We start from the raw sequence: 40711 nt of genomic DNA, 5'->3' as shown, positions 1-40711 counted from the left end.
TTCTCTTCTCGCCTCATACTCAAAAAAAGTATAGAAAAAAGACGAACCCGGTTGCCCGGGAAGCGTCTAACATCTATACCTTATTATACTACCTTTGTTAATTTTTGTCAAACGTTCCGTTAAGTTTTGCAAACTCTTCCAAAAGACCTAAATCCCACAGCAGCTGCAGCACTGTATAGCGGTCGCGGATCTCCTTTGCATAGAGGATACTGCTGTAAACTGTCTCACCATCAATGCCGATCTGCTCTGGCGCGGTCGGTCCTCCCAGCTCTTCCAGCAGCCTTATTGCGTATTCCGGTTCCGGCATCCCCTTGATAATGCCTTCAATTTCCGACCAGCGTTCTTCCATTTTAGCAATCCGCTTGAGGCGGTTTTCCTGCAGATTCTTACCCGCATTCTGCTCCAGCTTAATCACCGACTCGGCTGCCGGTCCAAAGGCTTTGCCCACCGACTGCTCCCAGTCCTCGTAATTCTGAAATGGCTGTAGTTGTTTTAATTTGGTAAAATCTAGTTTTTCCCGCTTCAGCATCTGGTACAGCTTCAGCACCAGTACTGTGCCGATTCCCACCTTAGTGCCGTGGAGAATCTGTTTGCGGTTGTCAAAGAGCAGCACCATTTCCCAAAAGTGGGAAAGATGGTGTTCGCTGCCGCTGGCCGGACGGGAGTTGCCGGCAAAGCTCATAGCGACCCCTGCTAAAATCAAGGCTTCCATCAACTTATATACCGCCTGGTGATCCCGCTTGGCCAACCCTTCCAGACAGGAAAGCGTATTTTCCAAAGCGATCTCCATCATACCGGCAATTTCCGGACAGTAATACTCATCATTGATAACCGCTGAAAGCTGCCAATCAGCAAGGCAGGTAATTTTTCCTAAAATGTCTCCAAAACCCGCTGCGATCATCGGCAGCGGCGCTTCTGCCAGCACATCCACATCGCCAATAATTGCCACCGGAGCATGGGCAGGATAAGTGGTTTTAAGACTAGCTGTGATCAGCGGTGCCACCGTCGAAGCATAGCCGTCCATGGATGGAGCTGTGGCTGCGCTGATGTAAGGCAGCTTTACTCTGTGGCTGATGTAGCGGCAGATATCATTAATCGTCCCTGAACCGACCGCGATAATCACATCACAATCGGGGTTAAATTGCGTCAGCACAGTTCCGATCGTTTTCTCATCGGGAACTACTTCTTCATCTTCCAGCACAAAATCGGTATATAATATTCCTGCTCCTGCTAGAATATGCAGAATCTTCTTTCCAAGCACAGCATGGGTGTTGGTATCGGCAAGAACAAACGGATGATTAAATCCAAGCCTACTTAGTATGCTGGGCAGTTTTGCAGCGGCTCCGGAACCAAGCTCGACAATCATGATCTCCGCGCTGTGCACCCGCCCGCAGGTGCAGTGAATCTGACGGTTTAGATATTCTATCAATTTTACATCCCTTCTTTATATCGCTAATAAATATGTGATACAATGAGTCACAGAATGTAACTTAATTACCATAAATGAGGTGAAGCCAGTGCTTTTGGAAAATGCTAAGGATTTAGCCTACGCAGCCGGAAAGATCCTGCGCGAACAGCTCTACAGCGATTTTACGATCGAGTATAAAGGTGAAATCGACCTGGTAACCGACGCTGATAAAGCTGCTGAAGCGCTCTTGACTAAAGCCATTACAACTGCTTACCCCCAGCACGCTCTTTTAACCGAAGAAGGAGGTAAGCTGGGGAACCCTGACAGCCAGTACTTATGGGTAATTGACCCATTAGACGGCACCACCAACTTTGCTCACCGCTTGCCCTACTTTTCGGTTTCAATTGCCCTGTTAGAGAACGGCCGACCGATTATCGGAGTGGTCTACAACCCCATTGCTGACGAAATGTTTGCCGCTGAGCAGGGTTATGGAGCTTGGCTCAACGATGAGCCGATTAAAGTATCCCAGACACCGACGCTCAAACAGAGCCTGCTCTGCACCGGATTTCCCTATGATATGTCTGTGCCCAACAACAACCTCGATAAATACGCTAATCTAGTTAAAGAGACGCAGGGAGTGCTCCGCTTAGGCTCAGCTGCTTTAGATCTGTGCTATGTGGCCTGCGGGCGGCTCGATGGTTTTTGGGAAATGCACCTTAAGCCCTGGGATATGGCTGCCGGCGCCTTAATCGCCCAGGAGGCGGGTGCCACAGTAACGGGCATCTCCAAAGAGGAGTTAGACCTGACAGCCGGCGAAATTGCCGCCACTAATGGCCTTATTCACCAAGCTCTCATGGAGCAGATAAAATCATAAGAGAAAAGCCAGATTTCGCGTCTGGCTTTTGCTTATAATCTCCTAAAAATTTCCTCCGCTGCCGCTCTAGTTTCTTCCGGAGTCTTTAAGTTAAATATTACGGTACCCTCTTCACTGTCAATGCGAATAAAAGGCGGCTGCCTCCGGTTAACAAAAAGCCGCAGGGCTTCGGAATCAACGGTGCGGAAGTGCCCCCGCAGATAAGGACCGATTGAAGAACCATTGGTTCGGCGGGAGATTCCCGGCAGCTCATCTAAAAGCTCTGCGTTAGCAATCTGATCCCACTCATAAGTCTTACCATAAATACCGTGAATGCGAACACCTACATCATCGATGGTTACCTTAAGCGGCTGCACGAAATAAACCATCAGCAGCCCCACTGCAACCAGGATGATAATCGTAAAGCCAATTGAACCAAACTGCTGTCCTTTTCTGCGTTTACTCATCAGCCCACCCTTTCCTTTCGGATTATGATCATATCTTTGGAGAAAGATCAGCAGGAACACTGTGGATCCTCCAAAAATAATCAGCCCGACCATTGGTGCAAATTCTACTCCTAAAGCAGACAGAAGCGTCACTATTAAAAACAGGACTCCGTTAAAATAGCCCCAGTAGCCCATGATCCTGGCCACCGACTCAATGTCCACATTAGCCTTTTCTTCCTTAGACATGGTATTATAGCCGGCGATCAAAAAGTACCACTTAAACACATGCACCGATAAGCCTATAAAAACAAACGACACACTCATAATCAGCCAAATTAACCATTCCAAGCACATCAACTCCACTATTATTGTTTAGCTACAGCCAAACCAAAGGATACAGCCACCCACAGCACAAGGAGCCCTAAAGCTGCCAGCTTCGGGACACCGGCAAAAAGAATAATCAGCATGCCGATCACATCAATTACGTAAACAGCAGCTAACCGCTTATTTACCCTTGCCTGCAGTGTCTTCATCAGCGAGTGAAACAATGTTGTCTTAATTCCTACCAGGATTACACCGACCACAAGCTTCAGCAGAATATCGGTCCCGGGTTTAAAAAACAGCAGCACCGCGACAGCGGCAAAAATAATGCTCGAAAACAGCGATAAACCCGAGCCTAAGTTCTTAAGAAATTCTTCTTGTCTAGGGTTCATAATCAACCACCTTTACTATTCTACTTAATATGTATTTCGAAACTGCTGTTTAATATCCTCTCACGAGGATAAAAAAGATTCTGGAGCAGGTATCCTGCTTCCAATACCGAAGCTAATTAGTAATCATTATCTAATTAGGAATAGGAATGGGAGTAGATGCAGAAATGAAAATGATTTCTTGGAATGTCAATGGACTGAGAGCCTGCCTCAAGAAAGGCTTTATGGATTTTTTTAATGAAATAGACAGCGACTTTTTCTGCCTGCAGGAAACAAAACTCCAGTCGGGGCAAGTTGACCTGGATCTCCCCGGCTACGAGCAGTTTTGGAACTACGCAATTACTAAAAAAGGTTATTCCGGCACCGCGATTTTCACCAAACATAAACCTATATCCGTTTCCTACGGCATCAATCAGGAGGAACACGATCAGGAAGGCCGCGTCATTACTCTTAAATACAATGATTTTTACCTTGTAACGGTTTATACACCGAATTCCCAGCGGGGCCTGGCCAGGCTGGAATACCGCATGGAGTGGGAAGACGACTTTAGGAATTATCTGCTCGAATTAAAGCAGGACAGACCGGTTATTGTCTGCGGCGACTTAAATGTAGCCCATAAGGAGATCGATTTAAAGAATCCGGCCACCAACCGCAAGAATGCCGGATTTACCGATGAAGAGCGGGATAAGATCTCAACCCTCTTAGACTCAGGCTTTATCGACACCTTCCGGCACTTCTATCCGGACAAAACCGATGCCTACACTTGGTGGTCGTATTTTGCCAATGCTCGAGAACGGAATATCGGGTGGAGGATTGACTACTTCTTGGTGTCCGAAGAGCTGGAAGACAAATTAATCGACGCGGTTATCCACGACCAAGTCATGGGCAGCGACCACTGCCCGGTGGAACTGGAGATTGATCTATCTGTTTAACCGGTAAGTACACAAAACTGCAGCCGCTGCGAATAGATATTACTACTAACGATTTGGAGGCTGAGAATAGTGAAAACCACCAACCGGAAACTGACCCTGATCACCACTGTACTGGTTACCGCTGTTGTGTTCAGTACAGTGCCGGCGCTCGCCCTATTTGACAGTGGACTGGGTTCCCTGATTAAGCTGTTTGGTATCGGCTACGTCGTCAATCAATTTGGATCGGAAATCAACGATGTGATCAACACCGTTACCTTCCAAAATGATTTAGAAATGCGGGAATACACCAAAGTGGTGCCGATTATCAGCGGTGAGCTGAGCACCAAAGGCGGAGTCGGAGGATACATCGGAGCAGCTCAGGTTTCTGGACCAAAAGAGCTGGTTGAACAGGTAGCGGCTGTAGCACAAGTAGAGGCAGATTGGCAGAAAGTAATGCGCTTGACAGTGCTGATTCCAGTGGACAATATCAATCCGCTGGAGATGAAAAGAGTGAATGGAGTAGGCGTTTCGGCGGTTATTGATGTATATCTATAGTTAGACCTAAAACACCCGATGATTAACCTCATCGGGTGTTGCGCATTTTTGGTATAATATACAGGCACTGTATTTGGGAGGGATGTGTAATGATCGAAATTAAAGGCAGATATAACACCGCCAAAGTGTTTACCAATAATCTTGAGGACGAAGCAAGAGCCCAAATTCAAGAGCTCTGCGACCAAGAGTTTACCCAAGGCTCGAAAATCCGGATCATGCCCGATGTCCACTCCGGAGCAGGCTGTGTGATCGGCACAACCATGACGATCACTGATAAAGTAGTACCTAACTTAGTCGGAGTCGATATCGGCTGCGGGATGTACACCGTCAAATTAGGCCGAATCGATCTGGATCTAGAAAAACTGGACCGCACCATTAACCGCAGTATTCCCGCGGGGTTTAAGATTAGAAAAACCAGGCACCGCTACAGCACCGATATTAAGCTTGAAGACTTAAAATGCCGTCGGCATGTTGATATCGAGCGGGGCTATCTGTCCATCGGGACACTGGGCGGCGGCAACCACTTCATTGAAGTTAACCAGGATTCAGAAGGCAGCCTTTACCTAGTGATTCACTCCGGCAGCCGCAATATCGGTCTGCAGGTTGCAGAATATTACCAGAAACTTGCCCATCAGAAGCTGAAGGGAAAAGCAAACATTCCCAGGGATCTGGCCTATCTTGAAGGCCAAGATTTTCAAGATTACCTCCACGACATGGGACTGATGCAGCGGTACGCTGAGCTTAACCGCCAAGCCATGGCTGATGTCATCTTAGCAGCCATGGACTTAAAGGTAATCGATGCCTTTACCACCATTCACAACTATATTGATCTCAAGCGCATGATTCTCCGCAAAGGATCAATCTCCGCTCAAAAAGGCGAGCGGGTGCTGATTCCCATCAATATGCGGGATGGCAGCATTCTGGCTGTCGGCAAAGGCAATCCAGACTGGAACTACTCCGCTCCCCACGGCGCGGGCAGACTGCTGTCTCGCACTCAGGCGCGAAAACAGCTCAGTCTATCCGAATTTAGAGATGAAATGGCTGGGGTTTATTCCACCTCCATCGGCAAATCCACCTTGGATGAAGCTCCCATGGCTTACAAGCCCATCGATGAAATCTTGGCAAACATCCATGATGCTGCAGACGTAATCGATATCCTCAAACCTATCTACAACTTTAAAGCACATTAACATTAAAAAAAAGTTCCGGAGCTAAAGCGCAAATCCGGAACTCTTTTATTTGATCGTCAAGCCTACTTCTTAATATTCTCTGCGTTAGTGATGGTCCAATCGAAACCTTCCGGCAGTTTGACATCAATCAGCTCAAAATCTCTGCCGTAATTGATCCAAAACGCCCGGGGATCGTTACTGACAATCTCATCAAAACTGCAGCCGCGGATGACAATATCATGAATCGGGCTTCCCTCCATGCCGCTGAAGCGGATGCCGGTTAAGTTTGGACCGATGCCGCGGATGTTTTCAAAAACCATATTGCTGATCACCGGCAGTTCATCAGCCGGGTTGGTTCGGCTGGAACTGTAGTCAAGCTGCATGAAAATCACACCGCTCGACCTGGTTACCCGGCAGTCTTTCCAGAGAATGTCCTCCATTCTGCCGCCGCGGGCTTCGTTGCACTTGATCCACAAACCAAATAAGTTAATCGTATCCACAGTCAAGTTCTGCCATAGGATATCATGGGCTCCTGCCGCCTGCTCGCTGCCGATGCAGAAAGCTCCTTTCGAATCCTTGCTGACGCAGTCAGTCACCCGCACATAGGCGGTCGGCTTGGCTAATTCGTTCCCTTCCCGGTTGCGGCCGGATTTAATTGCCACTGCATCATCACCGGCAGTGAAATAGCAGTTAAAAATATTGATCCTCGTAGACGAATCCGGGTCAATACCATCACCGTTGAGAATAGTGCAGTCATCGGCAGCTCCGGTCTTCCCGTCACCTTTCGATACCAATTCAATGTTGTCAAAGGTGATCTGATTGCAGTAAATCGGGTGCACAGTCCAGGATGGACTGAAGGCAATATTGACATCAGCAACATAGACATTTTCTGCGTTATGCAGGGTAATTGTCCGGCCCCGCACAGTCGCATTAAGCTTGGTTGATTCTGGAACCGGCTTACCACCGTTACCCGATTTTTGGTTCGGGCCTTCGTTATAGCCGAGTTTGAAGCCATTGCCGTTGATTTGGCCTTTGCCGCAGATCACCAAGTTGGATACATTATAGGGTCCCATCACTCCGGGATCGCCCTCATCATAAACTCCGGCATTAATTAAGCTGGCATGAGCATAGACATTGTGGTCATGGGGCGAAGTGGAGTTAGCCCACTTTTCTGCTGGCTGTTCCAGCTTGCGCCAGCCTTCCCATCTGGTAATCATCAGGGGATAATCCTTTGGATCAGTGCTGCCGATTAATATGCCGTCTACCTGGAAAGTCATATTGCTCTTTAAAAACAGAGCCCCAGAATAGAACACATACCCTTCCGGAAGCACAACTTTACCGCCTTCCGGACAGTCGTTAATCGCCCGCTGAATGGCCAGTGTATCCATGACGCGGCCGTTACCCACCGCATTATAAGGAGCGTCCATAACATTGATTACCTTTGTGGGAGCGGGTTTTGTCTTAACGGTAATTGTTTCATTGACCAGCTCATCTAAGTCAGAGTTGATCGCTTTCACAGTAAATGTATACTCAGTCTGGGGATCAAGATCCTTGACAGTACAGCCGAGCTTCTGGGTTACCGCAACCATGATGCCATCGCGATAAACCTCATAAGCGCTGAGACCCTCAGCATCTAACATGGAAGCTCTATTCCAAAGCAGGTTAACGGACGAATCAGTAACCGCTTCCTGAGGTGCGTGAAGGTTGCGCAGATAAGGCGATGAATTCTGCACCGTTACTGCACATTCGCTGTAGGTTACATTCTCCGCTGCTAACAGCTGCTGCAGCCGCTCCGAAAGTCCAGCATCACCGGCAATGCTCCGAGCAGACTTTAACTCATCAAAAACAGCCTTCTGCTCAGCAGTGAGGGAATCTAAAGCGATTGCATAAGCCTTTACCGCCCCAGGCTGATAGCCTTTGACTATTCCTTCCTGGTTGATCGTCGCTTTATTGCGGTCAGTAATCAACCAGCCAAGGAGCGGCTCCACAGCATCACTATTAACTTGCGCCTGCAGCTGATACACCTGGTCAAGGGCCAGCTCTAATTCAGATTCCAGCTCTATCCTGCTTACCGGAACAAAAGCTGCACTGACAGCAACAGCGCAGCTGTCGGTCTTGCCTTCACTAGCAGCTGTCACTACCGCAGTGCCCACTCCTACTGCTTTTAAGCTTACCTGAGCTGCTCCGTAAACAGTATCTTCAACTTCAATAACTTCCACTACCTCAGGATTGGAACTGCTCCAGGTAATCTGCTTATCCAAAATGCAGGCAGGACTGACCGTGGCGGTAATATGCTTAGTACTGCCTATAACCAGGTTAATGTTCTTTTTATTGATGTTAACCGACTCAACAGCTGCCTGCGGTTCTTGGACTTCAAGCGTAAATCTCTCAGTATAACCGCCTAACTCCGCTGTAACCAGAATATCTACCTTACCGTTCGAATAAGCGGTGACTAAGCCGTTTTGATCCACATCGGCAATAAAGCTGTTCATGGAGCGCCAGATCAAGCGGCTCTCTCCACCCAATATCTCAGCGTTAAGCTGCAGCTGTTCACCGGCTGTCAGAGCATAATGAGCGGTTTCCGGCACAGCTATTCCCTGTACCGCAATTGGTTCTTCGCTCACAACTACCCGGCAGACTGCAGTCCGCCCCACATCCTTAGATCTAGCGGTAATCACTGCTTCACCTAGGCTGAGTGCTTCAACCTTACCAAGCTCATCAACAGAAACAACACTGGGGTTAGAGCTTTCCCAAGCCACTTCCCGGTTCATGGCACCGTTACCCAAAACATCTTCAGGGTACATAATGGGTGTTAAAACCGCCCCACTGCCTTTAGCCAAAGTGAGGGTATCGGCATTTAAATTCAGATACATCACGGTCGAGCGGGTGATGTTGTCAATGACAGAAATATGGCAGACAGCCACATCCCCTGATGGCAGGGAAGCTGCAATCTTAGTGAATCCGGTCGTGCGGCCCCGCACCAATCCGTTTTCCACAACAGCAATTTCCGGATCCTCTGACGTCCAGACCACGTCTTCATCTGTATATGTAGGATGTTTAACCAGTGCGCGCAGCTGAACTGTGCTTCCGGACGTTTCCCAGTCATCAAAGGTAAATTTGCTGGTATTGCCTACCACCAGCGGATAGACAGTCCGATCTAGTGAAATCACTTCATTTGTATTATTAAGCTTCATCATTGGTCTCAGTCTGACTTACTCCCCTTCAATTATATTTTTTGGTAAAAAACATAAAAGCTATAATCATTATAAGCTGTGGAAGTAAATTATTCAAATGTATTGCGGATATATACTCCTCGGTCCAAAAGCTTAGTTACCACATCCAACGTCTGTTGATCATCGAGACTTAACGGATTGAGACTTAAGTCAACTCTGGTAAGATTAGGCATCTCCAAAAGTGGAGTAATATCACTTACTCGGTTCCCAAACAAATCCAGCTCTTCAAGACCTTTCAGCTCAGCCAACGAGCTGATGTCCCTAATTTCGTTCATGCTCAGTTGAACAATTTTTAGCTCCTTAAGTTCGGCCAGATCACTGATATCATTAAGTCCGCAATTGTCTAACCTAATTATAGTCAGCTGATCAAAAACTTTAAGGACGGATAGATCTGTGAGATCAGTACCGCTGAGTACAAGTGTGGTAAGGTTGGATAAATGGACCAAAGCATCCAGTTCAAAGAAGAAGTTCCAAGCTAAGTCCAGATACTGAAGCTCTATCAGCTCTGCAAGGGGACTGATATCATCAATCAAGTTGAGGCTTAGATCCAGCTTCACTAAGTTGTTAAGATGCTGCAGCAGACTGATATCAATTATCTCATTGTCTCTCAGCTCCAGCCAATAAAGATTTTTCAGCCCGCTTAAAAACGAAATATCGCTGAGATTAAGCCCAGACAGTGCCAGCGTGGTTAATGATGCCAGTTCGCCTATGGCTTCAACGCCCATTAGCTTCGGAGAACGGTTATAAAGTATTTCAAGGTGGCGCAGATTTTTTAGAGCGGCAAGCGGCGATAAGTCAGCGACTTGAGTGCCGTACAAGCCGAGTCTATCCAGTGATACTAGGTGCTCGATGCCGGCTAGGGTCTTGATGTCCTCACCAATTAGGTCTAAACTGCTGATGTTCTTTACATGAGTTTCGGTTAGATCACCAAAATCTCTATTGATGGCTTTCCTAACCGCTGCTTCTAGGTTTGGATCAGCAAATTCAACTTCTGCCTGGACACCAGATGCCAGCATAATAAGCATCAAGATCACTAAGACCCGCTTCACTTTCATCTCCACCCTTCTTTCGCATTTAAAAAAAGGGCTGCTGAAACCATAGTCCCAACAGCCGCTTATAACCGAATCGATTGCTGATCATTCTGTGAACGTTAGGGTGACTGCTTGAACGAGATCAGCGCCAGCAAACACTTCCGGAGTAAAGAAATTATCTACCCCGAAAGCTCTCAGGGATGTACCGCTGGTGTATGCCATAACTGCAACCGGGATCTCTTGATTGAGCTCGATCTCCCGGTAATCGCTGAGAAAAGAGCGCGACGATAAAAGCATCTCCAGATCTAGATCAAGCTTATTGGTTGTGTATGAGGCTCTGCCTTTAGTATTAATATGGAACTCGAGAGCGTAATCTTCCCTGAAAATCACAGCCAGGGTGCCTTCGAGTCGGTCGGTATCATCATCCCCTAGTAAGACTCTGCCTCCACCGCTAGCGATCCAGTTTCCATCATCGCCGAGAATATACACGCCCACTGCCAGGCTGCGGGCTGACTGAGGCGCTTTGAAGGAAATAAGGTTAACGTCATTGTCTAAACCAAGTGACTGGAGCAGCTCCAGCTCGCTTGCGGTTAATTTATAAGGAGCTACTCCTTCCCGATTAACTAACAGTGGACTAGAACAGCCCACCAGTGCTGCGGCTGTAATCACTACAATAATAAAAGCTGTGTTCTTTTTCATTATCAGTTCTCCATTTCTTATTACATTATGTTCAATCTAAAGCCTATTCCACCGGAGCCAAGAGAAAATCGTCGAGGGTACCCCACGCTCCCGCGCTGCATTTTACATGGGCACCCACAGTTATCGTGCCGGATTCCACCGGAATATTGCGGATGATGGGATTGCGGAAATTGCGCCAGCCGTCAATATCTGTATCCACCCGATACTCCTGTCCATCAGCGCTGGCATAGATATAAATCTCCTGATCCTTCGCATCCCCGCCCTGGATGAACAGGCTGAAGTTGTAAACTCCCGGCGGGAGATTGACAACTGTCTGCTCTACTGTGAAGTGGACATTATTGCGGGAATAAAAGTGGAGCGCTCTAGTACCGCTGTGGGTATCCTGCATTTTATCAGTAATGCCGAGTTCCGAGGTGACATTATTGATATTGGTAATCTTCCACATACTTAAATCCATTTCTTCGAAGCTCGGATTATCAAGATAGTTTTTCTCCACGACCGCGATTTTCGCCAGCGCCCGCACAGCATTCTTACCATCTTCAACCGTGCCGTACAGCAGATACTCCTGCGGTCCACCAGCAGACATGGCTCCCAAATCTGCGTCATCCCAAATTACCGGCACTTCTTTGGTGGTGCTGTCATTGTAGATTACAGTGACAGTTTCCGGCAGAATCACCGGATCCCCCATTCTCACCTTTACTTCTACCTCTTTAACAGCATCGATCACTAAGTCTGTTGTCGCGCCGGCATCCACATATTTCCAGACTTGAAGCGAAGCTAACGGTCTGCCGTTAAAATCAAACATCGCTTGGTTATCCCAGGAACTGCCGCCGTAGTATTTCCCAGCGTCATTTGGATCGTAAGACGCGGCGTAACTGGTGGCCCAACCCGAACCGTATTTCTCCCACAGTTCGAACCGCTCTTGATAATTACTGCCCGGGACCGGAATCCAAGCCGGCTCCCAGTAGAACACGCCTATGCCCGCTTCTCCCACATCCACTACTGCTTGAATGCAGTCCCGGACTGCATCTGCCTGACCCTGCACTGTAATCGGATAGGGTTTAACCACATGGGATTCCTCAGAGATGGTGTTGCCAAAGTCATCTCCATTTTCATAGGTATAGGCGTAGGATACTTCCGCCACCATCACTTTTTTGCCGAAGCTGTCAGCAATATCTTTCAGTACAGCTGTTAGATTAGCTAAAGTTCCATGCCAGAAAGAATAGTAAGAGCTGGCAAAAATGTCATAATCGACATTAAAGTTATTGAGAATCATGCCGTAGCGGTGGTATTCAGCCACACCCCGCTCCGGATTGGTAAAGTGAACCGCAATCATAATGTCTTGATCATAAGCTGCGCTTACCTCTCGGACCGCGCGGCTGCCGGCGTTCATTAATTTAGCAATGTTAATCCAGTTAGTTTCTCCGCTCATTTTTCCGGTTGTTTCATTGCCAATCTGCACGATCCCGATATCGATGCCTTCTGCAAGCATCGCTTCCAGCGCTTCTTTCGTAAACTCATAAAGAGCTTCCGCTTTCTGGTCAACATTCATACCAGCCCAGGCTTTAGGAACCATCTGTTTGCCCGGATCTGCCCAAAAGTCAGAGTAGTGGAAGTTGACGCAGAGCTTTAATCCCTGGGCAGTCGCCCGCTTCCCTATCGCAATAGCGGTGGCTACATCATTGTTACCTCCACCGTAGGGATTGCCGTTCTCATCATAGGGATCGTTCCACACCCGCACCCGGATGTAGTTTACCCCGTGTTCCTGCAAAGTCTGGAAGATATCCTGAACTTCACCTTGAGTGTTATAAAACACTACACCACTATTTTCCAGGGCAATGATGCTGGAAACGTCTACCCCTTTGATAAAATCTTCCGGAATTCCTTCCACTTTTTCTACAAAGATGCCGGGACGGTCATTAGCTTGGGCAAACGTAAAACCGCTGAAAGGCATCCCCAGCATCAAAAGCAGCGACATCATGATCACTCTTACCACTAGATTTCTGTTCATGATCGGCCCCCCTTATTCTTTCACCGCAGCAGCCCCCAAAGACTCAATCAAGAGTTTTTGAGTGGCGATAAAGAAGATAATAAACGGAACGGCAACCAAAAGTGCACCGGCCGCGAATACGGTAAACTCATTCTTCTTATCGGTTACAAAGCTGAACAATCCTAAGGCTAATGTCTGCTTGTGAGATGAGCGGAGCACCAGCTTAGGAAAGATAAAATCCATCCACGGCGCTGTAAAGCTGGCAATGGCCAGGAATGTCAAGATTGGCCTAGCTGCCGGCAGGATAATCCGCAGATAGGTTTTAAAATGGCTGGCACCATCGATAATCGCCGCTTCATCAAGACTTCTGGGAATAGTGTCGATATAGCTTTTGACCAGCCACGTATTGTAAGGAATGTTGCCTGCTACATATACTAGCACCAAACCCCAGAGAGTGTCCAGTCCGCCGATGCGAAGCAGAATTACATAAATCGCTACCATCCCAATAAACGAGGGAAAAATTTGCAGAATTAGCAGCGCTGTCATCAAACTCTTTTTTAAAGTAAAGCGGAAGCGGGAAAACACATACGCTCCCAAAGATGCCAGCACCACCGTACTGATGCTGGTTGAAATTGCAATTATAAAGGTGTTTTTAAACCACAGCGGATAATTGGTGTTTTGAAACAGATGTTTAAAATGCTCCAAAGTAAAGCCATCTCCGAAGGGCACAATGTTCAGCGCAATTGTTGATCCGGGAGTAAAGGCTGCGCTTACGATATACACAACCGGGTACAAAACCCCAATCGTGCAGATGATTAAAAACACCAACACAATAATTGTATTGAGATTGATTCTGGCCTTCTCTTTCATCTACAGCTCCCCCTCCCTAAAGGATCTGGTACGGCGGAGATTGACAACTGCCAGTGGGGCAAGGAATACAAAGATCATCACTGCCAGAACTGATGCGTAGTGGTACTGCATGAGGTTAACGGTAAGCTTATAAATCCAGGTAACCAGAATATCGGTACCGCCGGCGCTGGTGACTGTTGAATCCGGAACTACTGGTCCGCCTCCGGTTAAGAAGAAGATCGCCCCAAAGTTATTGACATTGTGGGTAAACGACATAATAATCAGGGGCGCGGTCTGGTACAGCACAATCGGCAGCGTGATGCGGCGAAACACTTGAAATCTCCCTGCTCCATCAATCTGGGCAGCTTCGTAAATATCCTTGGAAATTGCCGACATGCTGCCGGTTACTAACAGCATAAAGTAAGGGAAACCTGCCCAGAGATTGATCATCACCGCGGTGAACTTGGCCATGGTCGGATCTCCGAGCCAAGGTATGGTTTTTTCAATGATTCCCCACGCTTTCAGAGTCCTGTTAATGGTACCGAACGTCCCATTTAACAAGTTCTGCCAGACCAGCATACTGATCACCGAGGGAATTGCATAAGGCAGGATGAAGATAGTCCGGAAAAGAGGCGCTATTTTCAGCCGGCTCTCCTGCAGTATTACCGCCATCAGCATGCCACCGAAATAGCAGGTCGCTGTCGCTAATGCCCCCCAGATTAAAGTCCAGGCGGCAACTCTGCCTAGAGCCTGCGTCCAAGTCTTGCTGCCGCCGAACAGAGTTTTAAAGTTCTGAATGCCTACCCAGTCCACCGTGTTGTTGGGCGGGATGTTCCGCGGCGATGAGTAGTTGGTGAAAGCTACACAGGCGGAAAACACCAGAGGTACAACTACAAAAAAGAGAATCAGACCGATACTGGGGGTTAAGCCTAAAATCGGAAAAGCTCTGTTAATGCTTTCTCTGATTCCAATTCTTCTCACTCGTGATTCTTCATATTCGGACAGGGCATTTCTCACTGAAATAATATAAATGCTGATAAAAATCGCAATCACAGCGCAGGCCACTACTCCGTCAATCAGCATAAAAATCGAATTATCCCGCTCTCTGATGGGCAGATGAGGCTGGGGTACGCCAAGCGTCTGCAGATTGCCTAAAGCTGTGATTATCTTCGGCAGGAACACTAAAAAGACAACCTCAACAGCAGCGTAAAAAAGGCCTTTGATGTACTGCTTAAGAAACAAAATATGTCCTAAGCCCATGAACAAAATTGAACTGATCAGCACCTTTTTCCTGCTGTCTTCAGCAGCTGCCTGGGGCTTTAAGTTTATTGAGGTCGCCACTGCAGCACCTCCTCAAGGTAAGATCAATATGGAAGGAGGGTATCGATGTGATACCCTCTGAATAGGTTTGATTACTGGAGAATCGCCATATTGGCAGCGTCCAGCTCAGCTTGAACATCTGCCCCGTCCCAAATATTGGCACTGGCAGCGTTCATCGCATCCCAATAAGCGCTCATTTGAGGAATTGAGGGCATAGGGAACGCATATTCAAGCTGGGTTAAGAAACCTTCAATGTATGGACTTTCGACTTCCAAAGGAATTGCCGGAACAGTGCCGGTAATATCAAAGCGCAGTCTCTGCATTTCTTCGGAAATTAAGAACCTAGCAAAGAGCTCTGCTTCCTCGATATTATAGCTGTAAGCCGAAACAAACATTGCTCTGGTACCGGAGAAAGATGCAGGAGGTGTATCTTCACCAGGCAGAGCCGGCAGAGGTGCTACACCGAATTCTAGTCCGGCTTTTTCAAAGTTGGCTACATTCCACAAACCGGTAATGTACATGGCTGCCCCACCGCTGGCAAATACACTGTCGCCAATCGAAGTGGTAAGGTCAGCTGCCGGCACATCCAGAATTTCTCTTAAGCTTTGGAAAAACTTCATGCCTTCAACTGAAGCTGGCGAGTTGATATTGGTATTTTCGGTATCAGTGCCATCAGGACCAAAGAGACGGTTGCCCTGGCTGGTGGTAAAGATAATGGTGTAGTAGCCATTGCCCACGTCCATGATGAAGCCGTATTTACCCGGATTAGCTTCATTAAACTTCCGGGAGAATTCTTTCAGCTCTTCCCAAGTTTTAGGCACTTCATCTTCGCTGATCAGGGCTTTGTTGTAGAACAGCGCATAGGTCTCTGCCGATACAGGATAACCATACATTACTCCGTCGTATGTAAGGGCAGTGCGGCAGGACTCTAATACTTGCGCTCCCACTTCGTCAGGATCAGCGGTCGGCATAACGTGGCCGCCCACAACTAGTTCACCCAGTTTGTCATGGGGTGCGGCAAACAGATCCGGACCTACACCGGCCGGCCCGTCCCAAGCAATCTGACCGGTGGAATCCCCAAGCTCAACGTTAACATAATTGATTTTAATGTGGGGATAAAGCTTAGTGAACGCCTCTCCGGCCTGCTTAATAAACTCATCTGGTCCGCCGGTTGATTCCCACACAGTAAGAGTTACTTCGTTAGCAAAACCAACAGCACTTACAGAAAAGACTAATAATAACCCGCAGATAACAGCCAGAAGTCTCCGACTCATTCAAAATCCCCCTTCTAGTTAGTTGTGCTCTGCCATCACTTCACTGCACCACTCGCGAAAGATTTCTGCCAGGCAACACCACCAAGTAAATATTCTCAAGTCTGCTGCCTCAACAATTAGTTTGCATAAAGTGCATATTTAGATCGGTTATTTGCCTTTTCCTAACAAAATTATAGCCCGTCTAACGGAAGTTTGTCAAATATGAGTAGTCCAACGATAGGCGCATTTGCAAATATATATGTCCCCCGGCAAAATAAAAAGAACCCGGAAAAATTCCGGGCTCGATTCGCTCACATTCACATTAACAATTGGAGCACCATCATCGGTGCCAGATTTGCCTGGGCAAGCATTGCCACTGCCACCTGCAGAAGCAGTAGATTCTTGGTGTAGTTCATCATTTCTTCCGCAATATCGGCATCGCGAATCCGTGATTCTGCTGCCTGGAGATTGATCGCAGTCTGATCCAGATTGCTGATAGTATGCTCCAGCCGGTTTTGATACGCGCCAATCCGGCTCCGCTCAGAAGCAGTGCGCTCAATCGCTTGATCCACTAGCTCCATGGCTCCATCAGGATCCTGACGAACATCAATATCAGCTATTCCCAGGGCTTCCGCGCTCATGTTCGAAAAACTGATTGTCATGTGCTGGCCGGCATTGGCCCCAATTTGGATCTTATAGCTGGAGCCTTCTTCGGAAGCAAACATGTGCAGGGTGTTAAAATTGGTGTCTTTAGCTAGGCGGCTGATTTCCTCGATCAGCTGTTCAATTTCAAATTGAATTGATTCCAAATCTGATTCGGAATTTGTGCCGGTTGCTGCCTGCACAGTCAGTTCGCGAATCCGCAGCAAAATTGCGCTGGTCTCATTCATAGCTCCTTCTGCCACCTGAAGCATGGAAATAGCGTCCTGGGCATTGCGGGATGCCTGCTTTAAGCCGCGAATCTGCGCCCGCATCCGCTCACTGATGGCCAGTCCCGCTGGATCATCAGCAGCGCGGTTGATGCGCAGCCCTGAAGACAGCCGCTCCATAGATTTCATCAGCGCGCTGTATCTGAGATTAACATTGCGATAAGCATTGATTGCCATGATATTCGTGTAGATTCGCATAAGGTTCACCCACTATCTATATCGGCAGGATCTACCAGCAGCTGAATTGACTTTTATCCAGAATATGCTATTATTATGGTGAAAGGTATGGTGCTCCTATTATGAGAGAAAATTATGATCCGGAGCCTCCGAATCGGTGGACGATCAGATTTTCCTGTATCTATACGCTTTTACATAAAAGTTATAAACACATAACGCGGGACAATTATGCATTGTCCTTGTTGTTATGTGTTTTTTTATTATGATAATCTCGGTTGCTGTTATGTTTGTGTTGGAACTGCTTAAACTAAAACGAACAGATTTCAGGAGGTTATCGCTTTGACGGAAAGCCCTTTGTTTTTGTTATTTCTGCTTCAATTCATTTTCATCTTGCTAAACGCAGTATTTGCTGGAGCTGAAATCGCAGTGCTGACAATGAACAGCAACAAACTTGCCCAGCTTAAAGCCGAAGGAGATAAGCGGGCTCTGCGACTTTCCAAACTAACCGAACAGCCGTCCATTTTTCTGGCCACCATTCAAGTGGGAATCACGTTAATCAATCTACTCAGCTCAGCTGTTGCTACCGAAAACTTTTCTGGTCGGCTGACAGCCTGGTTTGTCAGCATCGGCATCAACGCGCCCCGCTTTCTGGTGAGCCTGTTATCAGTTACCATTATTACACTGCTCTTAACCTATTTTACTGTACTTTTAGGAGAACTGATTCCCAAGCGCATTGCCATGGAAAAGGCTGAACAGATTGCTTTATCCATGTCCGGACTGATTTATACTGTTGCGCGCATTTTTACCCCGGTAGTGTGGCTGTTTACGGTATCCACCAATGGGCTTCTCAGTCTCTTCGGCATTGATCCCCATGCTTCCCAGGCGGATAATACTGAAGAAGAAATCCGCTTAATGCTGGAAGCAGCCAAGGCAAGGGGCACAATCCTGCCATCGGAAGAAAGCATGATCAAAAATGTTTTTGAGTTTGATGATATATCTGCAGGGGAAATCATGACTCACCGCGTTGAGGTGTCCCTGCTGTGGCTCGATGAAACCGATGAGCAGTGGGAGCAGACAATCCTGCAGAGCCGCTATTCAGCATATCCCATCTGCTCAGAAAGTCCCGACCATATCATCGGAGTTCTGAAAACCAAAGATTATCTCCGCTTGAAAAATAGATCCAGGGAAAATGTCATGAAGAAAGCGGTCCACGCCCCCTTTTTTGTTCCTGAATCAGTGAGGGCGGATGTGCTGTTCCGCAATATGCAGAAATCCCGCAACCATTTTGCTATTGTTTTGGATGATTACGGCGGCATGAGCGGAATCATTACTATGAACGACCTGCTGGAACAGCTGGTTGGAGACTTAGAAGACGATGACACCATTCCCAGAGAGGCGCCTTTGATCGAGCGGATCGATTCCCAAACTTGGCGGATCCGTGGTCCGGCGCCCCTGGATGAAGTGGCAGAACATCTCGGCGTTGAACTTCCTGAGGACGATTATGATACTTTTGGCGGTTTTGTCTTTGGTCTGCTAGGCACAATCCCGAGCGACGGCAGCACGCCGGAGCTTGAAGAATACGGATTGAGTATTAAGGTTACCAAAATTAAAAAACGCCGGTTAGAGACCGCTGTTGTCTACCTTGCTGATAAAGAACAGGAAGGAAAATCCACATCTAAATCAGAAGCAGAATGACAAAAATCCTCCGGAGCTTCTACCGGAGGATTTTCGATTACAGCATCTCCATAAACTCTGATCCCGAAAGAGTTTCTTTTTCAAGCAGCACTTTAGTGAGCTCATGGAGCTTATCTTTGTTTTCTTCTAAAATATTGATGGCTCTTTGATGGCAGAGCTTAATGATCTTCAGCACTTCTGCATCGATTCGGGAGGCGGTCTCTCCGGAAACAATCAGAGATGTATCTCCCCCAAGGTACTGGTTGGTTACAGTTTCTAAGGCCATCATATCAAATTCTTCACTCATACCGAAGCGGGTCACCATTGCCCGGGCAATCTTAGTAGCCTGCTCGATATCATTAGAAGCGCCTGAGGTAATGCTTCCCAGAGCTACTTCTTCAGCAGAGCGGCCGCCTAACAGCGAAGTGATTCGATCCAAAGCCTCATCCTTGGACATCAAAATCCGCTCGCCTTCGTCAATCTGCATCGTAAACCCTAACGCACCTGATGTGCGGGGGACAATAGTAATCTTATGAATCGGAGATGAATGCTTAAGCTTGGCAGCTACCAAAGCGTGGCCGATTTCATGATAAGCAATCGTCAGCTTATCTTTCATGGAGATAACAGCGTTTTTCCGCTCATAACCGGCAATCACAACCTCCACTGATTCCTCTAAGTCGCTTTGGGTGACATAGGTCCTGCCCATTCTGACTGCCCGCAGAGCAGCCTCGTTAATGATGTTTGCCAAGTCTGCTCCCGAAGCACCCGGGGTAGCGCGGGCAATGGCGTTAAAATCGATATCATTACCCATCTTAACATTCTTGGCATGAACCTGAAGAATCGCTTCCCTTCCCTGCAGATCCGGAAGTTCCACCGGAACACGCCTGTCAAACCTGCCCGGCCGCAGCAGCGCTTTATCAAGAGTTTCGGGACGGTTAGTAGCAGCTAGAATAACTACCCCTTTTTCAGCGTTAAAACCGTCCATCTCAGTAAGCAGCTGGTTGAGAGTTTGCTCACGCTCATCATTACCGCCAACCTCACCGGAACCTCTGCTCTTGCCGATGGTATCGATCTCATCAATAAACACGATGCAGGGTGCTTTTTCCTGGGCCTGCTTAAAGAGATCCCGCACTCTGGCTGCACCCAGGCCCACAAACATCTCCACAAACTCGGAGCCGGAGATGGAAAAGAACGGAACTTTTGATTCACCGGCTACCGCTTTGGCAAGCAGCGTTTTCCCGGTTCCCGGCGGTCCTACCAGCAGCACACCCTTCGGAATCTTTGCGCCAATAGCAGTATACCGCGACGGATCGTGGAGGAAATCAATCACTTCCTGCAGCGCCTCCTTGGCCTCATCCTGACCGGCTACATCGTTGAAAGATATGCCCGTTTGGGCCTCCACATAAATCTTCGCGTTGCTGCGGCCAAAAGACATGGCATTGCCGAAACCGCCGATTTTCGCTCCCAGCTTCTTGATCAGGAATTGGCCGAGACCGATAAAAATCACCATGGGTAAAATCCAGGACAGAATGAAATTTACCAGGGGTGAGTTTTCCTTCGGTATGACCTTGCCAAACTTCACATTAGCATTGTATAAACGGTTGACTAAATCGGGGTCGTCCATTCTGCCGGTAACATATACATCCTCTTTACCCTGTTCGTCGACAGCGGTAAAGGCGATCAGGGTATCCTGCACCTCCACACTAGTAACATGCCCGGATTCAATCAGCTTAAGAAAAGTCCCGTAGTCTACCTGGGTAATCTGCATTTTCATATAAGTAGGTAGAATAAAGGCGTTGAACAGGAAAATGATAGCAATGGCAATCAGGTAATAATATAACAGCGGTTTTTTTGGATTATCCTGCATATCCAACGGCATCCCTCCCTATAAATTTTAGATTTTTTAATCAACACCTATATTCTATCACTTATTTAAGGGAAATAGTATCCCAAAGCGAAACCCGATAATTCGCTACCATTCCCACTCCTCAGGATACTCATCATCTACAAAATGTACCTCTTCTAGATGCCAGCCGTGTTCCTTAGCAGCGTCAAAGACTGCTCTTTCCATGATCTGATATTCTGGATCAGTGCGAAACTCTGCGATCCGTCTTGCCATCGTAAACACACTTTTGGCGCGTCTCTCTCTGCTCATCTTAATGAATTCAATATTTAAGCGGTCTAGATACTGAAAGAGCATCTCATCTAACCCAATATAATTTTGATTCATGAGATTCAGCCATCTTGTGTAGGTGGCGGGAGCTAGGGTTTCTTTCACACATTTAGCAAAAGCCGCTTGAAACTGCCTGATTACCGCAATTGTTTCATCCCAAACCGCTTTGCCATTAAGGGCTCCAACATAAACATCTTTGCTCTTGGTCATATCTTTTATCCGCAGTTTAACCAGGTCATTAAGGACCAACATCAGATAAAACATCTCGGGATAAAGACAGTTGCAGCTGTAATACACATTGGTTTTAGGCACAATCAAAGAATGCCACTTCATTTTTTCTTCAGTCATATTGTTGTCGACTAAATAAATATCCCTGTGGGCCATGAAAGCATGTCTAATATCATAACAGACACTAAGTACCCGCAGGGACATATCAATATACTCCTGGTGTTTCTCGGAAAACTCACTAATGGCTATTTCGTACAGCGCCTGAACTAAGTTATACAGATCATAATAGTCACCGCGAATGGTGACTCCCGTGAAATTTGGGGTGTTTACTATGGAAATCATGTGTGTGGTATCTCCTTCCCCTAACCTTAACCTCATTATATTATCCTGCGGGATAATGAGCAATAACTTTATGCCAAATAATCTAAGCTATTGAAGAAAAAAACGGCGAAGTATTTGCACTTTGATATGGCAGCTTTATCCCAGAGACCGAATTCTTGCCGCCATAAAATCATAAAATGGCATGTTCAGCCCATCCCTTACATCAACGGGCAGCAAAGGAATTGCATCTTCCAGTAACTCTAATAATTTCAGTAAACCGACAGGCAGATTGGTTGGGCTGATTCCATCCAATGCATCACTTAAAGCTCCATAAACGTACTCTGGTAAATAGTCGTTAATCTTCTTAAAACCCAGCTGCGCATGTTCAGGATCATAGATATGCCGGAGCATAAGTACTAGGTCTCCACTGATATGACTTGCTAATCTTGATGCCCACACTAAATTGCCGCGCTTGTAAGCTGTCTCAAACTCCAATAATGAAAAGGTTAAACTTCCAAAGGTTCTTACTACCTCAGCCTTACTTACTTCAAAAGAGCTGCCATGGAAGTCAGCGAGAAGCCCTTCCGGATCGTACAGTACTTTAACCGCATCAGTCTGCTGAAGTGTGCTTGCTGTTACAGTGTATAAATCCAAATGCAAACCATTTGCAAATACCGCAACTATTTGTGGTCCGACAAAGTTTGCTTCGGACCAATAAAGCAGCTCCTTGTACTGCTTTAAATACTCTAGCCGACTACCTAAGAAGCGTTCTAATTCTTGTTCATGAACTAGGCAGTATAAATCAACATCTGAATAAGCGTCTCCGTCTCCCCGAGCCAATGAACCTTTAAGAAAGATTGCACGCACAGCTGGATCCCGCTTCAAATACGGCACCAGTGTGCTGACAGCATTCCATTGTTCCAACATTAACCTCTCCCCACTTTTCAATATCTGGTCAGTCTATATTTATCCTTTCGCTCTCGGTCGACACCATCTCAACCAACACCTTTAAAACTTAATTCTAGTTACTATTTCTTGTATATTATTGACAGGAGGTGCTGGCTGTGGACAAAAAACTGTTAACTGCGCAAGAGTTGGCTGCTGCTCTCAATCTGTCTGTGGAAACTATCTGGCGCTATACACGCGAGGGCAGTATTCCCACAGTGAAGCTGGGAAAACGGCAGTATCGCTATGATCAGAAGGCAGTATTGGATGCACTCTCGGTACGTGAAGAAAGCATGCCGTATGCATCCCAAGGTAAAGTCACATACCATGAATATGCTCAGCTGCCAGAAGAACCTGGTTACTCCTATGAGCTGATTGATGGTGTTCTAATCCGGCAGCCCTCTCCGGTTATTCATCATCAGCGGGTCTGCCTCAACCTCTACAGCATCTTAAAAGACTATTTTCGGGAAATCAATCCCCAAGGGGAAGTGTTTGCTGCACCCCTTGATGTTGTTTTCTCAAAACACACCGTAGTTCAGCCAGATTTATTATATATCGCAGATATAAATCAGCTGACAAGTGCCGAGTATATTGACTTATCCCCTTTATTGGTCGTTGAAGTATTATCCAAATCAGGTATCCGCAGAGACCGAATTCAGAAGCTAGAGGTATACCGTCAATATGGTGTTCTGCATTATTGGATAGTCAATCCCAATGAAGAAACGATTGAAGCATTTAAGTTAAAGGATAAGAACTACATGCTGCTGACGGCAACCAACACCATCTTTGAACATCCGGACTTCCCCGGTTTATCCTTTGATATGGCCAAGGTGTGCCATAATCCCCAAAGTTTGCGGTAAATGCCTGCAAATAGCAGAAAATCACAGGTATGCATCCTGTGATTCTCTCCTGTATTCAACTCTGCGTCTTTAATCTCTCGCGGTATTTATACGTCTGCTCCAGCATCATGTCCTTAACCTTCATTAGGCGGGTGATGTTGCCCCGCTCATTTTCCTCAAGCTTCATGGTAATGTACTTGATTGTTTCTTCAAGCTGAGGAATGAGCACATACTCTAGGGCGTTTACTCGTCTTCTGGTTTTCTCAATTTCCTGGGCTAGCAGCTGCGCTGATTTCTCACTTTCCGCCAGCTCCAGCATAAATGGCAGAGCAGACGCTAAAATCTGCATGGAGCGATCTAAATCACTGGAAGTCGAGGCAAATCCATAGGGGTAGATATTTTCATCATCGCTGCCAATTTCTGTGTACTTAAACCTTGGGACGTGAACACTCATCAGATTGACGGTATCTACATCCAGCTCTACCCTCTGCTTGGGAACCATCAGCGCTGCCTCGAGCACTTCTGAAGACATGACCGCTCTGGCTACCAAGAAACTCTGATAGGATTCGGTTAAAAGCTTTTCAACCTTTTCCCGCATCTCCTTGTTCTTCCTGACAACCTCCAGAAAGATCTTCATCAACTCATCGCGTTTATCTTTTAAGAGCTTATGGCCTCTGCGGGCTACTGTCAGCCGCTTCTTCAGCTTTGACAGCTCCATCCGAGTGGGATTTACATTGAGAACAGCCATCTAATCCTCTCCTCTTTGGAGATACTTATCTAGATATTCATCGCGAATCCGCTTAAGCTCAGCTCTTGGCAGAATTCTCAAGAGTTCCCAACCCAGCTCCATTGTTTCCTCAATAGTTCTATCCTCGTGGAATCCTTGGGAAACATATCTTTCCTCGAACTGATCCGCAAACTCAGCGTAGAGCTTATCCATCTCGGTCAACGCGGCTTCGCCAAGGATTACCGCTAATTCCTTAGCCTCTTTACCACTAGCATAAGCGGCAAAGAGCTGGTTCATCACGTCCGCGTGATCTTCGCGCGTCTTGCCTGCGCCGATACCCTTGTCTTTCAACCTTGACAGGGATGGCAGCACATCGATGGGCGGCTCAATGCCCTTGCGGTGCAGTTCCCGGCTGAGGATAATCTGACCTTCGGTAATGTAGCCTGTTAAGTCCGGAACCGGATGGGTCTTGTCATCCTCAGGCATGGTCAATATCGGAATTAAAGTGATACTGCCATTGCTGTCCTTCTTGCGGCCTGCTCTTTCATAAATTGTGGCTAAGTCGGTATACAAATATCCAGGATAACCTCTCCGTCCCGGAACCTCTTTCCTCGCTGCTGAAACCTCCCGCAGCGCTTCCGCATAGTTGGTAATATCGGTAAGGATTACCAGCACATGCATATCCTTTTCAAACGCCAGGTATTCCGCAGCTGTTAAGGCCATCCGCGGTGTAGAAATCCGCTCAATCGGCGGGTCATCAGCTAGGTTAATAAACACCACCGACCGATCAATCGCGCCGGTGCGGATAAAGTCGCTGATGAAGAAATCCGCTTCTTCGAAGGTAATTCCAATCGCTGCGAATACTACCGCAAATTTGCTCTGGTCATCTAATACCTTTGATTGACGGGCAATCTGGGCGGCCAGCTGGGCGTGGGGCAGTCCGGATCCGGAAAAGATCGGCAGTTTTTGGCCCCGAACTAAGGTGTTCAGTCCGTCAATCGCCGAAACTCCGGTTTGAATAAACTCGGAAGGATAGTCCCTAGCTGCCGGGTTGATCGGAATACCGTTAATATCCAGGCGCGCTTCCGGAATAATTTCCGGTCCTCCGTCGGCCGGGCGTCCCAAGCCTGTGAAAACTCTCCCCAGCATATCTATGGAAACAGGAAGCTCAGTACCCTTGCCTAAAAAGCGCACCTTACTTTGAGCAACGTTAATTCCCGCTGAGCTTTCAAACAGCTGCACCAGGGCATTGCCCTCATCAACTTCCAGCACTTTACACAAGCGGATATCACCGTTTGGCAGCTCAATCTCGCCTAATTCCTCGTATTTTACGCCTTCAACATTTTGCACAAGCATCAAAGGACCTGCGATTTCCGAAATGGTTTTATATTCTTTCAGCATCCTAGCCCACCTCCTCTGCTGCCAGTGCTTCAAACTGCTGATTCAGCTCAGTTTCAATTTCTCCAAAGACTTGATCCATCTGCGCTTCCGGAACATACTTAGCTCTGCCAATTCGCTCTCTGACCGGAATCGCAAAGATCTTGTTAATTGAAATACCCGCATCTACCGCTTCTACTGCTTTGTAGTAATAACCCATAATCAGCTTCAGCATCCGATACTGCTTCTGAAGCGATGTATAAGTATCCTCATCGTGGAAAGAGTTCTGATGGAGGTAGTCTTCCCTGATTGACCTTGCTGCTTCTAAGGTCACCCGCTCCAGCGGCGACAGGGAGTCAATACCTACCAGGCGCACGATTTCCTCAAGTTCCGCTTCTTCCTGAAGGATCCGCATAATATCCCGGCGGATCTTCGGCCAATCTCTGGCAATACTTTCACTCTGCCACTGCTCCAGCTGATCCAGATACAAGGAATAGCTGTTCAGCCAGTTGATTGCCGGGAAGTGGCGGCGGTACGCCAGGCTTGAATCCAAGCCCCAGAAAACCTTCACAATTCTCAAGGTTGCCTGGGTTACCGGCTCCGACAAGTCACCGCCCGGCGGAGAAACCGCTCCGATTGCAGTTAAAGCCCCTTCGCGGCCTTCTGTGCCGAGACTGATTACTCTGCCTGCTCGTTCATAGAACTGAGCTAAGCGGGAGGCCAAATACGCCGGGTAACCTTCTTCACCAGGCATTTCTTCCAGGCGTCCTGACATTTCCCGCAGTGCCTCTGCCCAGCGGGAAGTGGAATCAGCCATTAATGCTACGCTGTAGCCCATATCCCGGAAATACTCAGCGATGGTAATTCCGGTGTAGATCGAAGCTTCCCGGGCCGCTACCGGCATATCTGATGTATTGGCAATTAGGACGGTCCGCTTCATGAGCGATTCGCCGGTGCGCGGATCTTTCAGCTGCGGGAACTCGTTTAATACATCAGTCATTTCATTGCCCCGCTCTCCGCAGCCGATGTACACTACGATATCAGCGTCAGCCCATTTCGCCAGCTGGTGCTGCACCACTGTCTTACCGCTTCCAAAAGGTCCCGGAACAGCAGCCACTCCACCTTTAGCAATGGGAAAGAGGGTGTCGATTACCCGCTGTCCGGTAATTAAAGGCTCGGTTGGAGCCAATTTTTCTTTATAGGGACGGCCGACGCGAACCGGCCATTTCTGCATCATCGTTAGTTCTACTAATTCACCGCTGTCCGTTCTCAGCTTGGCTACAGTTTCAGCAATTGTAAACTCACCGGAGTAGATTTCTTCAATTGTACCGGCTACACGAGGTGGCACCATGATCCGGTGCTCCACAATCTCGGTTTCCTGCACTTTCCCGATAATATCTCCAGCAGTAACCTTGGCTCCAGGTTCAACAACCGGCTCGAACTTCCAGCGTTTATTCCGTTCAAGGGAATCTACGTCAATTCCTCTAGTGATGTTGCTGCCCACCATCCGGCGGATGGTCTCTAAAGGACGCTGAATTCCATCGAAGATTGTGCCGATTAAACCGGGGCCTAGCTCCACACTTAATGGTGCCCCAGTTGAGTAAACAGGTTCGCCCGGTCCCAAACCAGCTGTTTCTTCGTATACCTGAATCGAGGCCCGATCGCCCCGCATCTCTAAGACTTCACCAATCAGACGCTGTTCGCTTACGCGAACCACGTCAAACATATTGGCATCCTGCATACCTTCGGCAACAACCAAGGGACCTGATACCTTGACAATTCTTCCGTGACTCATAATCGCCTACCCTCTTTCGCACCATATTACGCCTATTCGTCTCTGAACAGGATGTCTGCTCCTATCGCCCGTTCGGCTGAGCTTCTTAAATTGCGCATGCCAATCCCCAGCGAACCTTGACTACTGGGTATCAAAATGATGGCCGGTACCATTTCGTCCTTGTACTTATCAATGGTTTCGCCAATCTCCTGCGCCATCTGCTCAGTGATGTACACAACAGCGTACTTCTCGCGGGCTAGTTCTTCCAGGGCTGCTTTGGCTGCGGACGAATCTTCAACTGGAAATACAGTCATCCCGATGGCCTTAAAGCCGAGAATACTGTCCTTATCACCGATTACACCGATTTTATACATAGGTTTCCCTCAGCCTTTCCCTGATGACATCTTGTGCTAATTGGTTTATCTTACCTACCATAATAATCCGGACATTTTTCACTTCCAGCTCTTTCGCCAGCAAGTATGTAACCAGCGGTTCGATACCAAATATGGCAAACTTGGTTTTCTTAAGCAGATCCATCAGGTAGTTATCGCAGAGCATTTCGAATCCGGCGAGACTGTTGGAAGCTTTAAATTTCCGCATACTATCTGCCAAGAGCTGATGGTATGGGGTTTCCTCATACGCTGGGGGAAACTGGTCAAATTCCAGCTCCAAAAGCCCTTGGTAAAACTTGGAGCCAAAACTGCCGCCGGGAATCAAGAAGCGCTCCAAAAACTCCCAATCTTGATTGATCAGCTTTGTGCGGAGCACAATCTTCAAATTAACCAGGTCAAGCGTAGAACTTACAATCTGGCTCACAAATGAGTTCTTCAGTTGTTTGGCAAGCGCCAGCATATCGCTGTGGAGTGCCTGGTCAAGAATGATGTCAATCAGCTGGGGATCCGCTGTTTTGCTGAAAGCATCGAAACAGGCATCAATCGCCGCCTGCATCGATTGTGGCAGATTGGAGAAATCCCGCTCTCTAAACATCGCCGCTACTTGATCCGGATTAAATAAGCTGGGCTCGGCTAAATACTGCTCTGCCATTTCCTGATTAGAGAGTTCTGCCTTCAAAAATACTTTGAAGTTGTGGTAGTCGTTCTTGATAAAAAACAGATCAAACGCTTTCGGATCCGGAGCAATCTCCATCAGCAAATTATAGACTTTAACCAGCTCTTCATTAAGAACCTGCTCGTAGCTTAAAGCAGTGCTCTCACCGGCTGAAAAGCCATAATTCGCCTCCCTTAAGATTCTAAACGCATCCTCGGCTGAATCGGCTTCAATCATCCGCTCCAGCGCAGCGCGGCTCAGCATCCGCTGCTCAATGGCACGAATGCGCCCAACCGCATATGCATATTTGGTATCCATAGACTGTATCATTTCGCTTCCCTCATTTTCAAATTAAGAGAATAACAAACCGGCTACTTCCATGGCAAGTTGGTCGTAATTCTGCTTCAGCAGCGCTTCGAAGGTGTAATTGACCGTAATATTTCCGGCCTTGAGAATCACTCCACCCTGAATCGGCCCAGTCTCCTGCGCCAGTTTAAGTGAACCGGAAAGACCCTTCTCTTTAACCACAGCATTAACTTGCTCCAAAAAACCCTCCGGCAGGCGCTTGTGGTCAGCTTCGGATAAAATAATCTGCTCTGAGCCCGTTGTGCTGCCCTGGACGATTAAGTCTTTGATCAGATCAAAATACCGATCATCCGGAAGGGAGCGGAGCTTGGCCAGAGCTTGGTCAAAAGCGGAGGCAATCACATCCTGCTTCGCCTGCAGCTTTTCTTTGCGGGCATTGAGCTGGGCAACAGAAATCAAGCGGTTGTAGAGTTCTTCACCGCGCGCTTTAGCTTCAGCGGTGATTTTATCGCACTCTACCTGCGCTCTTTCCCGGGTCTGCTCCAGAATCGCTGCTTTTTCCTCCTCAGCTTGCTTTTTTCTTTCAGCAGCTCTTAGTTTTGCATCTTCTATAATTTTACTTGTTAGTTGCTCTACTCCTGTCATCTTCAGGACACTTCCTTATGCGTATATTAAGCCTTACCAATGATCAGAATCGAGATGATCAATGAGAGAATCGCAAACATCTCAACCATCAGCGCCAGTACGACACCCTTAATCATACCTTCAGCCTGTTTAGCTACCATGTGAATACCGGCTACAGACACGCGACCCTGCAGAACTGCTGACACATAGCCGACAATACCAACTGGCAGTGATGCCAAGAAGAGGGTCAAACCTGCACCGAAATCAAGAGGTTCACCGATAATGATCTTACCGATAATCAAGAACGCGATAACGAAACCGTAAATGTTTTGAGTACTGGGCAGAGCCTGGAGAATCATGACCGGAACAAACTTATCCTGGTCTTCAGTCAAGACACCGGCACCTGCTTGACCACCGGCACCAACTGCTCTGGCTGAGCCGATTCCCGTAATAATAAAGGCAAATACTGCTCCCAAAACTGCTAAAATGTTACCAATGAGATCTCCCTGTAAGAATTCCATATTCACAACCTCCTAGTTTTTTAAATTGACATACTTAGTCTTGTACTTTAAAGGCTTGAAGGGCTTGCCTCCACTTTGATAAAACTTCCCGAAAAACTCAATGTACTGCAGCCGGCTTGAGTGCACATAAGCACCGAGCGCGTTGATTGCAAAATTCAGGCTGTGGCCAATTATCGCGATTACCGCTGCAACTAATATCTTAAAAATGTTGTTCAGACCGGCCATTGTGGCAATTTGATTGACAATGGTACCAATGATTGAAGTAGCCAGACCCAAGGCTAACAACCTGGAATAGGACAGCACATCGCTTAGGAAACTCACTAGGTCATAGAGACTGCCGACACCTGACACTAATTTGGATATTATGCCCTTATTCTCCCTCCCTTGAGTTAAGATCAGAACGACTGCGCCAACTGCCATCATTTTTTTACCCAAATCCACCCAGAAGGTGGTATCCTCTAAGGTCATGGCGGGCACGAAAGGCAGCACCACAAAGACAAATCCGGTAAACAGCACATACCAGGCCACTACATCCCATAAAACATCGATGTACTTGCCGTTGCGGATGTGGTTTACTCCCCTAACTGCAATGCCCACATAGATATGGAGTACCCCAAACAAGAGGGACCACTTGAGCATTTCTTCCGGTTCTTTAGTCGGATTAAGCCATAAGGGCCTTTCGCCGAAATACTCGATTCCAAACCAGCTGCCAAACATCAAGCCCCAGAACATAGTGGCAATGCCGCAGTACAGAACCAGTTTGGCGTATTTCTTCATATTCGCATCAAAATCGAACTTCCACAGGGCAAATAAGGCGGCAAGAGTCATGACCACTCCGTATCCGCCATCTCCCAGCATCAAACCAAAAAAGCCGATGAAGAAGGGAGCCATTATGGTGTTGGGATCGAGTTCGCGGCAGTTTGGCAGCCCGTACATAGCGGTAATGCCCTCAACACTGGCGCCGAGGCTGCTGTTTTCCAGCAGTACGGGAAACTCTTCGTCCTCTGCCGGTTCACTGATTTCCACAACACAGGTCCACTGCTCATTAAGGCGGCGTTTGATCTCATCGCTGAGCTCTGCCGGCAGCCATCCTTCGATTAAAAAGACGCTTTCAGTATTGGTCAAAGTTTCTAACGCGGTTTCTTTATCCCGCTGACCGGTGAGATAATCGTAATAGAGCTCTAAATTAAATTTTTCCACAGCATAAGCGGCTATCGCTGCTTCTTTTTCTTGATACGCGCGGTCAAGAGCTTTAACTTCCTGCTCAGCTTCGCGAATTCGCTCCGCCGCGGTTCCCGTCATGCCGCTGAAACTAACCGGGACAAAGTCAAAGTTTTTCAACACATTGTCAACTGCGCTCTGCAGTTGGTGATGATAGATTAAAAATACATACTGCTGGAATTTATCGTGAGTAACTACTTCTAGATAGCTTGCGGGTACTTCGGATGTTAATTCAGATTTGACTTTTTCTGCATCAACAGATGGAGGTAAAACACCTAGTACAACTTTTGTATATTCGGTGCCTTTAAAATTAAGAGGAATATCTAATGGCTGCCACGGTTGAAGAGATGCAATCAGATTTTCAGCTTTGTTGCGCTGATTCTGGAGTTCCTGCTGCTCCCTGCCAAGACGGAGGATATCCGTGACAATTTCCTGTAACCTTGCGTGCTCAGTTTCTACTGCTGCAAATTCGCTGACCGATACTGATCTCTTAGCGGCAAAAAGAGGCTTTTTCCCGCCATTGTACCGGGCTAGTCTTCCTAAAGCTGCTGCTGTCTGCTCAATTTGGCCGTTTAAAGCTTCAATGGCATCGCTGCGGTCCTCTTCGGTAACGAGGTGCGACCACTGGGATATCCATTCCGAACTGGTTAAATCGTGGGAAGTTATTTCAACAACGCCCAGAGTCATCAGTTCAGACAGGATCTGGTTTTTATCGGCGTTTAAACCAACCAGCATGAGCTTGTTCATGCTAACGACCGCCATGCGCGTTCACTACCTTCTCTATAATAAGTTCAACGGCTTGGTCTAGGCGAGCTGCTGCTTCGGCTCTGATCTTGTCGCATTCAGCTTTAGTTTCGACCTGCAGTTTGGCTGTCGCTTCCTCAGCTGATCTGCGAGCATCGGCAATAATCTTCTCAGCTTCGGCTTCAGCATTCCGGATCAGCTGTTTCTCCAGCTCATCGGCTTGGCTGTAGGCTTCAGCGATTATTTCCTGAGCTTCGGTTTCGGCCTGTTTGCGAATCGCTTCGGCCTGTGCCTCAGCCGACATAACGGATTGAATAATTTCGCTCGACACTTAACTACCTCCGTTTCCTTAAAAATTTACTACAGCAGCGGTTTTAACTGGTATCTAAGCATGATAATACCATAAACAAGTCTAGATTTCCACATAAAAATTCATAAAATTATTTAAATGAACATTAACCACTATCAAATGACAGAGCGGCAAGATTGTGACAAATTGAACAACAAAAAAGCAGCAACCATGAGGGTTGGTGCTTTAAAATCTAATTCCAAAACCAAGACGAATGTCCCGCTGCCAATTCTGGCTCATCACCACAGCAACATGCCCGATCAAGCGATCCCTAGTGTACCAGAGATCGAAACCAGCTTTATCCCACTTGTCGGCATTACTGCGCAGACTAAATCTCAGGGTGAAGTCAGGTCGAGGTTCCAAGACCACATAACCCTCGTACTGCTGCTCCTGCAGCCGAGCATCGAGTCCGACCAATACTAGGTCTGCTAAGTTTACAGCTGCGCCAACTGAAATACTGCTCCGTTCGTGAATCTGTTCGATGTCACTTAATGGGATGGAGTGGACCGCTACCCGAGCGACCAGGTCTCCAGCTGTATAAGCAACTCCCAGATCTACCAGCCATTCGGACACCGGATTAGAAAATCTGTGAAGTGTAAATCCCACCTGAGTATGATCCAGCTCCTTAGTACCCACAAAGGAGAAAATATCGGCTTCATCATCCTGGCCGACCTGGTAAATAAAAGCACCATGCCCTTCTGCAAATACATCATACTCAGCGTAGGATACTAAGTAATGCTGTGTGTCCAAATTAAAACTGCCATAAACTAACGAACCATAACCAATCTCAGATAATAACAGAGGATTCTCCAAACCGCGATCAGGCGTGATCGCACTAACTTGAATTGAGACCAGCAGCGTAATAATCAGTGCCGCAGCTAAGCTCCGTGTACTTACCACGGACTACACCTCGCTTTCAATTATGTAAAGAGTGACCATGATTATTACTTCGATCTCGCTATTCTCAATCCTTTCTGTTCTGATTAATTTTCTAATTAAGGGAATCTCTGGGACCAAATAGTAACCGAAAACCCCGGTGCTGCAGCCACCGGGGTTCCGCGTGTGATTTATTGATCTACTGATAAACCAACCAAACCCTGACCGAATCTTGAAGTGATAATTCAAGACTTTGTTTGAGCACTTCCTTCCGCTCCTCCACCGAATTAAACGGTCCATTCAACCTATCTACTACCTCAATCAACTCTGGATTATGAGTGTAAGCTTCCCCCAAACGCCCTAGGCTGCCTGGCGTGTGAAACTGCTTCAGAAGGTGATGGCTTAAATAATTTTTTGAGACCATCCAACCACCGGTATACAAGTTCCACTTGCCATCTGTTGGGTCACCATTCATCCAAATAGGGACAGCTTGGCCTCCATTTAAGTAGATCCTTTCAACAGCAAAACCAACATTCTTTAACTGATCCGCTATATAATCGCCTAATTTCGTGCGAACTTCATCATCACGGATGAGGAATTTTACTTCCACGGGTTCATCCTTATAGTGCCAGATGCCACCAACTAACTCAGCACCAAGCTGCTCCATTTCGGCGTGAATCACCGCTTCAGCCTTGGCAGCATCAAAACTGTACTTTTGTTCCAGCGCCTCTATCGTATCGAGCATAAGCTCGTACTCAAAGGTATCTGGCACTACTACTGTTGTCAATGGACTGTGATCAGTGTAGATGCTGCTGACAATATACTCTCTATCAATCAGCCAGTTCATCGCCTCGCGAATCTTAGCCGATGAAAATGGATTGAGCTTTGCTGTATCCTTAAAGACAGTATGGTTAATTGTTAGTTCGGCCGTGAACACAAGAGGTACTGATCCCTCACTAAGGGTAAATGAAATGCGATCACCTTTTTGCACGACCAAAGGAGTCGGTTCTACCACAAAACCATCCATAACGCCAGTAACAATGGTACTCGCTGCGGTGGTGTTTACAACTGCAAAACCTCTGCTGTTAGTAGTAACGCTTCCGGTGCTGTCCGTTAACATCAACGATACCCCTGGTACGATGGCTCCAGAACTATCTTTGGTCTCGAAAAATATGCTTTCCTCTTCGCTGTACATTACAGCTGTGACTGACTTATCCTCATCCATCATAATCTCTGTTTTAGGTGAATAAGGGTCACTGACATCACCGATCCAATAGCTGAATTCCCACCCAGATGCGGGAATGGCTTCAATGGTTACCAAGGTATCGCTGGGTATACTGGTGGCGCCAGCCTTGGGGTTTACTGAACCCTGTCCGCTCACATAAACTTCGAGATTGAATTTTGGTCCAGATTTACCTGCGCCGCCACCCAGACATCCACTTAACATAACAACCAACAGCAAAACTAGTGCGATTGACTTACCGCGAAAACTCATTTTTTCATCTCCTTTTCCGTGTCTTTTGATAGAGCCGCAGTCTGATAAATACAACTGCTTAGATCATAGATAGTAAGATTCTTCCATTTTCAAGAAGTTTCTGCCATATTTTCACAACAGACAACTATCTCTTAATAGGTTTTTCTACTGGTATCCTGGATTAATCAAAAATACCCCCTGTTCTATCACCTTAGGGGGTAAATTTGATTTAATGCTCTTCTGTATCCCGATCCCTTTTGCGGAAGCGCTGAGCTTCCACAAATTCTACTTCGGTCTGGCTGGTAGTATCATAAACCGTGCGGCTTCTGCCCACCGCGTAGCCAATGATACTGCCTAATACAACGGGTATTCCTAAGTTCATCCCTACCATTTCAATCAGCATAACCGCAGCAGCAATGGGAACATTAGCTATCGAAGCTAAACTTGCCGCCATTCCCGATACAACCAGGCTGGCAGTCAGATTCGGATCGCCCCCGGCTGTAAAACTTGCTAACCAGTTGCCTGAAACAGCCCCAATAAAGAGCGCGGGAATCACCAAACCGCCGCTTCCACCTGAACCAACAGTAAAGGAAGTGGCCAGGATTTTACCGACTAACAGCGCCAGCAGCAGGACCCATGATTGGGATTCAGTTATCAGCTGCTGAATAACTTCAGAACCGGTTCCACCTACAGCCGGCACCCACAGCAGCACTAATCCGGTTAGGACTCCTCCGATAATCGGACGCGGAAAGGGGAAGGCAATCCTCTGCATCTGCCGCTTAATCATACCAAAGATAATCATAAATAGAAAAGCAATTGCGCCGCTGATCAATCCGGAAACAATATACCAAGGCACATGGACTGCATCGGGCAGGTAATCAGGAATCATAAACAGCGGTGTTCCTGAAGCGAACCTGCAGTAGGCAACAAAACCCATGGTCGAGGACAGCACTGCCGGGAAAAGATCATGGTAGTGCAGGGATGTCCGGTATAAGACCTCGACAACAAAAATGCCTCCCCCTAGTGGGGACCGGAACACAGCTCCAACCGCACCGGCTGCACCGCCGATGGCAAGCAGGCGAAAATCATCGTCATCAAGCAGCTTCCCAATAAATGGAATCCGCGATAATCCTTTCGCTAAACTGCCCCCGATCACAACCATCGGTCCTTCGACGCCGCCACTGCCGCGAAACCCCAAAGTGGCAGCAGTAGCCGCAATCTTACTGAATAAAGTCCTAAACCGCATATCACCATTATCGATATTGACAGCATACAGATAGTGGTTGGTTCCCGAACCGGCTGCCTGGCGATCCCAGTATGCGTAGATAATTACTATCAGCGCGGCGCCAACTGCTGGGGAAAGCCATACGGGTATGGCTGCACTCAAATCGGTCACAAAATCAATCGCACTGTTTAATACTACGGCTGCCAATCCACCGCCGATGCCGACTAACACAGCTAAAAACAGCCATTTCGCCATATAGCGGCTGGCATAAAAGAAGGAATTCTGCATCATTTCTCTCCCGTTATATCAAATTTATTTTATCTAATGCTACTTATCCAGCCATGGCTGAGTTCCTGCCCCAACCCAGGATCATTATTACCGAATTCCTCTAACTTGATCCCGTCCGGCCGCTTTGGCCTCATACAGCGCTTGGTCAGCAGCTTCAAATAAGTCCTGGTAGCTGTTAGTCTCCGCAGGTATCAGAGCGGAAACACCGATACTAACCGTTACCCAAGAACTGATGGGTGAACATGAATGAGGGATTTGCAGATCCTTAACTTTTTCACAGACCAATTCACCCATTCGCATCGCTTGGTCAAAGCTCTGCTCCGGCATTACCACCACAAACTCCTCACCGCCGTAGCGAACCACCAGATCAGTTGAGCGCTGAAAAACATTGGTAAGGCATTCAGCAATCGTAACCAAACAGTCATCTCCTGATAAATGCCCGTAGCAGTCATTATAATTTTTAAAGTAATCGATATCAATGATCATCATGGCAATGGATCGCTCATACCGCTGGCAGCGGCTCCACTCGATCTCCATCACTTCATCGTAGTATCTCCGGTTCCACAGTCCGGTAGCTGGATCTTTGCGCGATATCATCCGCAGTGTCCGGTTAGCTTCCTCCAGTTCACGCTGAGATTTTGCTAACGCCATTGTCCGGTCATGGACCAGTCGATCTAAGTGCAGAACCATCTCTTCTTCTCTCTGGTGAGCAAGAGAAAACTTGTTAGCCATCACGACTGCCAGGGCAAAAAGGAAGATAAGCTGACCAGTAGTTGACAGATTATCGGTTTTGACAAATGACCGTAAAAAAGCCAGGCGATTATCGTTAAGCCAGATACTCAAATAGAGGATGTCATTAATCGCAGTCAGAATTAAAGCCAAGGCCCCCGCTATAATCAACGCGCTTCCCTCTTCGCGTGAGTGCAGAGCTCTGAAAGAATTGTGTAAGAGATAGGCGATCACAGCGAAAGTGAAAACCTGATATACCGGATTAATTACACTGAAAACGCGGACCGGTGTGACGATAACCAGCAGGGTGAAAAAACCGGAGAAAAAACCGGCAAGCTTCACCACTTTTGCATTATATAAATCGGAAAATACCGCGTGGAAAAACTTAAGGATTGCCGGCACCCCTAGATAATACGTCAAAGTCTGAATCTTATGGACAAACTCCCAGTTTAAGGCTGGAAAGAGATAGATCAAGAACCGCTCACCCACAATCAGGGTCCTAATGCCGACAAGCAGGCAAAAAATCCCAAAATACAAAGGATAGACTTCCTTCTTCCGGTAAAAGTAAATCGTTAGGTGGTAAAGTCCCATTGTAAATAAGCAGCCAAAAGCAAACAGCTCATAAGCAACGCTGCGGAAGCGCTGATCCATGATCTGTTTCCCACTGCCAAGGACAATGCTCTCCAAGATACCTCCACTGCGGTGATAGAAGTTTGAGACTTGAACAATCAGCTCATTTTCTCCCTGCTTTGGAGTAAAAACTACAGCCTGCGGCAGATATTGGGGAGACATTGAAGCTCGATCAGTTCCCACCACACCACTGGCGGCAGCCTGCTCGCCGTTGAGATAGAGTCGATAGGCGGTCATCATCCGCGGCAGCTTCAGCGCTAGTTTATCTGAAGTATCCACCTCAAACAGTAGCCGATAGGTAGCATATCCTGAGCCGGAAAGCTTTTTCCCAGCAATGATTTCATTGTTCCAGCTGCCGGGAACATCAATGTAGTTTACCGGCAAACTGACTCCGGCTGCAATATCGTCCGGTTCCAGCAGAGCCTGCCAATAAAACTCCCATGTACCATCAAGGGCAGTTACTCCCTGCTCCGGTGTCCAAGCGGTTAAATCTAGTGTGCCCAAAGCATGAGCACTATTTGCCGCGCCCAACAAAAGCATTACAACCATAATCTTTACAGCCGATTTTCCCAAGGAAGCCATGGCACTACCCCTTGCTCTAATTTTCGCACTATACCCCTTGGTTAACCATCGCAACTAACAATTCCTATGTAATAAAAAAAAGACTCCGAAACAGATAATTCCAGAGTCTTGTTAAGAATTCCTGATGACCAGCTCAGTGATCTCGCCCCTGCCGCTGCCATCGCAGTTGATACTGCGTTTGGCATAAACTCGGTCGATTATAAATCCCTGGTAGAGCTTATCAAAAAATTCATCATCGGGATCGCTCACCTTTGGATCAGAGTTGCTGAGCAGCAATGCGGCTCCAATCCCATCTAATTCCCGGAAGTACTCGGCTAAGCGGATCTGATCGTCATCAGTAAAATCAATGCTGCTGTAATTGGTAAAACGGGAGGTCCGGGTAAGGGGCCGATAAGGTGGATCAAAGTAGACAAGCGTGTTTTGATCAATAAATGGTCTGGATCTGTAAAAATCGCCGCAGATCAGGTTTACACCGGTAAGCGCTTGACTGGCAGCTTTAATGTTCTCCGAATCACAGATTGTGGGATAATCATATCGGCCGTGGGGAGCATTGAATTCTCCCCTTTGGTTCTGGCGATACAAGCCGTTGTAGCAGGTCTTATTTAAAAAGATCAGATAACTTGCGGGGATAATCCAATCTGTGGTGAAAGTCTGAAAATCAATTCTGCACTTCTGCCTGTTATAGCGGTCGCGGATGGTGTAGTAATATTCCTTCCGCCTTTCTTGGTCTAATTCCAGATAGTGCTGTTCCAAACGGGATAGCTGTTGGATCAAAGCATCCGGCTCCCGCTGCACAACCTGATAGCCCAGCATTAACTCTTGATTAATATCCATTAAGTAAGCATCTTCAATCATAAACCTGCTTTTCAGATGAAAGAAAAAGGCTCCCCCGCCTACAAACGGTTCCACATATCTTTTGATCACACCTGATTCCTTAATCTGCCGAGGCAGCCGCTTCGTCAGCTCAGGAAGCAGCTGCGTTTTGCCCCCGACCCATTTCAGAAAGGGTTTCGCCTGTACCAGTATGTTCACCTCGGTCACCCCTTCTCCCAATCCCGCAGTTTGACTGAGGATATCGATTTGTAAATATATTTCGATATAGTATTATTATTCACCTGCAAAATGCGCCCTGCTTTCGGCAAGCAGGGCGCATTTTTAAGGAAAAAAGCCCTGCGAGTTGACCGCAGGGCTTTGCAAATCAATATCAGTACAGCACCTGGACTCCTCGTCCCTCAAGCTCCCCAATGATCTGCAGAGCAGCCGAGCCTGGGGTTAAATCGAGATTATTGCCCCTAATATTGACCTGCTCCAAACTGGTTAATTGGAGCAGGACACTGATATCGCTGATTTGATTGAAATCAAGCATGAGCCATACCAGCTCCTTCAACTCAGAAAGGGCTTCAATGTCTGTTATATGATTATCAGAGAGATCCAGCCGCTCCAGATTCACTAGCTCAGCGAGGGGACTAATATCCTCAATCCGATTCCCGTACAGAAGAAGAATTTCTAGGTCAGTCAACCGTGCCAGCTGACTCAGATCGGTGATGTAGCTTTGGGCTGCATAAAGGCTTTTTAGTTGAGTTAAGTCAGCTAGGACACTTAAATCAGAAGTCAGGATTCTATCTAAAACGAGCACCTCCAGCTTTGTTAGACCAGCCAAAACACTGATGTCTGCGATGGGATTGGAAGCGATATCCAGATGGCGCAGATTAGTCATCCCTGCCAGCGGCGAGATGTAGTGAATGTAGTTATCACTAACTGCCAGCGCTTCTAAACTTCGAAGCCCCGCCAGATCAGCGATACTGCTGATCTGATTTGCGCCCAACAACAGGATTTGGAGATTAGTGAGTTCTGCCAGACTGCTTAGGTCGCGAATCTGGTTTCTAGTTAACAGCAGCCACTGCAGGCTTTTCAGCTTGGACAGGGGAGCTAAATCTGCAATTTGATTGTCATACAAGGAAAGAAACCGGAGGTTCTGTAAATGCTCGATGCCACTTAGGGATGAAATCCCCATTTCATCGCCGTTTAGGTCATTAATTCCCCAAACATCAGTGGACACAAGCTCCCCATCAGGCTTACCGGCTGCATCCCGGACTACCTGCTCCAGCCAAGGATCATCAAACACCACAGATGAATGCTGCGGTTCGTATAATACCGCTGCCCCACGATCCAAGAGGGTTTAAAGATCCTTCATATTCTCTGAGCCGGGAGTTAAACCGAGATTGTTGTGCCGCAGGTCGATCTGTACCCCCACACCTAACTCAGTGTTCATCACTAGCGGTGAGATATCGGCGATGAGATTGCCCTCCAAATTGATGTTTGTCAGCTTTGGCAGCGCTGCCAGGGCACTGATATTGGTGATTTGGTTGTTGCCTAAATTAAGGTTCCGAAGTTTTTGCAGATCAATCAGGTAACTGATATCAGAAATCAGGTTGGAACTTAAATCAAGATCCTCTAGTTTCTGCAGATGCTCAATCCCGTATATTTCTTGAATGCTGAGTCCA

General features: G+C 47.3%; 36 protein-coding genes. 6 read left to right on the top strand and 30 right to left on the bottom strand.

All coding sequences use genetic code 11. The annotated features are described in order from the left end of the window. Positions 1-97: 97 nt before the first annotated feature. Entirely contained in the window at positions 98-1429 is a 1332-nt protein-coding gene (locus GX019_06450; GenBank protein HHT36804.1) for a sn-glycerol-1-phosphate dehydrogenase, read from the bottom strand. Between the two features lie 70 nt (positions 1430-1499). Here GX019_06450 and GX019_06445 point away from each other — a divergent pair, with 70 nt between their 5' ends. After that, a complete protein-coding gene (locus tag GX019_06445; protein ID HHT36803.1) occupies positions 1500-2282 on the top strand; it encodes an inositol monophosphatase in 783 nt (260 codons plus the stop codon). Between the two features lie 32 nt (positions 2283-2314). On the opposite strand, the gene GX019_06440 is transcribed toward GX019_06445, so the two are convergent. Together GX019_06440 and GX019_06435 are read right to left on the bottom strand one after the other, a co-directional pair. Next, entirely contained in the window at positions 2315-3055 is a 741-nt protein-coding gene (locus GX019_06440) for a DUF3784 domain-containing protein (protein ID HHT36802.1), read from the bottom strand. A 17-nt stretch (positions 3056-3072) separates the two neighbouring features. After that, positions 3073-3420, bottom strand: a complete 348-nt coding sequence (locus tag GX019_06435) for a hypothetical protein (GenBank protein HHT36801.1) — start codon at positions 3418-3420, stop codon at positions 3073-3075. 164 nt (positions 3421-3584) lie between these two features. On the opposite strand from GX019_06435, the gene xth reads away from it, so the two are divergent. The 3 genes from xth (at position 3585) to GX019_06420 (ending at position 6073) form a co-directional block, all read left to right on the top strand. Next, positions 3585-4349: an exodeoxyribonuclease III gene (gene xth / locus GX019_06430; GenBank protein HHT36800.1), complete on the top strand. Its 765-nt coding sequence runs from the start codon at positions 3585-3587 to the stop codon at positions 4347-4349. A 90-nt stretch (positions 4350-4439) separates the two neighbouring features. Beyond that, positions 4440-4883: a hypothetical protein gene (locus tag GX019_06425; GenBank protein HHT36799.1), complete on the top strand. Its 444-nt coding sequence runs from the start codon at positions 4440-4442 to the stop codon at positions 4881-4883. 89 nt (positions 4884-4972) lie between these two features. After that, complete coding sequence (locus GX019_06420) at positions 4973-6073, top strand: RtcB family protein (protein HHT36798.1); 1101 nt, start codon at positions 4973-4975, stop codon at positions 6071-6073. 62 nt (positions 6074-6135) lie between these two features. Here GX019_06420 and GX019_06415 read toward each other — a convergent pair whose 3' ends face one another. The 8 genes from GX019_06415 to GX019_06380 all read right to left on the bottom strand — a co-directional run bounded on the left by GX019_06415 (position 6136) and on the right by GX019_06380 (position 17554). Beyond that, a complete protein-coding gene (locus GX019_06415) occupies positions 6136-9246 on the bottom strand; it encodes a hypothetical protein (protein ID HHT36797.1) in 3111 nt (1036 codons plus the stop codon). A gap of 89 nt (positions 9247-9335) precedes the next feature. Continuing rightward, the gene (locus GX019_06410) at positions 9336-10340 is read right to left on the bottom strand and encodes a leucine-rich repeat domain-containing protein (protein HHT36796.1); all 1005 of its coding nucleotides are present in this window, start codon (positions 10338-10340) and stop codon (positions 9336-9338) included. A gap of 81 nt (positions 10341-10421) precedes the next feature. Then, positions 10422-11015 (bottom strand): hypothetical protein, encoded by a 594-nt coding sequence (locus tag GX019_06405; protein ID HHT36795.1) that lies wholly within the window; start codon positions 11013-11015, stop codon positions 10422-10424. 43 nt (positions 11016-11058) lie between these two features. After that, complete coding sequence (locus tag GX019_06400) at positions 11059-13026, bottom strand: cellulase family glycosylhydrolase (GenBank protein HHT36794.1); 1968 nt, start codon at positions 13024-13026, stop codon at positions 11059-11061. 12 nt (positions 13027-13038) lie between these two features. Next, complete coding sequence (locus GX019_06395; protein HHT36793.1) at positions 13039-13875, bottom strand: sugar ABC transporter permease; 837 nt, start codon at positions 13873-13875, stop codon at positions 13039-13041. Continuing rightward, positions 13876-15114, bottom strand: a complete 1239-nt coding sequence (locus GX019_06390) for a sugar ABC transporter permease (GenBank protein ID HHT36792.1) — start codon at positions 15112-15114, stop codon at positions 13876-13878. Positions 15115-15266: 152 nt separating this feature from the next. Next, on the bottom strand, positions 15267-16448 hold the full coding sequence (locus tag GX019_06385; protein ID HHT36791.1) for a maltose ABC transporter substrate-binding protein: 1182 nt from the start codon (positions 16446-16448) through the stop codon (positions 15267-15269). 296 nt (positions 16449-16744) lie between these two features. Further along, the gene (locus tag GX019_06380) at positions 16745-17554 is read right to left on the bottom strand and encodes a flagellin (protein ID HHT36790.1); all 810 of its coding nucleotides are present in this window, start codon (positions 17552-17554) and stop codon (positions 16745-16747) included. A gap of 318 nt (positions 17555-17872) precedes the next feature. Between GX019_06380 and GX019_06375 the strand changes: the two genes are divergently transcribed. Continuing rightward, positions 17873-19228, top strand: coding sequence for an HlyC/CorC family transporter (locus GX019_06375; GenBank protein ID HHT36789.1), 1356 nt, complete (start codon positions 17873-17875; stop codon positions 19226-19228). A gap of 37 nt (positions 19229-19265) precedes the next feature. On the opposite strand, the gene hflB is transcribed toward GX019_06375, so the two are convergent. From hflB to GX019_06360, 3 genes are all read right to left on the bottom strand, one after another. Further along, entirely contained in the window at positions 19266-21086 is a 1821-nt protein-coding gene (gene hflB, locus GX019_06370; protein HHT36788.1) for an ATP-dependent zinc metalloprotease FtsH, read from the bottom strand. 93 nt (positions 21087-21179) lie between these two features. Next, positions 21180-21950 (bottom strand): hypothetical protein, encoded by a 771-nt coding sequence (locus GX019_06365; GenBank protein ID HHT36787.1) that lies wholly within the window; start codon positions 21948-21950, stop codon positions 21180-21182. Positions 21951-22085: 135 nt separating this feature from the next. After that, positions 22086-22853 (bottom strand): nucleotidyltransferase domain-containing protein, encoded by a 768-nt coding sequence (locus GX019_06360; protein ID HHT36786.1) that lies wholly within the window; start codon positions 22851-22853, stop codon positions 22086-22088. Positions 22854-22987: 134 nt separating this feature from the next. Between GX019_06360 and GX019_06355 the strand changes: the two genes are divergently transcribed. Next, positions 22988-23734 (top strand): helix-turn-helix domain-containing protein, encoded by a 747-nt coding sequence (locus GX019_06355; protein HHT36785.1) that lies wholly within the window; start codon positions 22988-22990, stop codon positions 23732-23734. A 55-nt stretch (positions 23735-23789) separates the two neighbouring features. On the opposite strand, the gene GX019_06350 is transcribed toward GX019_06355, so the two are convergent. The 16 genes from GX019_06350 to GX019_06275 form a co-directional block, all read right to left on the bottom strand. Next, positions 23790-24461 carry a V-type ATP synthase subunit D gene (locus GX019_06350; GenBank protein HHT36784.1) on the bottom strand — a complete coding sequence of 224 codons (672 nt, stop codon included), beginning with the start codon at positions 24459-24461 and terminating at the stop codon, positions 23790-23792. Further along, a complete protein-coding gene (locus GX019_06345) occupies positions 24462-25841 on the bottom strand; it encodes a V-type ATP synthase subunit B (GenBank protein ID HHT36783.1) in 1380 nt (459 codons plus the stop codon). A 1-nt stretch (position 25842) separates the two neighbouring features. Then, entirely contained in the window at positions 25843-27612 is a 1770-nt protein-coding gene (locus GX019_06340) for a V-type ATP synthase subunit A (protein ID HHT36782.1), read from the bottom strand. Between the two features lie 32 nt (positions 27613-27644). After that, on the bottom strand, positions 27645-27965 hold the full coding sequence (locus GX019_06335) for a V-type ATP synthase subunit F (protein HHT36781.1): 321 nt from the start codon (positions 27963-27965) through the stop codon (positions 27645-27647). Continuing rightward, complete coding sequence (locus tag GX019_06330; GenBank protein HHT36780.1) at positions 27958-28968, bottom strand: V-type ATP synthase subunit C; 1011 nt, start codon at positions 28966-28968, stop codon at positions 27958-27960. The genes GX019_06335 and GX019_06330 overlap by 8 nt, the downstream gene beginning before the upstream one ends. A 21-nt stretch (positions 28969-28989) precedes the next feature. Then, positions 28990-29589, bottom strand: a complete 600-nt coding sequence (locus GX019_06325; protein HHT36779.1) for a hypothetical protein — start codon at positions 29587-29589, stop codon at positions 28990-28992. Between the two features lie 26 nt (positions 29590-29615). After that, on the bottom strand, positions 29616-30089 hold the full coding sequence (locus tag GX019_06320) for a V-type ATP synthase subunit K (protein HHT36778.1): 474 nt from the start codon (positions 30087-30089) through the stop codon (positions 29616-29618). A gap of 12 nt (positions 30090-30101) precedes the next feature. Further along, positions 30102-32057, bottom strand: a complete 1956-nt coding sequence (locus GX019_06315) for a V-type ATP synthase subunit I (GenBank protein HHT36777.1) — start codon at positions 32055-32057, stop codon at positions 30102-30104. A gap of 1 nt (position 32058) precedes the next feature. Beyond that, entirely contained in the window at positions 32059-32385 is a 327-nt protein-coding gene (locus GX019_06310; protein ID HHT36776.1) for a hypothetical protein, read from the bottom strand. 204 nt (positions 32386-32589) lie between these two features. Further along, positions 32590-33303, bottom strand: coding sequence for a hypothetical protein (locus GX019_06305; GenBank protein HHT36775.1), 714 nt, complete (start codon positions 33301-33303; stop codon positions 32590-32592). A 175-nt stretch (positions 33304-33478) separates the two neighbouring features. Further along, on the bottom strand, positions 33479-34774 hold the full coding sequence (locus GX019_06300) for a hypothetical protein (protein ID HHT36774.1): 1296 nt from the start codon (positions 34772-34774) through the stop codon (positions 33479-33481). A 208-nt stretch (positions 34775-34982) separates the two neighbouring features. Beyond that, on the bottom strand, positions 34983-36266 hold the full coding sequence (locus GX019_06295; GenBank protein HHT36773.1) for a chloride channel protein: 1284 nt from the start codon (positions 36264-36266) through the stop codon (positions 34983-34985). A gap of 87 nt (positions 36267-36353) precedes the next feature. After that, positions 36354-38207, bottom strand: coding sequence for a diguanylate cyclase (locus tag GX019_06290; GenBank protein ID HHT36772.1), 1854 nt, complete (start codon positions 38205-38207; stop codon positions 36354-36356). Between the two features lie 111 nt (positions 38208-38318). Next, a complete protein-coding gene (locus GX019_06285) occupies positions 38319-39260 on the bottom strand; it encodes a DNA adenine methylase (GenBank protein HHT36771.1) in 942 nt (313 codons plus the stop codon). Positions 39261-39411: 151 nt separating this feature from the next. After that, positions 39412-40332, bottom strand: a complete 921-nt coding sequence (locus tag GX019_06280) for a hypothetical protein (GenBank protein HHT36770.1) — start codon at positions 40330-40332, stop codon at positions 39412-39414. 54 nt (positions 40333-40386) lie between these two features. Continuing rightward, positions 40387-40711, bottom strand: a 325-nt coding sequence (locus GX019_06275; protein HHT36769.1) for a leucine-rich repeat domain-containing protein, incomplete at its 5' end; no start/stop codon positions are given.

The organism is Bacillota bacterium, assembly GCA_012837335.1.
GTDB lineage: Bacteria > Bacillota > Limnochordia > Darwinibacteriales > DTU012 > DTU012.
The sequence above is the reverse complement of the archived record's forward strand: the minus strand, read 5'-3'. Positions and strand labels throughout refer to the sequence as shown.

What these genes read in the sequence shown, in the direction of transcription:
- GX019_06435 (HHT36801.1), bottom strand. Translation starts at nt 3,420, where the DNA reads ATGAACCCTAGACAAGAAGAATTTCTTAAGAACTTAGGCTCGGGTTTA.
- xth (HHT36800.1), top strand. Translation starts at nt 3,585, where the DNA reads ATGAAAATGATTTCTTGGAATGTCAATGGACTGAGAGCCTGCCTCAAG.
- GX019_06420 (HHT36798.1), top strand. Translation starts at nt 4,973, where the DNA reads ATGATCGAAATTAAAGGCAGATATAACACCGCCAAAGTGTTTACCAAT.
- GX019_06415 (HHT36797.1), bottom strand. Translation starts at nt 9,246, where the DNA reads ATGAAGCTTAATAATACAAATGAAGTGATTTCACTAGATCGGACTGTC.
- GX019_06410 (HHT36796.1), bottom strand. Translation starts at nt 10,340, where the DNA reads ATGAAAGTGAAGCGGGTCTTAGTGATCTTGATGCTTATTATGCTGGCA.
- GX019_06405 (HHT36795.1), bottom strand. Translation starts at nt 11,015, where the DNA reads ATGAAAAAGAACACAGCTTTTATTATTGTAGTGATTACAGCCGCAGCA.
- GX019_06400 (HHT36794.1), bottom strand. Translation starts at nt 13,026, where the DNA reads ATGAACAGAAATCTAGTGGTAAGAGTGATCATGATGTCGCTGCTTTTG.
- GX019_06395 (HHT36793.1), bottom strand. Translation starts at nt 13,875, where the DNA reads ATGAAAGAGAAGGCCAGAATCAATCTCAATACAATTATTGTGTTGGTG.
- GX019_06390 (HHT36792.1), bottom strand. Translation starts at nt 15,114, where the DNA reads ATGGGCTTAGGACATATTTTGTTTCTTAAGCAGTACATCAAAGGCCTT.
- GX019_06385 (HHT36791.1), bottom strand. Translation starts at nt 16,448, where the DNA reads ATGAGTCGGAGACTTCTGGCTGTTATCTGCGGGTTATTATTAGTCTTT.
- GX019_06380 (HHT36790.1), bottom strand. Translation starts at nt 17,554, where the DNA reads ATGCGAATCTACACGAATATCATGGCAATCAATGCTTATCGCAATGTT.
- hflB (HHT36788.1), bottom strand. Translation starts at nt 21,086, where the DNA reads ATGCCGTTGGATATGCAGGATAATCCAAAAAAACCGCTGTTATATTAT.
- GX019_06365 (HHT36787.1), bottom strand. Translation starts at nt 21,950, where the DNA reads ATGATTTCCATAGTAAACACCCCAAATTTCACGGGAGTCACCATTCGC.
- GX019_06350 (HHT36784.1), bottom strand. Translation starts at nt 24,461, where the DNA reads ATGGCTGTTCTCAATGTAAATCCCACTCGGATGGAGCTGTCAAAGCTG.
- GX019_06345 (HHT36783.1), bottom strand. Translation starts at nt 25,841, where the DNA reads ATGCTGAAAGAATATAAAACCATTTCGGAAATCGCAGGTCCTTTGATG.
- GX019_06340 (HHT36782.1), bottom strand. Translation starts at nt 27,612, where the DNA reads ATGAGTCACGGAAGAATTGTCAAGGTATCAGGTCCCTTGGTTGTTGCC.
- GX019_06335 (HHT36781.1), bottom strand. Translation starts at nt 27,965, where the DNA reads ATGTATAAAATCGGTGTAATCGGTGATAAGGACAGTATTCTCGGCTTT.
- GX019_06330 (HHT36780.1), bottom strand. Translation starts at nt 28,968, where the DNA reads ATGATACAGTCTATGGATACCAAATATGCATATGCGGTTGGGCGCATT.
- GX019_06325 (HHT36779.1), bottom strand. Translation starts at nt 29,589, where the DNA reads ATGACAGGAGTAGAGCAACTAACAAGTAAAATTATAGAAGATGCAAAA.
- GX019_06320 (HHT36778.1), bottom strand. Translation starts at nt 30,089, where the DNA reads ATGGAATTCTTACAGGGAGATCTCATTGGTAACATTTTAGCAGTTTTG.
- GX019_06315 (HHT36777.1), bottom strand. Translation starts at nt 32,057, where the DNA reads ATGAACAAGCTCATGCTGGTTGGTTTAAACGCCGATAAAAACCAGATC.
- GX019_06300 (HHT36774.1), bottom strand. Translation starts at nt 34,774, where the DNA reads ATGAGTTTTCGCGGTAAGTCAATCGCACTAGTTTTGCTGTTGGTTGTT.
- GX019_06295 (HHT36773.1), bottom strand. Translation starts at nt 36,266, where the DNA reads ATGCAGAATTCCTTCTTTTATGCCAGCCGCTATATGGCGAAATGGCTG.
- GX019_06290 (HHT36772.1), bottom strand. Translation starts at nt 38,207, where the DNA reads ATGGCTTCCTTGGGAAAATCGGCTGTAAAGATTATGGTTGTAATGCTT.